The sequence below is a fragment of the Micromonospora sp. GCM10011542 genome, assembly GCF_042650685.1.
Lineage (GTDB): Bacteria > Actinomycetota > Actinomycetes > Mycobacteriales > Micromonosporaceae > Micromonospora.
In genome coordinates this window covers 1-55916 of the sequence record NZ_JBHSBO010000001.1, presented here as the reverse complement: position 1 = coordinate 55916, position 55916 = coordinate 1, and the positions used below count along the sequence as shown (strand labels likewise).

Genomic DNA, 55916 nt, shown 5'->3' with positions numbered 1-55916 from the left:
ATCTTCTGTGTCCGCGCCGACGACCGGACGGCCGCCACCGCCTGGACGCCGGCGGTGACCCGGCACGGTCCGGTGACCGTCGCGGTGCTCGGCGGCGGCGACCCGCGCCGGGCCATGACCGTCCGCGACGCCATCCGCGACCTCCTGGATGCAAGGAAGGGCCCCCTGTTAACGCCTGCGGTAGAGGAAGGGCCCCCTCCTGACGCTGGCGGTCGGGTGGCGCTGGTTGGGGCCGGCCCGGGCGACCCGGAGCTGATCACCGTGAAGGGCTGGCGGCTGCTCACCGAGGCCGACGTGGTGGTGGCCGACCGGCTGGTGCCCGGCCTGCTGCTGGACGAGTTGCGGGCCGACGTCGAGCTGGTCGACGCCTCGAAGATCCCCTACGGCCCGTCCCGGGCCCAGGAGGAGATCAACCGCATCCTCGTCGACCGGGCGCGGGCCGGCGCGTTCGTGGTCCGGCTCAAGGGCGGCGACCCGTACGTCTTCGGCCGGGGCGGCGAGGAACTGCTGGCCTGTGCCGCCGCCGGCGTGCCGGTGACCGTGGTACCCGGGGTGACCAGTTCGATCGCCGCGCCCGCCGCGGCCGGCATCCCGGTGACCCACCGCTCGGTGGCGCACGAGTTCACCGTGGTCTCCGGGCACGTCGCGCCGGACTCGCCGACCTCGCTGGTGCGCTGGGACGCCCTCGCCGGCCTGCGCGGCACCCTCGTCATCCTGATGGGGTTGAAGAACCTGGCCGCCATCGCGGCCACCCTGGTTGCGCACGGCCGCTCGCCGGACACCCCGGCCGCCGTCGTGCAGGAGGGCACGACCGGTGCCCAACGCCAGCTCCGGTCCACCCTCGGCACGGTCGCCGCCGACGCCGTGGCGGCGGGAATCCGCCCGCCAGCCGTCGTGGTGGTGGGCGACGTGGTCGGCGCGCTCGACAACTGAGGTCGCGGCGTCCGGTGTCGTGCGGGCGCCAAACGGGCGCGCGCGGCGCCACACGGGCGGACGCGGTGCCACGCGCGGACGGGGCACCACCCCGGCGGGCAAGGCGACGACGGCGGCCGGAGCGCGTCGCTCCGGCCGCCGTCTCGTCAGCGCGGGGTTACTGCTTGAGCATGTTGTCCAGCAGCAGAGCGCAGCGGATCAGCCCGAGGTGGCTGTACGCCTGCGGGTGGTTGCCCAGCCCGCGCTCCGCCAGCGGGTCGTACTGCTCCGGAAGCAGCCCGGTCGGGCCGGCGGTGAGGATCATCTGCGCGAACAGTTCCTCGGCGTCGGTACGCCGGCCGGTGCGCAGGTACGCCTCGATCAGCCACGCCGTGCAGATGTGGAAGCCGCCCTCCCGGCCCGGCAGGCCGTCGTCCCAGTGGTAGCGGTAGACCACCGGGCCGCTGCGCAGGTCGGCCTCGATCTTGAGCACGGTGGAGAGGAAGCGCGGGTCGTCGCCGGGGAGCAGGCCGGAGAGCCCGATCCACAGCGACGAGGCGTCCATGTCCTCGTCGCCGTACGCGACGCTGTACGCCTCGACCGCCTCGTGCCAGCCGTGCTCCAGCACGTTGGCGCCGATCCGGTCGCGCAGCTCCACCCACTCCGGCCGGTCCTCGCCGCCGTGCTGGCGCATCACGTGCAGCGCCCGGTCGACGGTCATCCAGCACATCACCTTCGAGAAGATGTGGTGCCGGGGTGGCAGCCGGGCCTCCCAGATGCCGTGGTCGGGCTCGTGCCAGCGGCGGCGAACCGCCTCGACCATGTTGTCCAGCACCCGCCACTCGTCCTCGCGGACCGAGCCGCGGGCGTCGGCGACGGCCGCGATCAGGTCGGCGATCGGGCCGAACACGTCCAGCTGGAGCTGGTGGTTGGCGAGGTTGCCGACCCGGACCGGCCGGGAGCCGGCGTACCCGGGCAGGGTGTCGATGACCGCCTCGGCGCCCAGCTCGTAGCCGTCGATGGTGTAGAGCGGGTGCAGCCGCTCGGGGTGACCGCCGGTGCGCTCGATGCAGCCGTCCACCCAGAGCAGCAGCGCCTCGGCCTCCTCCAGGGAGCCCAGGTCGACCAGGGCGCGGGCGGTCAGTGCCGCGTCGCGCAGCCAGCAGTAGCGGTAGTCCCAGTTGCGGACGCCGCCCACCTCCTCGGGCAGCGAGGTGGTCGCGGCGGCCAGGATCGAGCCGGTGGCTTCGTGGCACAGCCCCTTGAGGGTCAGTGCGCTACGGGCGACGAGGTCGCGGGCGGTGCTGGGCAGCCGCAGCGAGGCCACCCAGTCCTTCCACGGCTGCTCGGCGGCCGCCTGCCGCTCGTGGATCGGCAGGCGGTGGTGCTCCAGGCTGTGCGTGCCGAAGCGCAGCTCCAGCACGATCTGCCCGCCGGCGGCGGAGAGGTCGACGATCGCCTTGGCGTTCTCGTTCCCACCGTCGTTGCCGACCTGCCACTCGACGCCGGGGGAGTAGAGCGCGACCGGCTCGTTGGAGCCGAGCACCAGCAGGCCGTCGCCGAGCGGTTGCAGCTGCACGGCGACCTGGCCGAACTCGGGCCGGGGCGCGAAGTCCAGCCGGACCCGCCCGTTGCCGGTGAGCACCCGGATCAGGGTCGAGTCGCCGGTTACCACGGCCGGGCCGTCGGGGGTGGTCTCCCGGGCCGGCTTGTCCAGCCAGTCGGTGACGGTGAGCCCGGACCAGCGGGTCTCCACGGTCATGGTGCCGGAGCGGTAGCGCTGCCCGAGCGGAATGCCACCCCGCTCGGGGGCCACGCTGAAGTGCCCGGCCGGGCTGCCACCGACCAGGTCGGCGAAGATCGCCGCCGAGTCCGGCTTGGGGTGGCAGAGCCAGCTGACCTTGGCCTCGGGGGTGAGCAGCGCGACGGTACGCCCGTTGGCCAGCATCGAGTGCCGCTCGATCGGCACTGCCCGCTCACCGAAGAGCCAGTGCCGCCGGGTCTCCAGCAGCAGCGCGAGCGCCCGGGCCGCCTCGATCGGCTCGGCCACCCGGTAGTCGGCCTGGGTCTCCCCGGGGCCGATCTTGATGCCGACGTCCGGCCCGTGCAGGTTGCCGAACCCGTTCTCGTCGGTGACGTCGTCGCCGATGAACAGCACGGCGCTGGCGCTGAGCTGGGTACGCAGCTGGTCGATCGCGGTGCCCTTGTGGGTGGCCACCACGGAGAGCTCGATGACCTCCTTGCCCTGGGTCACCGTCACGCCGTCGAAGGTGGCCGGGCCGTTGCGGACCGCCTCGATGGCCCTGGCGGCGACCTGCGGGTCGACTCCCCGGGTGTGCACCGCGACGCTGGCCGGCTTGCGTTCCAGCCGGATCCCCGGGTGTTCCGCGGCGATCTCGCGCAACGCGTTGCGGACCTGGGTGCGCACGGCGACCAGCTCGGGCGAGAGCCGCTCGACGAAGCCGATGTCAAACTCGGAGCCGTGGCTGCCGACGAGATGCACCTCGCTGGGCAGTCGGGAGAGCGCGGCCAGGTCGCGCAGCGCCCGGCCGGAGATCACCGCCACGGTGGTCTGCGGCAGCGCGGCCAGCGCGCGGACCGCCGCCACCGACTCGGGCAGCGGTACGGCGGTGCTCGGGTCCTCCACGATCGGCGCCAGCGTGCCGTCGTAGTCGCAGGCGATCAGGAGCTGGGGGACCCGGGCGATCCGGCCGATGGCGGAGCGCAGCTCAGGGTCCATCACCCCGGTGGCGGTCGCCGCTCCGTCGTTGACGGACGTGTTCACGCGGCCTCCGCCTCGGTCGCCCCGAGCTCGGAGAGGAACGACTTGGCCCAGTGCCCCACGTCATGGGTACGTAGGTGACGTTGCATTGTCCGCATCCGGCGGCGTGCCTCGGTTTTCTCCACGTGCACGGCCCGGAGCAGGGCGTCCTTGACCGCGTCCGGGTCGTGCGGGTTACACAAAAAGGCCTGGCGCAGCTCGGTGGCGGCGCCGGCGAATTCACTGAGCACGAGCGCGCCACCCTGGTCGGCGCGCGATGCGACGTACTCCTTGGCCACCAGATTCATTCCGTCTCGCAGCGGGGTCACCATCATCACGTCGGCAGCGACGTACATCGCGGCCAGTTCACTGCGACTGTACGACTGATGCAGGTAGTGCACCGCCGGCACGCCGACCCTGCCGAATTCCCCGTTGATCCGACCAACTTCGCGCTCCACCTTGACCCGGAGTGCCTGATAATGCTCGACCCGCTCGCGGCTCGGCGTGGCCACCTGCACCATGACGGCGTCCGGCACTGTCAGCTTTCCGTCAGCGAGCAGCTCGCGGAACGCCTTGAGGCGCAACTCGATGCCCTTGGTGTAGTCGAGCCGGTCCACGCCCAGGATGATCGTCTTCGGGTCGCCCAGCTCGGCTCGGATCTGCTTGGCCCGGGCCTGGATCGCCGGGTCGGCCGCCATCCGCTCCATCTCCTGGGTGTCGATCGAGATCGGGAAGGCGCCGGCCTTCACCTGCCGCCCGTCGACCTGGATCATCTGCCCCTCGTAGCGCAGCCCCAGCAGGTGCCGGGCCAGCCGGACGAAGTTCTGCGCCGCCAGCCGCTGCTGGAAGCCGACCAGGTCGGCGCCGAGCAGACCGCGCAGGATCTCGGTGCGGAACGGCATCTGCATGAACAGCTCGATCGGCGGGAACGGGATGTGCAGGAAGAACCCGATCCGCAGGTCGGGCCGCAGCTCCCGGAGCATCGCCGGCACCAGCTGGAGCTGGTAGTCCTGCACCCAGACCGTCGCGCCCTCGGCCGCCACGTCCGCCGCGGCCTCCGCGAACCGTGCGTTCACCAGGCGGTACGCCTCCCGCCAGCGGCGCTTGTACGCCGGCGTCTCCACCGCGTCGTGGTAGAGCGGCCAGATCGTCGCGTTGGACTGGCCCTCGTAGTAGCGCTCCAGCTCCTCGGCGCTGAGCGGCACCGGGTGCAGCCGGATGCCCTCCAGGTCGAACGGCTCGGGCGCGGCGCCGGTGCCGCCGGCCCAGCCGACCCACGTTCCCTGATGCTCGGCCAGGACGGGATGCAGCGCGGTGACCAGCCCGCCCGGGCTGCGTCGCCACTGCCGTCCCTCGGGTGTGCTCACCTCGTCGACCGGCAATCGGTTCGCCACGACGACAAAGGAGCTACGGACGGTCACGATCGGCCACCTCCGGGTACTGACGGGTCCACCGCGATGAGCGTACTGAGCGTAGCTGCGGCCTCTGGTCCCCCGTGCCGGAGTTCCCTACCCGTCCCGTGCTAGGCGAATCCTCGACGTGATCTTGTCGACAACCCGTGATCCACACGGTCACGCGGCTCGCCGGCGTACCGCTGGGGCGGGGTGATGTGGGCGAAGCGCCGCGTACCTGTCAGGATTGACGACGGCGTGCGTGCAGCCGGCTCCCGGCCGGCGGCGGCGGGTGGAGGTTCCGGCCCGCGCCCGCGCCCGCCGGCCCAGTCGCAACCTACGGAGGTAGCCCGCACCGTGGCCCAGTTCATCTACGTCCTGGAAAAGGCGCGCAAGGCGCACGGCGACAAGGTCGTGCTCGACAACGTGACGCTGAACTTCCTGCCGGGGGCCAAGATCGGTGTGGTCGGTCCGAACGGCGCCGGTAAGTCCAGCCTCCTCAAGATCATGGCAGGGCTGGACAAGCCGAGCAACGGTGAGGCCCGGCTGATGCCCGGCTACACCGTCGGCATGCTCGCCCAGGAGCCCCCGCTCAACGACGCCAAGACCGTCCTCGGCAACGTCGAGGAGGCGGTCGCCGAGACCAAGGCCAAGCTGGAGCGGTTCAACAAGATCGCCGAGCAGATGGCGACCGACTACTCCGACGAGCTGATGGAGGAGATGGGCAAGCTCCAGGAGGAGCTGGACCATCTCGACGCGTGGGACATCGACTCCAAGCTCGAACTGGCCATGGACGCGCTGCGCTGCCCGCCGCCGGACGCCGACGTGACCCAGCTCTCCGGTGGTGAGCGCCGCCGGGTCGCGCTGTGCAAGCTGCTGCTGGAGGCGCCCGACCTGCTGCTGCTCGACGAGCCCACCAACCACCTGGACGCGGAGAGCGTCTCCTGGCTGGAGCAGCACCTGGCCAAGTACGCCGGCACGGTCATGGCGATCACCCACGACCGGTACTTCCTCGACAACGTGGCCAACTGGATCCTGGAGCTGGACCGCGGCCGGACCTACCCGTACGAGGGCAACTACTCCACCTACCTGGAGAAGAAGGCCGCCCGGCTGGCCGTTGAGGGGCGCCGCGACGCCAAGATGAAGAAGCGGCTCACCGAGGAGCTGGAGTGGGTCCGCTCCAACGCCAAGGCCCGTCAGACCAAGTCCAAGGCCCGCCTGGACCGGTACGACGAGATGGCCACCGAGGCGGAGAAGACCCGCAAGCTCGACTTCGAGGAGATCCAGATCCCGCCGGGCCCGCGCCTGGGCAGCACGGTGATCGAGGCGAACGGCCTCAGCAAGGGCTTCGGCGACCGGCTGCTGATCGACAACCTGTCGTTCTCGCTGCCGCGTAACGGCATCGTCGGCATCATCGGCCCGAACGGCGTCGGTAAGACCACGCTGTTCAAGACCATCGTCGGGCTGGAGGAGCCGACCGGCGGCGAGGTCCGGGTCGGTCCCACCGTCTCGCTGTCGTACGTCGACCAGAACCGGCAGGGCCTCGACGGTGACAAGACCGTCTGGGAGGTCGTCTCCGACGGGCTGGACTACCTCATGGTGGGCAAGGTCGAGATGCCGTCGCGGGCGTACATCGCCGCGTTCGGCTTCAAGGGCCCGGACCAGCAGAAGCCGACCAAGGTGCTCTCCGGTGGCGAGCGCAACCGGCTCAACCTGGCGCTGACGCTGAAGATCGGCGGCAACGTCATCCTGCTCGACGAGCCGACCAACGACCTGGACGTGGAGACCCTCTCCAGCCTGGAGAACGCGCTGCTGGAGTTCCCCGGCTGCGCCGTGGTCATCTCCCACGACCGGATGTTCCTCGACCGGGTCGCCACGCACATCCTGGCCTGGGAGGGCGACGACCAGGACCCGGCCAAGTGGTTCTGGTTCGAGGGCAACTTCGACGCGTACGAGAAGAACAAGATCGACCGCCTCGGCGCGGAGGCCGCCCGGCCGCACCGGGTGACCTACCGCAAGCTCACCCGTGACTGACCGCTTCGTCTACCACTGCACGCTGCGCTGGTCGGACCTGGACGCGTACGGCCACGTCAACAACTCGCGCTTCCTCACGCTCTACGAGGAGGCGCGGGTGGCGTTGATGTTCGCCGGCGGCCGGGCCTGGGGAGTGGGCTCGTTCGCCGACGGTGTGGTCATCCGTCGGCACGAGGTCGACTACCTGCGCCCGGTCGACTACGCGCTGGGCCGGGCCACCGCGGAGACCGCGCCCACGGTGCGCATCGAGCTCTGGGTGGAGGAGATCCGGGCGTCCCGGTTCACCGTCGCCTACGAGCTCTACGACGGCGAGGTGCTGGCCAGCCGGGCCCGCTCGGTGCTGGTGCCGTTCGACCTGACCCGGCAGGTGCCCCGCCGGATCAGCGCCGAGGAGCGGGAGTTCCTGCTCACCTACGCCCCGCAGGGCGGATCGGCGTGACCCGGCCGGGCGCGGCCGGGCCGGGTCGGGTCGACGCCGGCCCGCCCGGGCACGGCATCGCCGGGGTGCGCGACGCCGGCGCCTTCCTGGCCCGGCTGGTCCGGCTGGATCCCGGCGCGCCGATCCGGCTGCGCCCGGCCGGTGTGCCCGGTCGGACCGCCCTCTGGGCCCGGCTACCGTGGCAGGTGCTGGTGGTCCGGACGGTCGCCGCCGCGGCGGCCGCGGAGCCGGACGTCGACGCCACGGTGGCCGCCGCCGAGCTGCTGGCCGAGCTGGAGCGGGGCGGTGGGGCGCTGCCCGCGCGCCGGGACGCCGACTGGCGTTGGCCGTTGCCACCGCCGCGCAGTCGGGCGGTGGAGACGCTGCCCGCCGGAGACCTGCGGCGGATCGCGGACGCGGCGGCGGGCACCCTGCGTACCGCGACCGAGCACGGCGTGGCCGGCCGGGCGGTCGGTCAGCGTGCGCTGCGGGACGCGCTGCTCGACCACGTGGCCGTGCTCGTCACCCCCGACGACCCGCCCGGTCCACCGGTCGAGGTGCCGCAGCGGCTGGTGCAGGGGCTCGTGCGGATGGGCTTCCTGGGCGCGGGCGAAGCCCCGCCCGACGGCGGGGTGCACGTGCGGGTGGCCGGCCGTTGGGTCGGGCTGGTGGGACCATACGGAGCCGCGTGGTCGCAGAAGGCCACTGATCTTGTCGTCACGCCCACCGGTGGTCGTCCGAAAGGATGACCCGTGGTCATTCTTCTGGCCTGGGGCTGGCGTTGGGGGGATGCTTCAACCCGGCTGTCCGGGTACCGTCCATCCTCGGATCCAACGCACCGTAGGCGGCTGGATCCGCTGGGGAGTGAGGTGCGACGAGCGATGCCGTGGTGGTCATGGCGCCCCGGTCCCGCCGAGGGCGGCGAACCGGAAGGTCGAAGCGGGATCACAGTGGACAGCGCGGTCCGGGTCGGGCCGCCCAGCCCCCGTCAGCCGGGGGACGACTGCGCGGGCAGCGAACGACCCGTGCTCACGGAAATGCCCGGCACCATCGCGCCGGTGACCCTGAGCCGGGTCTGCGACGCGCTGGACCTGCTCGACGTGCGATACCTGGCCGACGGCGACGGCAACCTGCTGGCCATGTGGGAGCGGCACGCGGTGCTGGTCACCCTCGAAGGGCCGGAGGACGAGATCCTGGTCATGCGGGCCCGCCCACACGCCACCGTGCCGCCGGACTGGGCCGATCGCGCCTACCGGGTGGTCAACGAGTGGAACCACACCCGCCGGTTCTGCAAGGCGTACATCGGCGACCCGACCGAGCGCGGCCAGCTGCCGATCTACGCCGAGTTGCAGGTGCCGCTGGGTGCCGGCACCCACGACGCGCTGCTGGTCGAGATGCTCGACTGCGGCGCCGCCGTGGCCACCAGCTTCGTCGACTGGCTGCACGACGAGGGCGCCCTGCTCTGAGGCCGCCGCGGCTCAGGCGTCGGCGGCGGGGTCCTCCGCCACGTTGACCATGAAGTACGCGGCCCGCTCCAGGTAGTCCCAGAGGGTGCTGGCGATCTCCGGCTCCAGGTCGAGCCGGTCCACGGCGCGGCGCATGTTGCGCAGCCAGGCATCCCGCTCGGCGGCGCCGATGCGGAACGGCGCGTGCCGCATCCGCAGCCGCGGGTGCCCGCGCTGGGCGGAGTAGGTGTTCGGGCCGCCCCAGTACTGCATGAGGAACAGCGTCATCCGGTCCGCCGCCGGGCCCAGATCCTCTTCGGGGTACATCGGGCGCAGCAGGGGATCGGTGGCGACGCCGGCGTAGAACTCGTCGACCAGCTTGCGGAAGGTGGGCTCGCCGCCGACCGCTTCGAAGAGGGTCATCGACGCACCGGGACGGTCGGATTCACCTGCGGGGTTCACCGTTCCATCCTGCCAGGTGCGGCCCGGAGCGTCCCGGCCCGGACGCCCGGCACCGGCTGTGCGTCGGCTCACGCCCGCCGGTCAGGTGACCGCGTGCCGGCGGCGAGCGTCGCCACCGCTCGGGCCGACCGGGTCGGCGCCGGGGCGCGCCGCCTCCGTCCGCCCCGTGCGGACGGCAGCGCCGGTCGCCGGAACGTCGACGGCGGCGTTGGCGGCGGTGGCCGCCGCGATCGTGCCCTCGACCGTCTGCCGGTCCGGCCAGCGCAGGGCGGCCAGCAGCATCAGCAGCACCCCGGCCGCGCTCCACGCCCCGACCACCGTCGGGATGGCGAACCACTCCGTGAGCAGCCCGGTGACGATGACCGCCAGACCCTGGATGACCTGGACGCCGGTGGCCATCACGCCGAAGGCGCGGGCCCGGAACTCGGCGGGCAGCGCCTGCACGAAGAGCCCGTTGGCCATCGGCAGCATGCCGGCCACCGCGAACCCGCAGAGCGCGGCGAGCAGCGCGACCACCAGGGGTGGCGGGTTGAACAGGGCCGGCACCAGGACCACCGGGGCCAGCACCGCCAGCGGGCGCATCAGGGCCAGCCGCCGGGCCGGGCCGAACAGCCGGCTCACCAGCAGCCCGCCGAGGATGAAGCCGACCGGGTTGGCGGCCATGATGACGGCCTGCGCCATGGTCGCGTCGAGATCGCCGTGGTTGTCGTTGGCCCAGCCGGCGGCCAGACCCTCGGGCACGATCGAGAAGAGCATCGCGCTGAACACCAGCACCGCGATCGCCCGCAGCACCGGCGTGCCGAAGACGATCCGGAACCCCTCGCCGGTCTCCCGCAGCAGGTGGCTGCGGTGCGCGGCGGCCATCGCCGCCGGATGCTCCCGCACGCCGAGGCGGACCAGCAGCGCCGAGAGGGCGAAGGTGGCCGCGTTGATCAGCAGTGCGACGGCCGGGTCGATTCCGGCCACGACCGCGCCGAACAGGTAGCCCAGCACCTGGGCGGCCTGGCCCACGCTGCTGTTCAACGATAGCCCGAGCACCAGCCGGTCGCCGGTGAGGACCAGCGGCATCAGCGCCGACTTCGCCGCCTGGCTGGGCGGGTTGGCCAGCGTCGCGGTGAAGAGGAGCACCAGCAGCACCGGGACCGGCAGGTTGGGAATGGCGATGACCGCCATCAGCAGCATCCGGACCAGGTCACAGATGATCATCACGCGCCGGTACGGGTGGCGCTCGGCCAGCGCGGCGAGCACCGGGCCGCCGACCAGCCAGGGAAGGTAGCTCACCGCGAACGCGGCGGCGGAGAGCGCGACGGATCTGGTCTGCTGGTAGACCAGGAGGGTGACGGCGACCTTGGCGATGTAGTCGCCGACCCAGGACAGCGCGCTCGCCGCGAAGATGGCCCGGAACTCGCGCTGGGCGAACACCTCGCGGAAGGTGGCCGGGCCTACCGCGGAAGGTCGCTCGTCGGGCACCGTCGCCTCCATCGGCCCCCGGGGTCGGCCGCTCGTGACGAACCTGCCGGGAACTCTCATCAGATCTACGGATCAGCGAGGACGTGATCCCGCTCCAGCGGAAACGCGTGCCCCGGATTCTGCCCGATCGTCTGACGACTGGCTAGGGCGAACGGATCGATCGTCACATCTCCGACTGAACGAACGGACGATACCCGAGGGGCTGGCCGGCTCGCGACCCCGACATCGTCGGCCAGCGTCACCGACGGATCAGGTCGCCCCGCCCTGGCCGGTCTCGCCGTCTGCGGGCGGCCGGTCCGGCAGGCCCGGAAAGCGCCGGGCGGCGGCGATCTGCGCGGTGATCCCGGAGTTCTCCAGCGCCTCGGCCAACCGCCGGCGCAGCTCCCGGCCGACCGCGAACTGCCCGTCCGCGGTCGTCTTCACCACCGTCCGGATCACCGCGCCGTCCACCGTCATCTGCTCGACGCCCAGCACCTCCGGCGCCTCCACCATCTCCGGTGACAGCTCCGGGTCCAGCGCCAACGAGGCCGCGGCGGTCCGCAGCACCGCGGTCGCCTCCTCGGTGCCGGAGAAACCGATCGGCAAGTCCACCACGACCAGGGCCCATCCCTGGCTCTTGTTGCCCACCCGGACGATCTCGCCGTTGCGGATGTACCAGAGCACGCCGCGACCGTCGCGGACCGTGGTCACCCGCAGCCCGACCGACTCCACCACGCCGGTCGCCTCACCCAGGTCGACGGTGTCGCCGACGCCGTACTGGTCCTCGATCAGCATGAACAGGCCGGCGATCAGGTCCTTGACCAGGGTCTGCGCGCCGAAGCCCAGGGCGACGCCGGCGATACCGGCGCTGGCCAGCAGCGGAGCCAGGTCGAAGCTGAACTCGCGCAGGATCATCAGCAGCGCGATGCCGAAGATAAACGCGGTGGTGATGCTGCGCAGCACGGAACCGATCGCCTCGGCCCGCTGCCGGCGCCGCTCGGGGACGAACTCGGCCGGGTCGAGCGCGGCGGTCGGCACCCGCTCGCGCAGTGGCCGCAGCATCGTCGGCACCGCGCCGACCGAGGTGGTGCGGACCAGCCGGTGGATCGTCCGGTGCACCGCCCAGCGGGCCACGATCGCCAGCGCCAGGATGAGCAGCACCCGCAGCGGCTTGAGCAGGATCCAGTAGCTGCCCTCGGCGAACCAGGCCGAGTCGGTCACCGTGTAGATCCACTCGCAGTAGGTGCTGCCCTGGCAGTCGGGCGGCACGTCGGCGGACAGGGCGAAGGGGATCAGGCTGGCGACACTCACTGTGACTTCGTACCGCAACGGACGGCTCCGCCCGACGCCGACCCACCGGCGGGTGATCTGCCGCCGAGAGCAGGTCCGGACAGGGGCGAACCGGCCATCGTGGCAGGGGCGGGAAAAGCTTCATGTGGGACCCCGGATTAGTACGTGAAGTCCCCGAATGGCCGCCGTAGACCGGCTCTGACCTGGAAAAACGCCTCACCAAGATCATCGGGCACAACCAGGGCACAACTTAGCTCCAATTTTGGGTGGCGGAAGGCTTGGGCCGCTGGCCCCCGGCTTGCCGTAGCAGCTGGCCGACCAGGCCGCGCGGTCGGTCCTTCTTCGGCAGCCAGTGCACGTAGGTTTCAAGGCGGCCCGCGTCGCGGGCCGCTCGCGCCGCCGAACCTGGGCCGGGCCGATGGCCCGCCGCCGCGCCTCTGGCCTTCGGCCGCCAGCGCGTCGGTGTTAGCCCGCCGGCGGCGCGACAGACGACGAAGCCCCGGGCCGCCATGGGTACTGGCAGATCCGGGGCTTCGATGTTGAGCGGGAGAAGGGCACTGCCTCCGGCGGGGTTCTCGGGCACTCCGGGATGGCTAGGAGGCGCAGCCGGGGGAGTTGCGGCGGGGGTGACTACCTGGCGACGACCGGAAGGGTCACCGCTTCTCTGCCGGCCAGCGGGCGTCGACTTCCTGCGCGGCAGCCACACAGGCGGCACATGCATTGGGCCGCGATGGATCGAAGTGATGCCGGTACACCGTCACCTGCTGCCGTGGGAGACCGCATAGGGTCCCGTCGCCCACAGCGTGAAGCGTGGCACTCGGGTCCGACGAGTCTGCGGTGGCTGGGTAACCGGCCGCCCATTGCTGGTCTATCGGGGCGTGCGGCCCATAGAAGGACTCACCGGTCTTCTCGGCTTGGTAGAACTGCACTGGGCAGTGAGAGCACGAGTACCACCGGGTTGGACCATGTCCATGGAGGTTGGTCACGCCGTTAAGAACCAACTCACGTCCGCATATCTCACACGTCACCCGCGCAGGATTCCACAAGGCTTGACCGGCCGGCACCTCCGATGGCACGCCACCAGGGCAGCTCAGCTGCTCTCCAAGATCATGCCGTTTTCAGGCCGTTGAACGAGAGCCAACAGTGACCATGCTTGACTATCCATACCAGGCGTAGCAGCAGCTTAGAGCCGCAGTCGTCCGGTTTGATCGACTACGCCCCTGGCCTGGATCAATGCCGCAGGAAGTAGGAATCAGCCCTTGATCGAGTAGCGCCTGGTCCCCGAGGACCGCGCGGCTATAGACAGTTGCCGTTCGAAAGAAGGCCAACCGTCCGCTGGGCGCCGGCACCTCCGGGCACCGACTCCACGTAGCCGACCACGCACGCCGTGCCGAACTGTGCCGCGTACAAAAGAGAGCCGACCGGAGCGGGGTCACCTTCCCGGGCCAGTCGCGCCTCGAAGGCCGACGCCCCGGTTCGCCCCAGCCATAGCCGCGCCGTGCTGGCGTCCTGTTCAGTAGGCGGATGCGATGCTGGCCGGCGCGCGCACGTAAGGTCGTTGGACGAGGTGCACCAGCCGGCATGAGAAGCGGCGGTACGCACGGACCCGGCTACGTCCTCGGCCCGCTGGCGTTGTTCGTCGGAGATGAGGGCTCGACGGCTACTGTCTTGGACGAGGTTGCCACAGAACGCGCCGCGGTCCACGTCCGCCCCAAAGATCGGACACCCGATCTTGCCGTCCTGCTGAGCGTTCGGAGCTACCGCGGCATCGCGGTCGCTCCACCACAGGCCACCAGCGGCAGCCGTCAGCAACATCATGACCACGGCGGATGTCAGGAGCGCCAGGCGAAGACGCTTGACGACTTGTCGTTCACCGCGAGCCCTCGATGCGGGTAGGCCCATACCGTCATCCACGGCATGGATGGTGACACGTACCCGTCGTCCAGGGGGTAGGTGTCGAAGATCATCGGGCACAGATCCGGCACAACTGAGACCGGCAAGGGCTGTCAACCACTGTCAGGCAACGGCAGAGTTCGCCCAGGTCGGGCCGGCGATCCGCCCGGATGCGGAAGATCCTCATACCCCGTGAGGGATTAGTACGTGCAATCCGAGGTCCGATCAGGGACTATTGGCGCAACGGACGTCGGTGATCGGCCCGGCGTCGGTCGGGTGGGCCGTCGTGCCCGGCCCCGGTCGGCGGCGGTGACCCAGCAGCCGCTGAACCGGGAGGGTGACGCGATGCCTGACATACGACCCACGGTGGGCTCCGGCGCGCTGGTCCTCAACGCCACCTACGAGCCGCTGTGTGTCGTGTCGGTGCGTCGCGCCGCGATTCTCGTCCTCTCCGCCAAGGCGGTCTGCGTCGCCGACGGCGACGGCATCCTGCACAGCGCCCGGGACGCGCTCCCGGTGCCCTCGGTGGTGCGGTTGACCCGGTTCGTCCGGGTGCCGTACCGCACCCACGTCGGCCTGTCCCGCCGGGCGATCTTCGCCCGCGACGGCTGGCGGTGCGCCTACTGCCGCGGGCCGGCCGAGACCATCGACCACGTGTTCCCCCGCAGCCGGGGCGGCCGGCACGCCTGGGAGAACGTGGTCGCGGCCTGCGCCCGGTGCAACCACACCAAGGGCGACAAGACCCCCGCCGAGCTGGGCTGGCGGTTGCACGCATTGCCGGCCGCGCCCAAGGGCACCGCCTGGCGGGTGCTCGGCCACCGCGCCCCGGATCCGCGCTGGGCCGACTGGCTCGACCTGCGCGAACCCGAAGCCGCCGCCTGACCCGGTCAGGTGCGGCGCGCCTTCACCAGGGACGCGAAGACGACGACGTTGTCGGAGTAGCCGGTCTCCCCACCGACCCATTGGCCACCGCAGGTGATCAGTCGCAGGTTGGGTCGACTGAAGTCGCCGTACACCTCGTCCACCGGCAGTTCCCCCTTGTCGAAGCGCTCCACCGCGTTCACCTCGAACACCGCCACCGTGCGGTCGGAGCGGGTGACCTCGACCCGGTCGCCGGAGTGCAACTCCTCCAGCTCGTGGAAGACCGCCGGTCCGGTGGTGGTGTCGACGTGCCCGACGATCACCGCCGGGCCGTACTGGCCGGGTGTGGGGCCCCGGTCGTACCAGCCGGCCTCCTGCGCGCGGGCGGCGTCCGGCACGGCGATGGTGCCGTCCGGGGCGACGCCCACGTCGTGCACCGGGGCCCGCAGGTCGAGCGAGCGGATGGCCAGCCCCACGGGCCGGCTGGCCGGCAGCACCGGGAACTTCTTCGGTGGTGGTCGCAGGCCGGCGGTGAGCCGGTCCGGCAGCAGGCTGATCCCGGTCACCTGCTCGACGCCGAGCATCGCCACGATCAGCACCATCACCGCGGCGACGGCCAGCACCGGCACGCCGGGTCCGGTGCTGAACCGCCGCCGTGCCAGCGGCGTACCGGCGGGGTGGCGGCGGGGTGGCAGTGGCCCGGCGGACGGGTCCGAGGTGGCGACGCTCGCCGACATCGCCTGCCCGGCCACGTGGCGCACCCGGGCCGAGGCGCGCGCGATCAGCCGGCCGGAGGCCCGCAGCGCCGCCGCGACCCGGGCCCGGTCGTCGCGGTCCCGGTCGCCGTCGCGAGCCGGCCGTCCGCGATCTGAGGATCGGGTCATGGTGCTCGCGGCTCAGGAACCGGCTCCGGTCGTCCGCCGCCGGTTGCCGGCCATGCCGAGCGCGACCGCCGCGCCCACCATCGCCACACCCCCGAGCAGCAGCAGTGCGCCAGTGCCCCGGCCGCCGGCGGTGCCGCCGCCCCCGGTCGCCGGCCCCTTGCTGGGCGATGCCATGTTCAGCACGGTCAGCTTCGTGGACGCCGTCTGGCCGTTGTCGCAGCGCAGCTCGACCGGATAGTCACCGGCCTCCTTGCTGCCCGGAATGGTGACCGATTCGGTCAGGAATCCGTTGTCCGGTCTGAGCATCACCCGGCCGAACGCGTCGGAGTGCACGGTGGCCTGCTTGTCGTTGTTGTTGTCGCAGCTCGCCTTGATGGTGACCCGGCTACCGGCCTGGGCGCTGTTGGGCGTCACCTCGACGAAGGTGTTCTCACCGGCGTACACGGGCGTGACCGACATCAGGACGAACGCCCCGACCAGCCCCAGCACGGTCAGTACTGCCGAGAGCGCGCGGTTCATCGTGCGAAGACACTGCATGATTTCCCCCTTCCGGCGACGACCGCCGGAACCCTCCCCTGGGCACGCTGCTTTCCCGCTGGCCCGGGGGCAAACCCGGGGCGGAGTCAGTGGCGGCGGGGCGCGGCGTCGGAGGGTGGAAGCGGGGTTATCGGCTGCCAGTCCAGCGGGGTGGACAGCACCATGGTGCTCGACGGCTGGCCGTACGGAGCGAGCCGGTCGATGACCCCCTCGAACTCGCCGATCGAGCCGGCCGCCACCCGCAGCACGCTGCAGGCGTCACCGGTGATCCGGTGGATCTCCAGGATCTCCGGCCAGCCGGCCACGGCCGGGTCGTGCAGGATGCACCGCGCGCCGTAGCAGGACATCCGGATCAGCGCGACCACGGTACGGCCGGCCCGAGCCAGGTCGACGTGCGCGTGGTAGCCGATGATCACGCCGGCCTCCTCCAGCCGGCGGACCCGCTCGGCGACGGCCGGCGGCGACAGGTGCACCCGCCGCGACAGCTCGCTGAAGGAGAGCCGGGCGTCGCCCTGCAACTCGCGGAGCAGCGCCCAGTCCATGTCGTCCACGCTCAGACCTTACTTTCGTGAAGCGCATTCGCCTACCCGCCTTCGGTTCGTCAGGTCGAGCCGGCCAAGCGCCGTTGATCCGGCATTCCGTCGGCCGATCCAGCCGCGAGATCATGACGTCGACCAGTGCAGGGGAGGGAGAGACCGGTGGAGCAGACGGAGCGACGGGTACCGAACCGGGTCGCCACGGTGACCCCGCGACAGCGGGCGGCCCGGGCCGCCCGCAACGGCGGCGAACCCACGTTGGAGTTCGCCGAGCAGGTGCCCTACGACGCGTACGTGCAGGCCAGCACCCTGCACCAGTTGCAGCGCCCGCTCAGCGACGACCCCGGGGAGATGTCCTTCCTGATGGTCAGCCAGATCATGGAGCTGTACTTCGGACTGACCTGCCACGAGCTGCGCGAGACCCAGCGTCTGCTGCGCGCCGACCGGGTCTGGGACGCGCTCGCCCCGCTGCGCCGCGCCGCGCTGCACCTGGAGGGGCTCAACGCCGCCTGGCAGGGCCTGCGCTGGATGACCCCGGCCGACTTCAACCGGTTCCGCAACCTGCTCGGTGAGGGCTCCGGCTTCCAGTCGGCCATGTACCGGCACCTGGAGTTCCTGCTCGGGCTGCGCGACCCGGCGCTGATCCGGCCCTTTCGCCGGCAGACCGAGGTGTACGCCGCGTTGGTCGCCGAGCTGGCCGCGCCGAGCCTCTGGGAGGACGTGCTCGCGCTGCTCGCCCGGCGCGGCTTCGACCTCCCCGCCGACCTACTGGACCGGGACCCGGCCGTGGAGCACGAGCCCCAGCCGGCGGCGGAGGCGGCCTGGGTGCGGATCTACGCCGACACCCGCCCGCAGAACGACCTGCGGCTGCTCGGCGAGGCGCTCAGCGAGGTCGCCGAGCAGTTCGGCGACTGGCGGTGGAACCACGTCAAGGCGGTGCAGCGGACAATGGGCGCCAAGGTCGGCAGCGGCGGCTCCGCCGGACTGGCGTGGTTGCAGCGCAGCATGGCCCGGGTGGTCTTCCCGGAGCTGTGGTCGGCCCGCACCGCGATGTGACCGGAGAGCGAGACACCCCTGTGCACACCGAAGATGAGGCGCTGCGCCTCGACGAGACCGACCCTGGGCATCGTCACCTGTTCCACGTCCCGCCCGCCGACGGCGGTCGGCATCCCGAGTCGGCCTACCTGGCCGGCAACTCGCTGGGGCTGCAGCCCCGGGCCACCCGCGACGAACTCCTCGCGGACCTGGACGCCTGGCGTCGGCTCGGCGTCGAGGGGCACCTGGAGGCGGAGCGCGCCTGGCTGCCGTACCACGAGCTGTTGACGGCGCCGGCCGCCCGACTGGTCGGCGCCCGGCCCGCGGAGACCGTGGTGATGAACTCGCTCACGGTCAACCTGCACCTGCTCATGGTCAGCTTCTACCGGCCGGCCGGGACGCGTACCCGCATCGTCATCGAGGACAGCGCCTTCCCCTCGGACAGCTACGCCGTACGCAGCCAGGCCCGGTTCCACGGCCTCGACCCGGACGACACGGTGGTCCGGCTGCGCCCGCGCGCCGGGGAGGACACCCTGCGCACCGAGGACGTGACCGACTACCTGGCCGCCGAGGGCGACCGGGTGGCGCTGGTGCTGCTCGGCGGGGTCAACTACCTCACCGGCGAGCTGCTGGACATCCCCGCCATCACGGCCGCCGGCCGGGCCGCCGGCGCGGTGGTCGGCTGGGACCTGGCGCACGCGGTCGGCAACGTGCCGCTGGCCCTGCACGACTGGGACGTCGACTTCGCCGCCTGGTGCTCCTACAAGTACCTGAACGCGGGGCCCGGCGCGCTGGCTGGCGTCTTCGTGCACGAGCGGCACCTGGGTGACCCCGACCTGCCGCGCTTCGAGGGCTGGTGGAGCACCGAGTCGGCCACCCGCTTCGAGATGACCCCGGTGTCCCGGCCACCGGCCACCGTGGAGGCCTGGCAGATCTCCAACCCGCCCATCTTCGCGATGGGCCCGGTGCGGACCTCGCTGGAACTCTTCGACACCGTCGGCATGCCGGCGCTGCGCGAGCGCAGCCTGCGGCTCACCGGGTGGTTGGAGCGGCTGCTCGACGAGGTCACCGCCGACCGGTCGCTGACCGTGGTCACCCCGCGCGATCCGCAGCGCCGGGGCTGTCAGCTGTCGGTGCGCATCGGCGCGGGCAGCGCCGCCGAACTGGCCAAACGGCTGCGGCACGAGCACGGCGTGATCGCCGATGCCCGTGAGCCGGACATTGTGCGGTTCGCGCCGGTGCCGCTCTACTCGACGTACCACGACTGCTGGCGGGCCGCCGAAGCGCTCGCCGCGACGGTCGGGAAGGCGAACTCATGACGGCGCGGCGCGGTGAGATCGCGGTCATCGGCGCCGGACTGGCCGGCTGCCTGACCGCCTGTTTCCTGGCCCGGCGCGGCTACGCGGTGGCGCTCTACGAGCGCCGGCCCGACCCGCGTACCGGCTCGGTGGAGCGGGGGCGTTCCATCAACCTGGCGCTCTCCGAGCGCGGGCTGGACGCGTTGCGCCGGATCGGCCTGGACGAGCAGGTGATGACCGACGCGCTGCCGATGCGCGGCCGGATGATCCACCCGGTCGAGGGCGAGCCGCAGTTCCAGTCGTACAGCGCGGCCGGCGACCGGGCGATCAACTCGATCAGCCGGGGCGCGCTGAACAACGCCCTGCTGGACGCGGCGGCGGCGCTGCCCGGGGTGCGGATCGCCTTCGACCACCGGCTGGTCGGGCTCGACCCGACCAACGGCGCGCTGACCTTCGACACTCCCGAGGGCACGGTCACGGCGAGCGCGACGGTGGTGCTGGGCGCAGACGGCGCCGGTTCCGCGGTACGCGGCCAACTGCTCGCGCACGGGCTGCTGACCGAGAGCGTGGACTTCCTCGACTACGGCTACAAGGAACTGACCCTGCCCCCGCTGGGTGGGGACTTCGCCCTGGACCCGGACGCGCTGCACATCTGGCCGCGCGGCACGTCGATGATGATCGCGCTGCCCAATCCGGACCGCTCGTTCACCTGCACGCTGTTCTGGCCCACCCACGGCACCGCGAGTTTCGCCTCGTTGGGCAGCCCGGCGGCGATCGAGCGGCACTTCGCGCAGCACTACCCGGACGTGGTCCCGCTCGCACCGAACCTCGTCGACGACTACCAGCACAACCCGGTCGGCGTGCTCGGCACCGTCCGCTGCACCCCCTGGCAGGCCGACGGGAGAGTCGGCCTGCTCGGCGACGCGGCGCACGCCATCGTGCCGTTCTACGGCCAGGGCGCCAACTGCGCCTTCGAGGACGTCGTGGAGCTGGACCGCTGCCTCGACGAGTGCGGCGACGACTGGTCGGCGACGCTGCCGCTGTTCCAGCGGCGGCGGCAGGAGAACGCCGAGGCCATCGCCCGGATGGCGCTGACCAACTTCGTGGAGATGCGCGACAAGGTCGCCTCGCCGGTCTTCCAGCTCGGCCGTCGGGTGGAACACGCACTGGAACGGGCGCTGCCCGGCCGGTACGTTTCGCAGTACGAGCTGGTGTCCTTCTCCACCACCCCGTACGCCGAGGTGCGCCGCCGGGTCCGCCGGCAGCACCGGGTGCTCGGCGCGCTCGCCGGGGGCGCCGCCCTGCTGCTGGTGGGAGTGGCCGGCGCGGTGCTCGGCCGAGGGAGGCGCGCATGACCGGCAACTGGAATCCGCGACTGATGGCCGGCCGCGCGCCGGACGGGCCGCAACTGCTGCGCAACTTCGTCGGCGGCGCGTTCGTCGCCGGCGGGACCACGTTCGCCAAGCACAGCCCGGTGACCGGTGAGCCGGTCTTCGAGGTGGTCGAGGCATCCCGGTCCACCGTGGACGACGCGGTGGCCGCCGCCCGGTCGGCGCTGCGCGGACCGTGGGGGCGGATGGGCGAGCGGGAGCGCGCCGAGGTGCTGCGCCGGGTCGCCGACGAGCTGGAACGCCGCTTCGACGACCTGGTCACCGCCGAGGTGGCCGACACCGGCAAGGCCATCGCCCAGGCCCGGACGCTGGACATCCCGCGCGGCGCGGCGAACTTCCGCGCGTTCGCGGAGATCGTGGCGACCGCGCCCACCGAGTCGTTCACCACGGTCACCCCGACCGGTGGTCGGGCGCTGAACTACGCGGTCCGCAAGCCGGTCGGCGTGGTCGCCGTGGTGGTGCCGTGGAACCTGCCGCTGCTGCTGCTCACCTGGAAGGTCGCCCCGGCACTGGCCTGCGGCAACGCGGTGGTGGTCAAGCCCAGCGAGGAGACGCCCGCGTCCGCGACGCTGCTCGCCGAGGTGATGGCCGCCGCCGGCGTACCGGCCGGGGTGTTCAACCTGGTGCACGGCTTCGGCCCCGACTCGGCCGGGGAGTTCCTCACCCGGCACCCGGGGGTGGACGCGATCACCTTCACCGGGGAGTCCGCGACCGGCGGCGCGATCATGCGGGCCGCCGCGGACGGGGTGAAGGCGGTCAGCTTCGAGCTGGGCGGCAAGAACGCCGGCCTGGTCTTCGCCGACGCCGACCTGGACGCCGCGGTGGCCGGCTCGGTGCGGTCCAGCTTCACCAACGGTGGGCAGGTCTGCCTCTGCACCGAACGCCTCTACGTGCAGCGCCCAGTCTTCGAGGAGTTCACCGCCCGGCTGGCCAAGCGGGCCGGCGAGCTGGCGTACGGGTGGCCGGCCGACGAGGCGACGGCGAACATGCCGCTGATCTCGCAGCAGCACCGGGCCAAGGTGCTCGGCCACTACGAGCTGGCCCGCGCCGAGGGCGCCGAGGTGCTCACCGGCGGCGGCACGCCCACCTTCGGCGATGCCCGCGACGGCGGGTCGTACGTGCAGCCCACGGTGCTCACCGGGCTCGGCCCGGACGCCCGCACCAACCGTGAGGAGATCTTCGGCCCGGTGGTGCACGTCGCACCGTTCGACGCCGAGGACGAGGCGTACGCGCTGGCCAACGGCACCGAGTACGGCCTCGCGGCGACGGTGTGGACCCGGGACGTGGGCCGGGCGCACCGGGCCGGCGCCCGCCTCGACGCCGGCATCGTCTGGGTGAACACCTGGTTCCTGCGCGACCTGCGCACCCCGTTCGGCGGGGTGAAAGCGTCCGGCATCGGTCGCGAGGGCGGCGTGCACTCGCTGGGCTTCTACTCCGAACTCACAAACGTCTGTCTGGACCTGTCATGAGAGCTGACATCGAGGCCGCGAACCGTGAGCTGGCCGACGCCCGCAGCAGTGGCAAGCCGTGCCCACCGCTGCGCGGCCGGCTGCTGCCCGAGGGTGACGTCGAGTCCGCGTACCGCGTGCAGCAGCTCCAGGCGCGGGCCTGGCAGGGTCGTGGCGAACGCCGGGTCGGCGCGAAGATCGGGCTGACCTCCCGGGCGGTGCAGGAGAGTCTCGGGGTCTTCGAACCGGACTTCGGGATGCTGACCGACGCGATGGCGGTCGACGACGGGGCCGAGGTGGCCATCGACCGGCTGCTCCAGCCCCGGGTCGAGGCGGAGATCGCCTTCGTGCTCGGCGCGGACCTCACCGACGAGCGGGTCACCACCGTCGACCTGGTCCGGGCCGTCGACCACCTGCTGCCGGCGATCGAGATCGTCGACTCGCGGATCGCCGGCTGGGACATCTCCATCGTGGACACCGTGGCCGACAACGCCTCCAGCGGGCTCTTCGTGCTCGGCACCACGCCCCGCCGGCTCGCCGACGTCGACCTGCGGCTGTGCGGGATGGTGCTCGAGCACGCGGGGGAGCCGGTCTCGGTGGGCGCGGGCGCGGCCTGCCTGGGCAACCCGCTGCACGCCCTGCGGTGGCTGGCCGCCACCCTGGCCCGCGCCGGCGACCCGCTGCGCGCGGGCGACGTGGTGCTCTCCGGGGCGCTCGGGCCGATGGTGCCGGTCACCCCCGGCGCGGCGTACGAGGCCCGCATCTCCGGGCTGGGCTCGGTGCGTACCTGCTTCTCCATGGAGGGAACCTCATGACGGTCGGGGTGGCGGTGCTCGGTTCCGGCAACATCGGCACCGACCTGATGATCAAGGTGCTGCGGCTCAGCAGCGAGCTGCGGATGGTGGCCATGGCCGGCATCGACCCGGCCTCCGACGGCCTGGCCCGGGCCCGCCGGCTCGGCGTGGCCACCACCGCCGAGGGCGTGGACGGCCTCGTCGCGCTGCCCGAGTTCGCCGACGTGGAACTGGTCTTCGACGCCACCTCGGCCGGCGCGCACCGGCGCCACGACGAGGTGCTGCGCGCGCACGGCCGCACCGTGGTCGACCTGACCCCGGCCGCGCTCGGCCCGTACGTGGTGCCGCCGGTCAACCTGGACGAGCACCTGCACGAGCCGAACGTGAACATGGTGACCTGCGGCGGGCAGGCGACGGTGCCGATCGTCGCCGCGGTGCGCCGGGTCACCCCGGTGGTGTACGGCGAGATCGTCGCCTCGATCGCGTCCCGCTCGGCGGGGCCGGGCACCCGGGCCAACATCGACGAGTTCACCGAGACCACCGCCCGGGCCATCGAGGTGGTCGGCGGCGCCGAGCGCGGCAAGGCGATCATCGTGCTCAACCCGGCGGAGCCGCCGCTGCTGATGCGCGACACCGTCTACTGCCTGTGCCCGGACGCCGACGCTGACACCGACGCCATCGCCGCCTCGGTGGCCGACATGGTGGCCAGCGTGCGGGAGTACGTCCCCGGCTACCGGCTCAAGCAGGACGTGCAGTTCGATCGGGTCGACGCGTACCTGCCGTCGCTCGGCCGGCGCGTGGTCGGCCTGCAGGTGTCGGTCTACCTGGAGGTCTCCGGCGCCGGGCACTACCTGCCGGCGTACGCCGGGAACCTGGACATCATGACCTCCGCCGCGCTGCGTACCGCCGAGCGGCTGGTCGCCCTGCGGCGCTCGACCACGACGGAGGTGGCGGCCCGATGACCGACCTCTACATCCAGGACGTGACGCTGCGCGATGGCATGCACGCCATCGCCCACCGGTACACCGTCGATCAGGTGCGCGCCATCGCCGCGGCGCTGGACGCCGCCGGGGTGGCCGCGATCGAGGTCGCGCACGGCGACGGGCTCGCCGGCTCCAGCGTCAACTACGGCCACGGCGCGGCCAGCGACGCCGAGTGGATCTCCGCCGCCGCCGAGGTGCTGACCACGGCGAAGCTGACCACCCTGCTGCTGCCCGGCATCGGCACCATCGCCGACCTGAAGGCGGCGAAGGCGCTCGGGGTGACCAGCGTCCGCATCGCCACCCACTGCACCGAGGCCGACATCTCCGCCCAGCACATCTCCTGGGCGCGGGAGAACGGCATGGACGTCGCCGGGTTCCTGATGATGTCGCACATGAACGACCCGGCCGGGCTGGCCGGGCAGGCGAAGCTGATGGAGTCGTACGGGGCGCACTGCGTCTACGTCACCGACTCCGGCGGCCGGCTGCTGATGTCCGACGTGGCGCAGCGGGTCGACGCGTACCGGCAGGTGCTCGACGCCGACACGCAGATCGGCATCCACGCTCACCACAACCTGTCGCTGGGGGTGGCCAACAGCGTGGTCGCGGTCGAGCACGGCCGGATCTCCGGGTCCGCGCCCGCCGGTCCCGACGTGGCGCACGGCCGGACCGTCCGCGTCGACGCATCCCTCGCCGGCATGGGCGCGGGCGCCGGCAACGCCCCGCTGGAGGTCTTCGTCGCCGTCGCCGAGCTGCACGGCTGGAAGCACGGCTGCGACGTGTTCGCGCTGATGGACGCGGCCGACGACGTCGTCCGCCCGCTGCAGGACCGGCCGGTCCAGGTCGACCGGGAGACGCTCTCCTTGGGGTACGCCGGGGTCTACTCCAGCTTCCTGCGGCACGCCGAACGGGCCTCGGCGAAGTACGGGGTGGACGTCCGCTCGATCCTGGTCGAGCTGGGCCGGCGTCGGATGGTCGGCGGCCAGGAGGACATGATCGTGGACGTCGCACTCGACCTGGCCGGCAAGGAGCAGTCATGATCGGACCGGACGTCGCGGGGATCGCCGAGAAGCTGGGCGCGGCCGCCGACAACGCCACGGCCATCCCGCAGATCGCCGCCGAGGTCGGGCTGGACGTGTCGACCGCGTACGGGGTGCAGGCCGCGCTCGTTCAGCGCCGGCTGGCGCGGGGCGAGCGGCTGGTCGGGCTCAAGATGGGGCTGACCAGCCGGGCGAAGATGGCCCAGGTCGGCGTGGACGAGGTGATCTGGGGCCGGCTCACCGACGCGATGCGGGTGCCCGACGGCGGCACCGTGGACCCGGCGGCGTACATCCACCCCAGGGTGGAGCCGGAGGTGGCGTTCCTGCTGGACCGGCTGCCCGAGCCGGGGGAGCCGGTCGGCGACTTCACCGACGCGGTCCGTGCGGTCGCCCCGGCCATCGAGCTGATCGACTCCCGGTACGCCGACTTCCGGTTCTCGCTGCCGGACGTCATCGCCGACAACACCTCGGCCGCCGCGTTCGTGATCGGGCCGTGGTCGCCGGTGCCGGACGGGTTGGACAACCTCGGCGTGCTGTTGGAGATCGACGGGCGGGTGGCGCAGGTCGGCTCCACCGCGGCGATCCTCGGCGATCCGCGTCGTGCCCTCGACGAGGGCATCCGGTTGGCCGGCCGGCACGGGGTGCGGCTGCGCGAGGGCTGGGTGTTCCTCGCCGGCGCGGCCACGGCGGCGGTGCCGCTGCGTCCGGGTGCCCACGTCCGTGCGGTCGTCGAGAAGCTCGGAACGGCTTCGTTGCGGGCGGCGGCGTGACCGGGGGCGCGCGGGTGGTGGCCGGGAAGGCCGTGCCCCGAGGCGCGTTCCCGCACGTCAAGGTGGCGGGCGGGTTCGTCTTCGTCTCCGGTACGTCGTCCCGGCGGCCGGACAACAGCTTCGCGGGCGTCGAGGTGGACGAGTTCGGTACGACGAACCTCGACATCCGGGCGCAGACGCGGGCGGTCATCGGGAACGTCCGGGATCTGCTGCGCTCGGTCGGCGCCGACCTCGCCGACCTCGTCCAGGTGACCAGCTACCTGGTCAACATGAACGACTTCGGTGGTTACAACGAGGTGTGGGCGGAGTTCTTCGACGCGACCGGGCCGACCCGCACGACGGTGGCGGTGCACCAGTTGCCGCACCCGCACCTGCTCATCGAGATCCAGGCCGTTGCCCTTCTCCCCTCCGGAGGTCAGTCGTGAGTGAGATCGCCGAGCCGTTCAGCTTTCCCGGCTGGATCGCCGACAACCAGCACCTGTTGAAGCCCCCGGTGGGCAACAAGGAGATGTTCCCCGGCGGGGACGACTTCATCGTGATGGTGGTCGGTGGGCCCAACCAGCGCACCGACTTCCACGTCGACCCGTACGAGGAGTTCTTCTACCAGGTCAAGGGCAACATGCACGTCAACCTGATGACCCCGGAGGGTCCGCGTACGGTGCACGTGCGCGAGGGTCAGATGTGGATGTTGCCGCGCAACACCCCGCATTCGCCGCAGCGGCCGGAGGCCGGCTCGATCGGTGTGGTCGTCGAGCGGGTCCGCGAGGAGGGCACGCTGGAGAAGTTCCAGTGGTACTGCCCGGAGTGCGGGCACAAGGTGCACGAGGTCGAGTTGCAGGTCCGCGACATCGCCGCCGACCTGCCGCCGGTCTTCTCGGCGTTCTACGCCGACGAGTCGGCGCGTACCTGCGCCAACTGCGGCGCGCTGCACCCGGGCAGGGGCTGATGCGCGAAGGCGTGGTCGACGTGCACACCCACGTCGTACCCAAGGGGTGGCCGGACCTCGGCGCCGCGTGCGGGGGGTCCGGCTGGCCGTGGCTGCGGGTCGACTCCGAGCGCGCCGCGATGATCATGGTGGGGGAGACGGAGTTCCGACCGGTCGGCGCCGAGTGCTGGGACGCCCCGACCCGGCTGGCCGACATGGACGCCGACGGCATCGACGTGCAGGTCGTCTCGCCGACCCCGGTCTTCTTCGGCTACGACCGCCCGGCCGGCCAGGCGGCGAAGGTGGCCCGGATCTTCAACGACCTGACCCTGGAGGTCACCGCGGCCGGTGGCGACCGGCTGGTGCCCTTCTGCCAGGTGCCGTTGCAGGACCCGGACGCCGCCTGCGCGGAGCTGGACCGCTGCCTCGCCGCCGGGCACGTCGGGGTGGAGATCGGCAACCACGTCGGCGACCGGGACCTGGACGACGCCGGCGTGGTCACCTTCCTGCAGCACTGCGCCGAGGTGGGCGCGCCGGTCTTCGTGCACCCGTGGGACATGCCCGGCGGGCCCCGGCTGGACCGGTGGATGGCCCGCTGGCTCACCGGGATGCCCGCCGAGACGCACCTGTCGGTGCTGGCGCTGATCCTCGGCGGTGTCTTCGACCGGGTGCCGGAGACGCTGCGGATCTGCTTCGCGCACGGCGGCGGCAGCTTCCCGTTCTGGCTCGGCCGCGCCGACAACGCCTGGCAGCGCCGGGGCGACCTGGTCCGGGGCGCCTCGGCCGCGCCGCCCAGCAGTTACGTCGACCGGTTCAGCGTCGACTCGGTGGTCTTCGCCCCGGCCGCGCTGCGGCTGCTGGTCGACACGATGGGGGAGGACCGGGTGCTGGTCGGCAGCGACTACCCGTACCCGCTCGGCGAACGCCCGGCCGGCGCGGTCGTCCGTGGGGCCGACTTCCTGACCGACGACCAGCGCGACAAGCTGCTCTCCCGCAACGCGCTGCGCTTCCTCGGCCGACCGGGTATGTGAAGGCGGAGTGGGCATCCTGTTGTGAGCCCTGGGCTGTCGTGTCGCGCGGCAACGGCCGGTCGGAGCGGGCAGGATGACGTCATGGCCGAGCCGCACGACCTGACCGCGTTGGAGCAGGCCGCCGCGATCGCTCGCGGTGACCTGTCCAGCGCCGAGCTGGTCGAGCATCACCTGCACCGGGTGGCCGCGCTGGGCCACACCGTGGGCGCGTTCGTCACGGTCACCGCCGAGCTGGCCCGGCAGGCCGCGCGGGCGGCGGACGCGGTACCCGCCGAGCAGCGCGGTCCGTTGCACGGCGTGCCGACCGCGATCAAGGACCTGACGCTCACCGCCGGGGTCCGCACCACCTTCGGTTCGGCCGCCTTCGCCGACTTCGTGCCACCGGTCGACGCCGACGTGGTCCGCTTCATCAAGGCCGCCGGCCTGGTCAGCCTCGGCAAGACCACCACCAGTGAGCTGGGCTGTTCGCTCTACTCCGAGGGCCGGGTCGCGCCTCCGGCCCGCAACCCGTGGCAACTGGCGTACACCGCCGGCGGGTCCTCGGGCGGCGCGGCGGCGGCCGTGGCGGCCGGGCTGGTGCCGATCGCCCAGGGCTCCGACGGTGGCGGCTCGCTGCGCATCCCCGCCTCCCTGTGTGGCCTGGTCGGCTACAAGCCCAGCCGGGGCCTGGTCTCCGGCGGGCCTCTCGGTTCCGGCGCCTTCGGCCTGCCCACCAGCGGGCCGCTCGGCCGGACCGTCGCCGACGTCGCCGCGCTGCTCGACGTGCTGGCCGTGCCGGTGCCCGGAGAGCCATACCTGCCGCCCGTCGCGCCGCCCGGCGGCTACCTGGCCGCCGCCCGCCGGGCCGCGCCCGGCCGGCTGCGCGTCGGCCGGTTCACCACCCCGATGCTCGCCGACGAGCCGGTCCACCCGGACTGCGTCGCCGCCGTGGACCGCGCCGCCGAGCTGCTCACCGCCGCCGGCCACGAGGTGGTCGAGGTGCCCGCGCCGCTCGGGCCGGAGGCGTGGCCACTGTTCGAGATCATCTGGTACGTGCTGGCGCTCGCCCCGGTGCCGCCGCAGCGCGAGGCGGAGCTGCTGCCGCTGACTCGGCTGCTGCGCGCCCGGGGCGCCGAGATCTCCGCCGGCACCCTGGCCGCCACCCTGGGCGAGCTGCAGGCGCAGGTCCGCCTGGGCGCCCGCCGTACCGCCGGCTGTGACCTGCTGCTCTGCCCCACCCTCGCCGCCCCGCAGGCGCCGGTCGGCTGGTTCACCGCCGACGGTGACCCGGCAGCCGATTTCGACCGGCAACGCCGCTTCTCGCCGTACTGCGCCATCTTCAACGTCACCGGCGACCCGTCCGTGTCCCTGCCGCTGGGCGTCACTACCGACGGACTGCCGGTCGGGGTGCTGCTCACCGGCCGGTACGGCGACGACGCGCGGCTGATCGCGACCGCTGCGGAACTGGAGCACTCCAGTGGCGGATGGGATCGGCACCCCGCAATCTGGCGGGCCGTCGACTCCGCTAACGTGAATGGCGACGGAGTCGGACGGTCGCCGTCATGATCGTCCATCCGACCCGGTTGTCTGAGGTCCTTCTTCCGCCTGGGGGCGTTGGGATTGTCTGTTACCGAGACGTTGCTGGTCTTCGTCGGCATCCCGGTGGCCGCGGTGCTGGTGATCGCCGGTCTGTCGTACGCCGGGAGTCGCGGCGGTGGTCGTGGCGGCGCCAAGCGCTACCGGCCGGGCCGGCCCTTCGACTTCACTCCGGTCTGGTTCCTGGGCCGCCCGGAGCAGCTGGCCGACTCGGCCGGCACCGCGCTGGCGGCCGGTGCGCAGGCGCCGGCGCTGACCAGCCACAAGCTTGAGCAGGCCAGCGTCGAGGCGCCGGCCGGTGGAACCGGAGGCGCAAGTGACCGTTGGTGAGAAGCAGGCCGGGCCGGGTAATCCGCCCGAGGTGCTGGACGGGCCGTTCTCGACCCGACAGCTGCTGCGCATCGACGAGGCGCTGCGCCTGGCCGACCGGGGCACCGGCCTGGTCTTCTCGGTCTTCGTCGGCGGCTTGGACGAGCCGATCCGGGAGCACGCCCAGCGGCTGCACCACCAGCTCGCCGACCCGGACCGCTCGGTGCTGATCGCCGTCTCGCCCAACCAGCGGCAGCTGGAGATCGTCACCGGCCGGTACGCCCGCAAGCGCATTCCGGACACGTACGTCAAGCTCGCCGCGCTCTCGATGGTCGGCGCGTTCAGCGGGGGTGACCTGGCCGGCGGCATCATCAACGGCCTCGACCAACTGGCCAGCCACGCCGGCAAGGGCTGACCGCCCGCAGGTACGACCAAGCCCGGTCCGCGTCAGCGGACCGGGCTTGGGTGTGTTGGGGCGGGCTGCTGCGGAAGATCTTGGAAGAACGCGCCCGCCGTCAACGCGGCCAGCTGCTCGGGGCCAGGGTCATCGGCCAGGGCTCGTCCACGCTCACCGGGTCGTCCGGCCCCACCGTGCCCAACAGCTCGTAGTGCTCACCCTTGCCGAGCCGGTAGCGGTACACCACCGGGCCGAAGTCGCCCCGTTCCACCCGCCAGTAGTGGGTGATGCCCGCTTCGGCGTAGAGCGCCGGCTTGGTGAACCGGTCGTGGCGACGGCTGCCCGTCGACTCGACTTCGAGGACGAGCGCAATGTCCGCCGGATCAGCCCACATCCGCTCGCGCGGTGCCCCCGGCCGCAACGCCGTCAGGTCCGGGATGAGGTTGCCGCCTGGCACGCGCACTCCGATTTCCCGGATCACCCGCCAACCGGACGGCGCCGCTTGGCGCAATGCCATTCGGATCTCGTCGGCGAGCTCGTGGTGCTCGGGACCGGCTGGAGGGGTCACGTGCAAGCTCCCGTCGATGACCTCGTAGCGGTTTCCGTCGGTGGGCAGGTCGAGCAGGTCCTGCTCGCGCCATCCCCGATCCGGTGGGTGCCACTCGTAGGTCGGGTGTGCCATCACGTTCACCTCCTCCCGCCACGATAACGCCCGCGGCCGGCGTGGGCTGACACCCGCGCCGGCCCCGGCCGTGTACCACCTGCTCAGGCGCTCTGGGCGTCCTTCGCGCGGGCCTTCAGGGCACGGACCACGCCGTCGCGGCCCTCGGCGACCAGCCGGCGCAGCGGGCCCGGGTGCCCGTCGCCCGCCAGGAACGCGTCGGTGGCCGTGACCGTGTCGTCCTCCACCAGGTAGGCCGGGTAGGCCAGCTGTGCGAACTCCTGCGCCGGCTCGCTGTCCCGGCTGGCCCACACCTGCGCGACCGCGGCGAAGTACCGCTCCCGGTAGGGCGCGATCAGCTCCACCTGCGTCGGGTGGCTGAAGCCCTGCAGCAGCGCCCGGTGCCGCCAGTTGGGCAGCGCGTCCGGCCCGGTCAGCTGGGCCCAGACGGCGGCCTTGTTCTCCGCCGTCGGCACCAGCGCGTGCACGTACGCCGCCTCCCGCTCGCCGCTGGCGGTGCGGTCGCCGGCCAGCTCCGCCTCGATCTCGGCGGTGCCGGCGGCGCCGTTGGCCACCAGCGCGCCGAGCACCGCCCAGCGCAGTTCCGTGTCGACGGTCAGCCCGGCCGGCACGCCGGAGCCGTCCAGCCAGCCGCGCAGGGTGGCCAGGTCCTCCTCGGAGCGTGCGGCGGCGGCGTACGCGCGGGCCCAGGCGAGCTGGAAGCCGCTGCCCGCCTCGGCGGCGGCGAGGGCGTCCTTCGCGGTGCGGGCCAGCCCGGCCCAGCCGGTCGGCGCCCACGCCGGGTCGGCGTAGAAGGTGAGCGCGGTGGTGGCCTGCCGCAGCGTGGCGGTCACCAGGTTGATGTCGGTCTCGGCGGGCAGCCCGGCCAGCACCAGCGCCACGTAGTCGCGGGCGGCCAGCTCGGCGTCGCGGATCATGTCCCACGCGGCGGTCCAGCACAGCGCCCGGGCCAGCGACGACTCGAAGCCACCGATGTGCTGCACCACGGTGGCCAGCGACCGCTCGTCCAGGCGCAGCTTGGTGTAGCTCAGGTCGTCGTCGTTGAGCAGCAGCACGTCGGCCGCCCGGACGCCGTTGAGCTGCGTCAGGTCGGTCCGCTCGCCGGTCACGTCCACCTCGTGCCGCTCGCGGCGGACCAGCCGCCCGTCGGTCAGGTCGTACAGGCCCACGCCGATCCGGTGGGTACGCAGCGTCGGGAAGTCGGTCGGCGCCTCCTGCCGGACCGCCACCCGCTGGTACGTGCCGTCGGCGCCGATCTCGACCTCCGGCCGCAGCGTGTTGACCTGGGCGGTCTCCAGCCACTGCGCGGCGAACTTGCGCAGCTCCCGGCCGGAGGCCGCCTCCAGCTCGGTGAGCAGGTCGTCGAAGGTGGCGTTGCCCCAGGCGTGCTTGCCGAAGTACGCCCGCAGCCCGGCCACGAACGGCTCCTCGCCCACGTACGCGACGAGCTGCTTGAGCACGCTGGCGCCCTTGGCGTAGGTGATCCCGTCGAAGTTGACCTCGACGGCCTCCATGTCCGGCATCTCGGTGTAGACCGGGTGCGTGGAGGAGAGCTGGTCCTGCCGGTAGCCCCAGTTCTTGCGGATGGACAGGAACGTCGTCCACGCCTCGGTGAACCGGGTGGCGTTGGTGTTGCACCAGTGGCTGGCCCACTCGGCGAACGACTCGTTGAGCCACAGGTCGTTCCACCAGCGCATGGTGACCAGGTCGCCGAACCACATGTGGGCCAGCTCGTGCAGGATCGTGTTGGCCCGCTGCTCGTACTCGAAGTCGGTGACCTGCGAGCGGAACAGGTAGTGCGACTCGGCGTGCGTGACGCACCCGAAGTTCTCCATCGCGCCGGCGTTGAAGTCGGGCACCCAGAGCTGGTCGTACTTGGGCAGCGGGTAGCGCACCCCGAACTTCTCGTGGAAGAAGTCGAACCCCTGCTTGGTGATCAGGAACAGGTCGTCGGCGTCCAGGTACGGCGCCATCGACGCCCGGCAGAACGCGCCCAGGTCGATGCCGTCGTGGCTGTCGCGCACCTCGTGGTACGGGCCGGCGCAGAGCGCCGTGATGTAGGTGCTCATCCGGGGCGACTCGGTGAAGTGGACGGTCTTGCGCGCCTCACCCGCCGGCTCCTCACGCTGCACCGGCATGTTCGACACCACCCGCCAGTGCGCCGGCACCGTGGCGTGCCAGGTGTAGACGCTCTTCAGGTCGGGCTGGTCGAAGCAGGCGAACACCCTCTGCGCGTCGGCCGTTTCGAATTGGCTGTAGAGGTACGTCTCGCCGTCCACCGGGTCGACCGTGCGGTGCAGGCCCTGCCCGCTGTTGGAGTAGCCGAAGTCCGCATCGACCACCAGGGTGTTCTCGGTGTCCAGGCCGGACAGCGTCAGGCCCTTCTCGGCCGACCAACCGGACAGGTCCACCGGCGCGCCGTTCAACGTCGCGGACCGCACCGACTCGGCGGCCACCTCGATGAAGGTGCTCGCGCCCGGCTCGGCGCAGCGGAACCGGACCTCGGTCGTGGACCGGAACGTGCGACCGTCGGCCGCCAGCACGGCGGTCGACAGGTCCAGACTGATGTCGTACCCGGTCACATCGAGCAGTCGGGCCCGCTCGGTCGCCTCGACCTGCGTCAGGTTGCGCACTCCCGGCACTGTTCGTCTCCATCCCACATCTCGCCGTACGCCGCAGCGGCGCCCGTCGCCGACCGCTCAAGGCGGCCAGCTCGGATCCGAGTCTTCCACGTGCTGCCAGGCGGCGGTGGCCGAGGTCACGCTCTCGTTCCGGTGTCGGCGGACGCCCCCGGGGGTGAAGATTCGGATGAGACGCCGGACTGCCGGCGCCCGCCTGTCGCGAAGGGACTCCACCGTGACCGAACGTGTCGCCGTTGACATGTGGTTCGACCCGATCTGCCCGTGGGCGTGGATCACCTCCCGCTGGCTGCTGGAGGTCGAGCAGGTCCGGGAAGTGGACATCCGCTTCCACGTGATGAGCCTGTCGGTGCTCAACGAGGGCCGGGACCTGCCCGAGCAGTACCAGGAACTGATGAAGAGCGGCTGGGGCCCGGTGCGGATGTGCATCGCCGTGGAGCAGCGGTACGGCTCGGACGCCGTCCGCAAGCTCTACACCGCCCTCGGCACCCGGATCCACCTCGGCAAGGAGCAGGTCGGCCCCGAGCTGTTCGCCGCCGCGCTGACCGACGCCGGCCTCGACCCGGCGCTGGCCGAGGCCGCCGCCGGCACCGAGTACGACGAGGCGCTGCGGGCCAGCCACGAGGCGGGCATGCGCCCGGTCGGCCAGGACGTGGGCACCCCGGTGATCCACGCGCCGGGTCCGGACGGCAAGCAGGTCGCGTTCTTCGGCCCGGTGATCACGCCGGCCCCGAAGGGCGAGGCGGCCGGCCGGCTCTGGGACGGCGTCCTGCTGGTCGCCGGCACCCCGGGCTTCTACGAGCTCAAGCGCACCCGCGACCTCGGCCCGATCTTCGACTGATGTGCAAGGAGGGGCCCCTTGTTAACGCCAGGCGTTAACAAGGGGCCCCTCCTTACCTCCAGACCCGCACCGCGCCCAGCTCGGCGTGTCGGGTCAGCAGCGGAGCCTGCCCCGTCACCGGGTGGCAGCCGGATTCGTTGGCCTGCATGTCCGCCGCAGCGACCCGCAGGGCCGCACCCCGCAGCTCGTGGAGGCAATCCCGATGGCCAAGCACCGTGCGTCCGGTGACGATCAGCTGACCCTGAAGGGGGTGACCGAGACTCCCGGTGCCGCCTACTGGTCGGTCGACGACTTCCGCTGGCCGGCGCTCCGCCCCGACCTACCCGCGCATCTGGCGGACCTGCTCGCCCCACCGATCGTGGTCGGCGTGGCCCGGGTGCCGGTCACCTCCCGACTGACCCCGCCGACCGGCTCCGCGCTGGTCCCGCCAGCCGATTTTCCGTCGGCCGCGCCGACCGACTTCCCGTCGGCCGCGCCGACCGACTTCCCGTCGGCCGCGCCGACCGACCTCGCGCCGTCCGACTCGCCGCCGGTCGCCGTTGGGCCGACCGCCCTCCCGCCGTCACCCGCCGGCACCGTCCCGGACGGGGCGCCCGCGCCGGCCGTACCGTCGGCGGCCGCGCCGGCCGAACCGATCCCGGCGCCGCCCGCCCCCCCGCGGCCGGTGCCGGCGCCGCCGCCGAACCCGCGGCCCGCCCCGACACCAGCGCCCGTGCCGGGCCCGCCCGCGGCGCCCCGCCGGAACACGGCCACCGGGCCGGCCGCGACCGGCCGGCGGTCCGGTGGACACGCCGGGGCCGGCCGGCACCGCCGGCAGAACGGCGCCGCCGGTCGCGCCGGTTGAGCGCTCCGCCGCTTTCATCTGGTGGACGCCACGCGGGTCCCCGTCGGCAGCGACGCGGTCGCCGGTAGCGTCGCGGGCATGACGGTCGTACATCCGATCGCCCGGGCCTGGATCACCACGGGCGGCACCGGCGCGCAGAACTACGACGAGTTCGCCGACGACGCGGAGATCACCGCGATCATCGAGGCGAACCCGCACAGTGCCCTCGGCATCGAGATGCCGCACCGGGCGCCGGAGAGTCTCGGCAAATCGTTCCTGGACTCGCTGCCGGACGCGGTGGCCCGCCTCGCCGAGGCCAAGGCGGACGGCAGCTACACCCCCGCCGAACAGGTGGTGGTGCTCTACCGGATCAGCGCGCCGCAGGAGGAGTCGGCGTACGGCCTCTTCGCCCTGGTGGACACCGACCAGATCTCCACCCGCGCCGACGAGCCCGGGCTGGTCATCCGCAACGAGGACGTCTTCATCGCCAAGGTGCGCGAGCGGGTGGCGCTGGCCGAGGCGTTGGGGCACCTGCTCTCTCCCGTACTGCTGCTGCAGACCGGGCGCGGCGACGAGTTGCACGCCGCACTCGCGGCGGCGACCGACGCGGCCGGTGCGCCCGCCGCCACCGACACCGACCAGGCGGGGCGCACCCACGCCATCTGGCTGCTCGGCCCCGGCCCCGAGCAGGACGCGCTGACCGCGCTGGCGGGCGGCGGCGAGCTGGTGGTCGCCGACGGCAACCACCGCAGCCTGGCCGCGCAGACCGGTGGGCTGCCCCGGTTCCTGGCCGTGGTCACCACCCCGGGGTCGGTGGCCATCCAGCCGTACAACCGGCTGGTCAGCGAGCTGACCACCACACCGGCCGAGTTGCTGGACCGGCTGCGCGCCGCCGGCGCCCGGATCACCCCCATCGAGGGCCCGGTCGAGGTGCCGGCGACCGGTGGCACCGTGCATCTCCGGCTCGCCGGTGCCGGGTACGCGGTGACCCTGCCGCACGACGAGAGCGCCGCCCGACTGGAGAACCTGGACCACGCGCTGGTCGAGCGGCTGCTGCTGCGTGACGCGCTGGGGCTGGACCCGGGCGACAAGCGGATCACCTACGTCGGCGGCGACTACCCGGCGAGCTGGCTCACCCGGGAGGTCGACGCCGGCCGGGCCGAGCTGGCGATCCTCATCGCGCCGGTGACCGTGGACGACTTCGTGGCCGTGAACCTCGCCCGCGAGAAGATGCCGCGCAAGAGCACCTGGTTCACCCCGAAGGCGCGCGGCGGCCTGGTGGTGGCCGAGCTGTCGCGCTGAGCCCGTCCGGCTCTGTGACGAACCCGGCTCCGGGACGCCGCCCGCGCGGTGTCCCGGCCGGCGGCCTGACAGACTTCGGGGTATGCGCGTCTACCTGGGATCCGACCACGCCGGTTTCGAGTTGAAGGTGCACCTGGCCAATCATCTGGCCAAGCAGGGCTACGACGTGGTCGACGTCGGCCCGCACGCCTACGACCCGGACGACGACTACCCGACCTTCTGCCTGCACACCGGTGACCGGGTGGTGGCCGACGACACCTCTCTGGGGGTGGTCATCGGCGGTTCCGGCAACGGTGAGCAGATCGCCGCGAACAAGGTCGCCGGGGTACGCGCGGCGCTGGCCTGGAACGTCGAGACTGCCCAGCTCGCCCGCCAGCACAACGACGCGAACGTGGTCGCGGTCGGCGCCCGGCAGCACACGCTCGACGAGGCCACCGCCATCGTCGAGGCGTTCCTGGGCACCCCGTTCTCCGGAAACGAGCGGCACGCCCGGCGGATCGCCCAGGTGGCCGAGTACGAGCAGACCCGGCAGCTGCCCGTCCTGCCCTGACCGGAGCGGACGCGCGGTGCCGAACGCGGTCAGCGCGGCGAGCGGGGCAGCTCCTCGCGGGGCACCCAGTTGCGCCGGACGACCACCACCCGGGCTTCCGCCTCGGCGAGGTCGTCGTCGGTCGGCCGGGCCGCGTCCCGCGCCCGCAGCGCGGCGCTGAGGTCGACCTGGGACGAGCCGGAGCCGACCAGGCCCCGCAGCCCGCGCTCGCCGTCCCGGTCGTCGCCGCCGGGCCCCCGGCGGCGGGGTGGCTCGGCGCCGTCGTGCACGGGCGCCGTGGCCGCACTGGGCCCGTCGGTGCCCCGCCCGGCCGGGTCGGTGTCGCCGTGGTGGCGCAGTCGGCGCCGTCGTCGCTCCACGTCACCCATCAGCCGACCGTACCCCTCAGGTATCGGGATCCGACATCCTCGCGCCCGGCGGGCGGACGCGGTCGGCGACCGATGTGCCGGCTGGCTACCCTCGCTTCAGGCGGTGGTGGTGCCGTCGGTCAGGGGGAGGAACGAGATGGCAGACCAGACCCAGCCGTGGGCGGAGCGGACCGTGGAGGTGCCCCCGCAGGTCGGCGTGGGGGTGCCGCCGCAGCGGGACGGGTTCCGCCGCGGAGTGGCCTCGGTGGGTCAGCCGTCGCGCGAGCCACGCACCGAGCCGTTCCCGGTGACGCAGCAGGACCCGACGGGCACCGGCTGGCCGGACGCGCCGGCGCCCCGCCGGCCGCTGAGCTGGCACGTGGCGCAGCTGCGCCGGGGCGGGGAGTGGTCCGCGGCGGCGGGGCTGTTCGCCTTCGTCTGCTGGGGGATCTGGGCCCTCTCCGGGCAGGGCGACCTGACCGGTCCGCTGCTGGTGCTGGTGCTGAGCCTGCTGGTGGCGGTCGGCCTGTTCGCGCTCTCCCGGCTGCTCGGCCGGGTGGTGCTGGAGCGGCAGATGGGGCGCATCCGGCGCAGCGCGCGCGGCGCGCACCTGGTGACCGCGGTCTTCCTCGCGGGCCTTGGCGTCGCGTGGCTCCAGCAGACCGCCTGGGTGGTCTCCGCCTGGAACTGGATCTCGAACAACTGATCCGGGTACGCCCGGGCGGGCCGGCCAGCGCCGCCCGCCCGCGCGCCCGGTCGCGGCACGCCCGCGACCCCGGTCGTCTCCCCACCAGGCCGGCGGCTACTTACCCGGCCGGCCACGGTTCATCCGTGGCCGGCCGGCCCGGCTGCGCACCGGCCGGGTGACACGGCGGCGGGGGTCAGTGGGTGCCGCCGTGCCCCTCCGCGTCGGCACGCGGCGAGGCGACGCGGGCGGCGGGGTCCTCCACGCCCGGCTCGCCGCCGTCCGGGGCGACCATGCCGTCGTAGTTGTAGACCGGGCTGCCGTCGTGCTCCTTGGTGGTCCTGATGTAGCGGTGCATCATGCCGTCGATCTCGATCTCCACCAGGGCGCTGCCGCCGGTGTCGTGGGTGCTGCCGTCCTTGGGGCCGCCGATCAGGTGGGCCTGCGTGTTCGTGTCCATGCCGAAGCCCTACCCGGGGCGTCCCGGTGCAAAACGGATGGGGCGTCGGGGGCCGCACCGGGTGGCGCGGCCCCCGACGTGGTCAGCTGGTCGGTGCGGTGCAGGGCGCTCCGGCGCAGGTGTCCACGAGTTCGCCGGTGGCGAGGAACCGGGCGATCATCGCCCGGATCGCCGGTGAGTTGGCCGGGTGGCCGTGCGGGTCGAGGCCGGCGCGGGGCGGGACGTTGCCCGCCGGCGGGCGCCGGTGAACCGCTGTCCACCACCACCAGCGCGCTGCCGGCGTAGGGCAGGGCCGGTGCCGCCGGGATGTCCCAGAAGGGGCGTCCGCGCTGCGTCCGGACGCCAGCGCCGGGGTACGCAGCCGACCGAGGAAGAGGAAGTTCAGGAAGCCCTGCTGGGTGCGGTCCGGGATCGAGGCGAACTGCGAGAAGTCGCCGAGCGAGTAGATGACGTTGGGGACGTCCTCGGTGGCCATGCCGATCCAGGCGGTGGCGCAGAGCATCGTATTCGACTCGTTCGCGTACTGCCGCAGCCGGGACTGCTCGATCTCGAGCGGCGAGCCGAGCAGGCCGTGGCCGTAGAGCGCCGGCCGGGCCGGTGTCGCGGCGCTCGCCGAGCGGGGGATGTTGCAGTAGAACTTCGCCAGTTGGGTATCACGCCCTCCTGCTCGGGCAGCCCGTCGTCACCGGTGTTCAGCCAGGAGCCGGGTGGTCCGAGCGGGTTGTTCAGGTAGCTGGGCACCAGCACGGTCCCCTCGACCTGCCGCCGGATGTACGGGTCGCTCTCGGCGGGCCGGTCGGTGACGCCGTCGATGGTGACCGCTGGGGCGAAGATGCCGAGCCGGCGGAACGCCTCGTCGCGCATGTGGGCGATGCGTCCGGTCAGCCCGCGTCGGCTAGCGACGGTGAAGTCCCAGGCCAGGTCCAGCTCGCCGTGTCGACGCCGGCCGCGGCGAGCGAGCCGAGAGCCCGCTGCGTGTACTCCCAGCGGCGGTGCAGCGCCGGGTCGGCCGGGGGTGTGGGGGCACGCAGGAGAGTGAACGTCGCCGACGGAGCGACCGGAGCGCCGGTGGCGGTACGCAGCCGGCGCAGCCCGACGGCGTACCGGGTGTTCTCAGCCAGGTTGCGGGCCGGCCGGATGATCAGCGCCTGCCGGTCCGGCCGGTCGGCGGCCGTGGCGTCCAGCTCCGCCCAGTACGGCTGCCGTGCCCCGGTCCGGGTGTCGATCAGCACGATCGGGCGTCGGCGGCGAGCGAGCACGGGGGGCGCATCGGAACCTCCGGGAGGACGGGTTACCGACAGGTATCCGCCATGAGACACCTGAGAGCGACATACGTCAATGTCTCGGTGGCTCGTCCCGTCCCGTGGCGCGGGGTGGCCGTACCGCCGCCGGCGATCGGCGGCGGCACGGCCCACCGCGGTCAGCCGGCAGCCGCCTCGGCGGCGGCGTAGTCGCGGGCGACCCGGACCAGCTCGACCAGCCCGCCGGCGTACTCCTGGGATTCGCCGTGCGCCTCGTCGAACGGCGGCTGGAAGCCGACGCCCTCCCACTCGCCGGTGGCCGGGTTCCACCGGTCGTTGCCGACCTCGAAGTCCCAGGCGAAGATGCCCAGCTCGTAGTAGAGCTGGTCGGCGGAGTTGCCCGCGGCCGAGTAGAGCACGTCCGCGACCGGCCCGGTCTGCGACGGCCAGGTCACGGTGCCCCGCTCCTGGGCGATGGCCCCCACGATCCGCCGGGCGCTGTCCAGGAACAGCTTCGACTCGTCGATCGACGGCCGGGGCAGGGTGACCCGCCCGTCCGCCTTGTACGCGCCGGGCGGCCACATGAAGTAGCCGCCGTAGGAGTGCACGTTCATCGCGAACTTGATGTTCGTGTGGGACTTCGCCAACGCGATGACGTTGCGGCTCTCCGCCTCGGACAGCTCGGCCGTGCCGGCGTAGTTGCCGGAGAGACAGTTGGCGCTGGCGCCCACGTACCCGTCGAAGAGCGACCCGACTGTGTAGTTGCGGTTGACGTCGACGCCCCACGAGTTGCGGAAACGCGGGTCCCGAGCGGACCCGGTGCAGTGGTTGACCAGGTTCTTGCGCTGCATGTTGAAGTCGTTGAACGAGTAGTTCGCGCCATCCGGGTTCACCGTCGGGATGACGAACACGTCGACCTGCTCCAGCAGCTCCCGGGTGGCCGGGTCGGTGCGGGCGTTGGCCAGCATCCGCTCGGCGAACTCGAGCGTCACCAGCGGGGTGGCCCACTCCCGGGCGTGCTCCTGGGAGTACGCCAGCACCCCGACCCGGGAGCCGTCCCGGTGTACGCCGAGGCGCAGCGCCTGCACCGTCCACGGCCGCGCCGGCACCTCGGTGCCCTGCAGGCCGTCGTCGAGCCGGGCCGGGCCGGCCACCGGCATCGGCAGCCCCGCCGAGCCGTCCTCGACGGTGGCGCGGAACCGGTTCGCCTGAGCCGCGTTGATCGCCGCGGCGACCTCGTCGGTGGTGCTCACCGTCTTGCCGGCGCCGTCGGTGGCCAGCGACACGGTGAGCACCCGGTCGCGGTAGCGGACGCTCAACGCCCGGTTCGGGCGGCCCGGGTCGACCGTGCGCACCTGGACGCCGTTCATGCCCTGGTCACCGAAGCGGACCGACTCGACCACCACGGCCGCCGCCGCCGGGTCGCCGAGGTACGCCACGGCGTTGCGCCGGTATCCCTGGGTCCGGTTCGGCAGGTCGATCACGTCGACCAGGTCGCGGTACTGGCGGGCCAGCCGCTTGATCCGCGCCTGGACGTCGATCGGCGTCAGGTACGCGTCGATGAAGTCCTTCTGGTAGCCGGCCGGCAGCGGCGGCGGGGCGGCGTTCGGCCAGAGCGCCGGGGTGACGGCCCGGCTGACCCCGCCCAGGCTGGACGTGGCGGTCACCTGGACCGGCCGGCTCGGCACCGGCTGGGGGAGGGCGTAGTGGTACTGGTACTCGCCGGAGTCCTCGAACCGGTAGAGGGGGAACGATCCGGTGGCACCGTCCGCGGTGCGCCAGCTGACGGTGATCTCCACGTCCGGGTCGTCCGTGGCGGTCGTGGCCACCTGGGTCTGCAGGAACGTCTGCCCGTTCGTGGTCCACCAGTACGCCTGCTGCACCAGCAGGGTGTCCACCGCGGTCGCGGTGGCGGTGCGCTGGTCGGCCGCCGGAGCGCGCAGCCCGGCGGTGGTACGGGCCTGCGCCGCGCGGACGCTGTCGGCGTAGTGCCGGCTGCCGTCGCCGGCGCGCTGCACCACCTGCACGGCGGTCGCGCCCTGCGCGGTCAGCTCGGCGAGCTGCGCGCCGGTCAGCACCAGGTCGACCAGGATCCGGTTGTCCCGGGAGCGGGGTCGGTTGGCGAGGTCGGCGCCGGCGGCGACGAGCCGGTCGAGCTGCGCCTGGTCGCGCAGCTGCACCCGGACCAGGGCGGTCTCCCCGGCGGCCAGGCTGATCGAGGGTGGGGCCGGATCGGCGGGCGCGGCCGCGCCCGGACCGGGATGGGACAGGACCGCGCTGATCAGGATCGCTGTGGTGGCGGCGGCCGTCCACCGTCGTCGGACGATCATGTGCCCTCCTGACGGAAGTCGATATGCACTGGCCCCCACACCAGTGCATTGATCGATGACTGTCAAGAGCTACTGCCCAGCAGCGACGGGTCGGCACTCAACGACGCCCGGACCGTGGTGGGCGCCTCCACGATCGACGGCATCTACAACTACCACGCCTTCGCGTGGACCGACGGGGTGATGACCGACCTCGGCGTCATCTACGACAACACGTACAGCGGGAGTTCAGCGTTGGGTGTCAACGCGAGCGGCGTCGTCGTCGGCGCCTCCCACGTCAACGCGACGGACCCCCGCACGCCTTCCGATACGCCGACGGGGTCATGACCGACCTCGGCACCGGGTACGGCGCGGGCGGCGGCAGCACGGCGTTCGACGTCAACGACAGTGGCGTGGTGGCCGGCAGCCGGTTCGACAGGCAGGGCTCGCCCGACCGGGCGGTCGTCTGGCGCGACGGCAGGATCATCGACCTGGGCACGTTCGGCGGTCAGGCCGGACCGTACGGCACCGACAGCGTCGCGTACGCGGTGAACAACTCCGGGCACGTGGCCGGCGGCGCCATCACGCCGAGCGGCGCGTTGCACGCGTTCGTGTGGAAGGGCGGGGCCCTGCAGGACCTCGGCACGCTGGGCGGTGTCACCGAGTCCACGTACGCCAGGGACATCAACGACCGCGGCCACGTCGTCGGTGTCTCGCAGAACAGGGCCGGCGAGATGCACGCGACCCTCTGGCGGGAGGGCACCATCCGCGACCTCGGCACGCTCGGAGGCAACTATTCGGAGGCCCGCGCCGTCAACGAGGCCGGCCAGGTGGTGGGCCTCGCCCGGACCGCCACCGACGAGTACTACAAGGAGCGGGCGTTCCTGTGGCAGGGCGGTCGGATGGTCGACCTGAACAAGCGGGTCCGGAACCTGCCCCCGACGGTGACACTGCGGTCCGCTGACGACGTCAACGAGGACGGCGTCATCGTGGGCTTCGCCTGTCCCATCGCCTGCGACGAGGGCGGTGACGCGGGCCGTCGGGCCTACCTGCTGGTGCCGACCAGTTGAGCCGGCTGCCCGTGCCGGCCGGCCGAAACGCTCGCGGTTACCCTGAATGATCGTTCAGATCCGGTGGCGTCGGCCCCTGCACCAGAGGGCCGACCCGAAAGCGATCGCCAGCACCCCCGACGCCGTGGTGGTGCACGAGCGTGGGACCCGACTCGTCTGCCTGGACGCGGCCGACGGTGCCACCCGCTGGGACGTCCCGGTCGGCACCTGGCCCCGGGCCGTCGTCGTCGACGGTACGCAGTGCTGGGTGATCAGTCAGGATCGTCACGAGCTGTGCTGCCTGGACCTGCGCAACGGCGCGGTGCGGTGGAGCGTTCCCCAGCCACGGTTCACCGGCAACGTGGCGGTGGCCGGGGAGCGGGTACTCGTCGGTGGCTGGCGCGGGTACACCGCGCTGCGGGCGTACGACCGCTGGACCGGAAGCCTGCTCTGGACGGACCCGCAGCCCGCGACGACCGTGCTGCCCGCTCCGGTCGGCACGCGGGTACTGGTCGGTGAGCCGGGCGGGACGTCAGTGCGACTGCTCGACGGGCACGGCGGCGTCGATGGGCGTCGACGCGATCAGCGTGGTCGACTCGCTGCTGTGGGCACGGGAGCGCCGGGGCGGGCACGTCGCGGTGGACCTGGCCACCGCTGCCCCGCTCTGGCGGGTGGCCACGGGGGCGGAGCAGGTGGGGGCGGTCGTCGGAGCCGGCGGCGGTCAGGTCCTGGCCGTCCGCCGGCCCGGGATGCTGCTGCTCGTCGACGACGCCGGGCGGATCAGCGCGCGAGGCCGCGTCGACCAGCAGATCAACGGGGTACGCGGCCTGACGCCCGGCGTGCTGCTCGTCCTCGGCAAGGGCACCCTCGCCGCCGTTGCTGCCCCGTAGGTCCGTACCCAGCGTCAGCGCACGGGTGTGACGGGATTGGGGGCGGCGTCCCCAGACCGGTCAGGGTGCACGCGGCACCCTCAGTGACGCGCATCCGCCCCCGTGATCCCGATCCAGCTCAAGCGGATCAGGGGGTGGATGACGACATTGATCAGCGCCGGCCAGATCACCGCCAACAGCGGTTGGAGTAGCCGGACTGCTCGCCCGTCCCCGACGATCCCGGCCGCGTCGCCGCCGGAATAGAACTTCGAGGGACCAAGGGAAGCCGAGCGCTTCGGTGCTGCTGGGCACGGTCGGCCTGAGCGTCAGCTCCTGGTAGGGCGGCCGCGGCGTCACGCCGCCCAGCTAGGACCGGGCGCGGAGCGTGGCGGCGGAGCTGCTCCCCGATGCGGTGCCATACGACTCGGATCTCGTGCGTGGCCCTGGCCCGGCAACCGGAGCGGTCCGGGCTCATCCGGCTCCGTTCGCCCGGATGGCTCACCCGTGGCTCCCAAGCCACCCTCTGATCGGTAGCGGCCGTGGTGTCTGGCTTCGTGGAGGAGGATCGACAGCGGCTGGTCGGAGCGCTCTACTCGTCCGCTGCTGCGTCAGTCCGTCCAGCGCCGTTGCTGTCATCGCGGTGGCGGTGTAGTAGTCGGTTCGTCGTTCAGCAGCGCCGGGTGAGACTCATTGCAGAAGTGGTCTTGGTACTTGGGCCAGAAGGCGACCGTGACCCTGTAGGAGCCGGGCCGATGAGTGGGGTCATGAAAGACGTGCAGCGACAGGCAACGATCCCGGGCCATCTTCTTGGCGAACAGCAGCCGGACGTTTGAGGCTTCGGGCGCCCACCCCGACTCGCGGGCGACCGTCTCGTAGTGGCTTTGGATCTCTTTGTCCGACAATCCGCTGCGATACTCGACCGTCACCACGCCGTAGATCTGGCTCTCACTGCCGGGACCAGTTTGGGTGCAGGGCTGTAGCGTGGCCGGGCCTCCAACGGGCGACGCGCTCGCCGGCAGCTGCTGAAAGATTGCCTCGCCAGCCAGCTTCGCCGGCTCGTCCGGTGCGGCGAAGCAGCCACGGTTGAAGAATGAGCGCGCCAGGTAGACCGGCTCGGCCAAGACGGGCCACACGAGGTAGCCACCGACAGCGCAGACGACAAGGATGATTGCGAATCCCGCCGCAACGTTGGCCGACCCTGCTCGCCGACCAGCGGCAGCCTCGTCTTTCATCACGCCACCGTAGGGACTCGTGGCCACGCTGTGAATATGTCTAGCGGATCTCTGAGGAGGGCCGGGGTTCGGGGCGGAGCTCCGAGGTCTTCGTGGTTCTGTCGTCCCAAAGCGTGGCCGGCCGGCCCGGCCGATCCCGGCCGGAGGTCGCCAGCAGCCCGGGCCCCGGCGCGGCCCGCTTGCAGGCCGCCTTGACGCCGCAACTGTGCGGGCGCCCCGCAAGCTGGCAGCGCTGAAGGATCGTCTGGAGTTCGGGCCACCTACGTCGGCCGCCGGGGTCCGGGTCGTCGCGCTGCCAGCGGCTGCGGTTGAGGCACTGCACGAGCACCTGGCCGAGCACCTCGAGGACGGTCCCGACGCGCGCCGTCAGATGAACCGAGACGGTCGCCTCGGTGGGCCTGGCTGGCTTCCACTTCCACGACCTACGACACACCGGCAACACGCTCGCAGCCTCGGCGGGGGCCAGCACGCGGGAGCTCATGCACCGCATGGGACACGCCACCATGCGGGCCGCCCTGATCTACCAGCACGCCACCAGCGAGCGCGATCGCGAGATCGCTGGCGCGATGGACCGCCGGATCGCCGGCGAGGCCGACGCCAACGGTGAATGGCACGCGGATGCACGCAAGATCCAGAACGGGGAGAAACGGAGCGGCCCAGGTGCCGCGATCATGCGGTCTGCCTGGGCCTTTGTGGTTGGAGCGGGCGACGGGAATCGAACCCGCACCGTCAGTTTGGAAGGACGAAGATCACTGCCCCGAGATGCCCCAAACGCCTGCTGGCGAAAGGGGAGTGGGCCACGGCTCGTGCCCGCTCGTGCCCGCCCGGGGTACCGGCTACTGGCACGTGGCTGGCACGCCGCCGCCATCTGACCGTAGATTCCCAAGACCACTTCGCAGCCGTTCGGCAAGGTCCGCGTCGCCCTGGTCCCCGCGCCCTCGGCAACCGGATCGGTCCGGGCTCGTCCGACTCCGTTCGCCTCGGTGGCTCCCACCGTTGGCTCCCAATCGATGCTCTCTGACCAACGCGGAGGCAGGCTCCCTACGATAGATTGGTGAGCCATGTCGAGCAGCATCACTCCCCTGTGGAGGCAGATCGCGGAGTGGTTGCGGAAGAATGCGCCTCTCACGTTCGCAAAGCTCAATCCTCCAGCGGACGAACGGGCGCTGGCTGAGCTCGCTTCAGAAATGGACACGGAACTTCCACCCGATCTAGTGGAACTGCTTCACAGCTTCAACGGTTCCGCGGCACGAGACGTCATCGGCCTAATCCTGCTTCCGTCGGGCTACCACGTGATGGATAGCTCGCAGATCGCACGGGACACCCGACAGAGGGCGTCAATCTGGGGCGATGGCTGGCGGCCGAGCTGGATCGCGTTCGGAAACGATCTGTGTGGCGGGTGTCTTGTCCTCGATACCCAGCCGCAGCCACCGTACGGGCGGGTATTCGAGTTCGACAAAGTCGACGGCCCCTTCGGTTCGGCGTGGGATAGCCTGGACGATCTGCTTACGGAGATGTTGGCTTTGCTGGAAGGACGCGCCGTTGGCCTGGCTCACCGAATCCCCTACGACTACCCCCGCGCGCCGGCTCCTCTGAAGCCCGTTGTCAAAGACGGCGAATTGGAGTGGGAAGTTGGGATAGGAGATTGGATACCGGGGTCAAACCCGAGTTGACGGCCACACTCCTGGGCAGGGCGGGCCGGCCTTGGGTTTGAAAGAAGATCGGAGCGGGCTGGTAGGGGAGCCGTTCTCCTGCTCAGCCCGTCCGTCACTGTCGGATGTCGTCGGCGTTGGCTGGCTGTCTGGGCTGTACGGATGGCTGTACGACACGCGGCTGCTCACCATCTGATCCGTAGATTCCGAAGAGCATGTCAAGGCCGTCCGATGCCGTCCGCCTGGTCCTGGTCCTCAAGCGCTCGGCAACTCCATCGGTCCCGTACCGTCCCGTCCAGTCCGCCCCGGTGGCTCCCACCCGTGGCTCCCAGACCGCCAGCATGGGAGTTGTCGATCTAGCCGACTTGGCTGCTAGCGCCGCACAAAGATCAGGCAGGCCGCAGAGGCCGCGATGGTGATAAAAGCCGCTGCGTTCAGCGCTACTGGGACCGGATGCGGCACCGGCGGCACCGATGGAAACCCCGCTGACGCGGCCAGGACGATAGTGGCACCTACCAGTGCGAGGGAGCTGCCTCTGCGCAACGGCAGCGGTGCGAGACCCTGCTGGTCAAGGAACCACGGGATACGCCGCGTGACGATCATCCGGATGCCTAGAGCTATGAGAGCGATGCCGCAAAGCACAAAGACCAACACGACGGCGGCACCGGGGGATTCCGACGAGGTGAACACCGCGCGATCCTTACACGCCTGAATTCCAGCGGCTACCCCGACTGCGCGGCGAGATTAGCGTTGCCCCCAACCGGTACCTGACCCCCTGGCATTCTCCCGCCCTGCAGGTGACAGCGGGGTCAACGGCATGCTGGCTTCAGCGGATCTCCTCGTCGGGCAGTCGCCAGACCGTCCAGCCTCCCCGAACGGGGACCAGGTGGAGCGCCCTACCGGACGAACGACCTGGTCCCCGTTCGGGGAGGCTGGTAGCCCTTGTGGTGACCGGCGAGGTGAGCCGCGGCGGCATCTCTGAGGAGGGTCGGGGTTCGGGGCGGAGCCCCGAGGTCTTCTGAGTCCTGGTCGTCCCTCAGCGTGGCCGGCCGGCCCGGCCGATGCCGGCCGAAGGTCGCCAGCAGGCCGGGGCCGGGCCGGCGCGGCCCGCTTGCGGGCCGCCTTGATCTTATAGAGCGGAATTCGGCAACGCGCGGACAGCGCGGCGTGTCCTCCTCCGCCCGCTTCGCCGCGCTGATCATCGTCGCCGCCCTCTCGGGTCTGCGGTGGGGAGAGCTGGCTGCCCTGCGTCGCTGCGATGTCGACTTGGACGCGCGGACCGTGCGGGTGCCTCGCAAGCTGGCGGCGCTGAAGGACCGTCTGGAATTCGGGCCACCCAAATCCGCCGCCGGGGTTCGCGTTGTCGCGCTGCCGGCAGCCGCGGTTGAGTCCCTGCGCGAGCACCTGGCCGACCATGTCGAAGACGGCCCCGACGCGCTGATCTTCACTGGTGCGAAGGGTGCGCCGCTGCGTTCCGGCAACTTCGGGCGGGCCGTCAAATGGACCAAGACGGTCGACTCGGTGGGCCTGGCTGGCTTTCACTTCCACGACCTACGCCATACCGGCAACACCCTCGCCGCCGCTTCCGGGGCCAGCACACGAGAGCTGATGCACCGCCTGGGACACGCGACCATGCGGGCAGCCCTGATCTACCAACACGCCACCAGCGAGCGGGACCGCGAGATCGCCCAGGCGATGGACCGCCGTATCGCCGGAAGTGGCCGCCGCCGGCCGTGAATGGCACGCGGATGGCACGCAAGATCCAGAGTGGGAGAGAAGCGAACGGCCTAGGTGCCGCGATCACGCGGTCTGCCTGGGCCTTCGTGGGTGGAGCGGGCGACGGGAATCGAACCCGCACCGTCAGTTTGGAAGACTGAAGCTCTACCATTGAGCTACGCCCGCGTGCCTCCCGCGGAACGGGACGCGCCGACAGCCTACCCAATGCCTCCGCCGGCCGCGCAGCCGCGCCCGCACCGCGCACCGAGATCGGCATAACGCCAGGGATCTGGTGGCCTCCGCGTGCCGCGACACCACTGTTTCCCCGACGTTGCCGCCTCGGGCATGGGAGCAGGCACCCCGCGCGGTGGGACTTTCGGGGGATTGTGTCCGAGTGGTGGCGGCCCCGGCACGTCTCGGCCGCGCCGACGGCATAGACTGCTCGTCGCCACGGGGTGTGGCGCAGCTTGGTAGCGCACTCGCTTTGGGAGCGAGGGGCCGTGGGTTCAAATCCCGCCACCCCGACTGTCGTCCGCGGCCGGGTCGCCCCCGGGTGCCGCCGTTCCCGTGCGGTTCCCGGGCGCTAGCAGCCGGCCGCGCCGGCTCACCTACACTCGATGGGCCAATCGAAAGCCCAGAATCAAAACCCAGATCCGTCAAGGAGTACGCCTGTGAAGAGCACCGTCGAGACTCTGAGCCCGACGCGCGTGCGGCTCGCCATCGAGGTGCCGTTCGTCGAGCTCGAGCCGAGCCTCAAGAAGGCGTACCGGGAGATCGGTTCGCAGGTCCAGGTTCCCGGCTTCCGCCGGGGCAAGGTGCCGACCGCGGTCATCGACCAGCGGGTGGGCCGGGGCACCGTCCTCAACGAGGCGGTGCAGGAGGCCATCCCGGAGAACATCCTCGCCGCCGTACGCGAGCACGACCTGAAGACGCTGGGGCGCCCGGAGGTCGAGATCACCGAGTTCAACGACGGTGACTCGCTCAACTTCACCGCCGAGATGGACGTCCGGCCGGAGATCACCCTGCCCGACCCGGCCACCATCGAGGTGACCGTCGACGAGCTCCAGATCGACGAGAGCGAGATCGACGAGCAGGTGAAGAACCTGCGCGAGCGGTTCGCCACCCTCAAGACCGTCGAGCGGGCCGCCCAGGAGGGCGACTACGTCCAGATCGACCTGAACGCCACCGTCGACGGCGAGGACGTGCCGGGCGGCTCGGCGAGCAACATCTCCCACGAGGTGGGCAGCAAGCAGCTCCTGCCGGGTCTGGACGAGGCCGTGGTCGGTCTCGCCGCCGGCGACAGCACCACCTTCACCACCCAGCTGGTCGGCGGCGACTTCGCCGGTCGGGACGCCGAGGTGGCGGTGACCGTGCGTACGGTCAAGGAGAAGGAGCTGCCGGAGCTGAACGACGAGTTCGCCCAGATGGCCAGCGAGTTCGACACGATCGAGGAGCTGCGCGGCGACCTGCGCGAGCGGGTCACCCGGGGCAAGCAGGTCGAGCAGATCTACGCCGCCCGGGACAAGGCCCTGGAGCAGCTCGTCGCTGCCGCCGAGGTGCCGGCGCCGGAGGGCGTCGTCCGCGAGGAGGTCGAGAGCCGCAAGCAGGCGATGATCGACCAGCTCGAGCGGATCGGCGCCTCGATGGAGGAGTACCTCGCGGCCGAGGAGAAGACCGAGGAGCAGATCGACGCCGAGCTGACCGAGGCGGCGACCGAGGGCGTCAAGGTGCAGCTCCTGCTGGACACCCTGGCCGACTCCGAGGACGTGCAGGTCTCCGACGACGAGTTCGGTCACGAGATCGTCCACCGGGCGCAGCGCGCCGGGATGGCCCCGCAGCAGTACTACGACCAGCTGGTGCGCTCCGGCGCGGCCGGCGTGGTCTTCGGTGACGTGCGTCGCGGCAAGGCGCTCGCGTCGGTGATGGAGCGGATCACGATCAAGGACTCGGCGGGCAACGAGGTCACCCTCGACGCGCTGAAGGCCGAGAACGAGGCGGCGCACCAGCACGACCACGAGCACTGATCGACTCGGGCGCGGCCGCCGTTCGTCGCTTCGCGGCGGGCGGCGGCCGAAACCGTTTCCCGGGTACGGCCCGACGCAGCTGCGCTGAGAGCGAACAGTGCCCCGACCGGGACTCTGCGGCCCTCCGCAGCGGTTAGTGTCGGGAAAGACGGTACGGAGAGCGAAGGGCTGCCATGACCGACATGCACATCCCCAAGAAGTCGCTCCGGGCGCTCGAGGCCCGCGGTGGCGACTCCATTGGCAACCTCGACGACTCGGTCTACAACCGGTTGCTCAAGGAACGGATCATCTTCCTGGGCAGCGAGGTGACCGACCAGGTCGCCAACCGCATCTGCGCGCAGCTGCTGCTGCTCGCGGCGGAGGACCCGGACCGCGACATCAACCTCTGGATCAACTCGCCGGGTGGCTCGGTCTACTCCGGCATGGCGATCTACGACACCATGCAGTTCATCGACAACGACGTGTCGACCGTGGCGATGGGCATGGCGGCCTCGATGGGCCAGCTGCTGCTCTGCGCGGGCACCAAGGGCAAGCGGTACGCCCTGCCGCACGCCCGGATCATGATGCACCAGCCGTCCGGTGGCCTGGGCGGTACGGCGTCCGACATCGCCATCCAGGCGGAGCAGATGCTCTACACGAAGCGGATGTTCCAGGAGCGGGTCGCGCACCACACCGGCCAGAGCCAGGGGCAGATCGAGGCGGACTCGGACCGGGACCGTTGGTTCACCGCCCAGGAGGCCATGGACTACGGCTTCATCGACAAGGTGATCATCGGGGCCGCGCAGGTTCCGGATGGCGCCGGGACCCTGAGCTGAGGAGCTGACGATGACCGACCTGAGCTTGCCGCCCCAGTTCGCGGCGGTGCACAACCGTTACGTCCTGCCGTCGTTCGTCGAGCGCACGTCGTACGGGGTCAAGGAATCCAACCCGTACAACAAGCTCTTCGAGGACCGGATCATCTTCCTCGGCGTCCAGGTGGACGACGCGTCGGCCAACGACGTGATGGCCCAGCTGCTGACGCTCGAGGGCACCGACCCGGACCGCGACATCATCATGTACATCAACTCGCCGGGTGGTTCGTTCACCGCGATGACGGCGATCTACGACACCATGCAGTACGTCCGCCCCGACATCTCCACCGTCTGTCTGGGGCAGGCCGCCAGCGCGGCTGCGGTGCTGCTGGCGGCGGGCACCCCGGGCAAGCGGATGGCGCTGCCGAACTCGCGGATCATCATCCACCAGCCGGCCACCGAGGGCGGCTACGGGCAGGGCTCGGACATCGAGATCCAGGCCCGGGAGATCCTGCGGATGCGTACGCAGCTGGAGGACATGCTCTCCCGGCACTGCAACCGCCCGATCGAGCAGGTCCGCAAGGACATCGACCGTGACAAGATCATGACGGCCGAGGAGTCCAAGGAGTACGGGCTGGTCGACACGATCCTGACCAGCCGCAAGAAGGGCCTGCTCGCGGCCAACGCCGCGCGCTGAGCCGTACCGGGTCAGAGGCCGGCCGGGGCGCAAGCTCCCGGCCGACCTCTGACACACCCGTTTTGGGGGTCGGAGAATGTCCCGCCAGCGGGTAACGTCGGGTCCGTACCGCTTCGCCGGTCGGGTTCGGCGGGGTGAACGGAGACGGACGGAGCCAGCGTCCGCAGGTCAGGGCCGGGTCTCCGGCCGATGAGTGCAGGGAGAACGTAGGTGGCACGGATCGGTGACGGCGGCGACCTACTGAAATGCTCCTTCTGCGGCAAGTCGCAGAAGCAGGTCAAGAAGCTCATCGCGGGCCCTGGGGTCTACATCTGCGACGAGTGCATCGACCTCTGTAACGAGATCATCGAGGAGGAGCTGGCCGAGTCCGGCGAGGTGAAGTGGGAAGAGCTTCCCAAGCCGATGGAGATCTGCCAGTTCCTCGACAACTACGTGGTTGGTCAGGACCAGGCCAAGAAGGCGCTCGCCGTCGCGGTCTACAACCACTACAAGCGGATCCAGGCCGAGGCGGCCGGCGCGCCGGGCTCCGGCAGCGACGCCGTCGAGCTGGCCAAGTCCAACATCCTGCTGCTCGGCCCGACCGGTTGCGGCAAGACCCACCTGGCGCAGACCCTGGCCCGGATGCTGAACGTCCCGTTCGCCATCGCCGACGCCACCGCGCTGACCGAGGCGGGCTACGTCGGCGAGGACGTGGAGAACATCCTCCTCAAGCTGATCCAGGCCGCCGACTACGACATCAAGCGCGCCGAGACCGGCATCATCTACATCGACGAGGTCGACAAGATCGCCCGCAAGTCGGAGAACCCGTCGATCACTCGGGACGTCTCCGGCGAGGGCGTGCAGCAGGCGCTGCTCAAGATGCTGGAAGGCACGGTGGCCAACGTGCCGCCGCAGGGCGGCCGTAAGCACCCGCACCAGGAGTTCATCCAGATCGACACCACCAACGTGCTGTTCATCTGCGGTGGGGCCTTCGCCGGTCTGGACCAGATCATCGAGTCCCGCACGGGGCAGGGTGGCACCGGCTTCGGCGCCCGGCTCCGGTCGGTGTCCGACCGGTCGACCGACGACATCTTCAGCCAGGTGATGCCGGAGGACATGCTCAAGTTCGGGCTCATCCCCGAGTTCGTCGGCCGGCTCCCAGTGATCACCAACGTACGCAGCCTGGACCGCTCCGCCCTGGTGCGGATCCTCACCGAGCCGCGCAACGCCCTGGTCCGGCAGTACCAGCGCCTCTTCGAGCTCGACGGTGTCGAGCTGGAGTTCGACCAGCCGGCGCTGGAGGCGATCGCCGACCAGGCCATGCTCCGGGGCACCGGCGCCCGCGGCCTGCGGGCGATCATCGAGGAGGTGCTGCTCTCCGCGATGTACGAGGTGCCGAGCAACCCGGACGCCGCTCGGGTGCTGATCACCCGCGAGGTGGTCCTGGAGAACGTCAACCCGACCATCGTGCCCCGCGAGTTCACCGGCCGGCGGGCTCGCCGGGACCGCGAGGAGAAGTCGGCCTGATCGTCTTCACGTCGCGCCGGCCGCTCAGCCCTGAGGCGGCCGGCGCGATCGCGTTCGGCAGATTGTGCGGACGCTCGGGTTGGTGCGCGCACTCTCGATCTGCACGAGCATGCCCCGGCTGTGGTACGACAGCCGAATGTTTCCGATTGTCCTCGCGGCGGTGTCCGCGGTCGCGTTCGGCACGGCCGACTTCTCCGGCGGCCGGGCGTCCCGGCACGCCAACCCGATCGCGGTGACAATGGTCTCCCAACTGCTGAGCGTGCCACTGCTCGCCATCCTGGTCCTCGTCGTCCCCGGTACGCCGACCGTCACGGACCTCACCTGGGGGCTGCTCGCAGGCGTGGCGGGGGCGGCCGGCGTCATGCTGCTGTACCGGGCGCTCGCCGGCGGCATGATGGCCGTCGTGGCGCCGATCACGGCCATCACCGCGGCGGTGGTGCCGATCGTCGCCGGCCTGTTCACCGCCGCCTTCCCCGGCGCCCCGGCACTGACCGGCGCCGGCCTCGCCGTGCTGGCCATCGCGCTGGTCAGCCTCGGAGAGGGCGGGAGCCGGAGGGCGGTGTCGGCGCGACTGGTGGGTCTCGCGCTCGCGGCCGGCGCACTCTTCGGCGTCTTCTTCGCGCTGCTCGGCCAGGCCGGGGAGAGCGCCGGCATGTGGCCGGTCGCCGCCGTGCGAGCCAGCTCGATCGCGTTCGGTCTGGCCGTGGCCGCCGGCGCCGGGGTACGACTGCGGCTCGGGCGGCGGGTGCTGGTCTGGGCGGCGATCGCCGGCCTGCTGGACAGCGCCGCGAACGCGCTCTACCTCGCCGCCGCGGCCCGGGGCCACCTGAGCGTCATCGCGGCCATCGCCGCGCTCTACCCGGCGAGCACCGTCCTGCTCGCGCTCGCCGTCGACCGGGAACGGCTACGCCCGGTCCAGGTCGCCGGCCTGGGCTTCGCAGCCGGCGCGCTGGTGCTGGCCAGCATCTGACGGGCGTGCGAGGCCGTCGCTTCGCCCACTGTCCCGGCGACGCTGCCGGTCGTACCCTGTGCACATGCGCGTCGCCGTCTGCCAGCTGAACGCCCGGGACGACCGCAAGGCCAACCTGGCCGCCGCGGAGGCGCTGCTGGAGCGCGCCGCCGCCGGCGGCGCCGACCTGGCCGTCCTGCCGGAGTACGTCGACTACCTCGGCCCCGCCGCTGGCCTGCCCGAGCCGGAGCCGGTGGACGGCGAGGTCGGCAGCTTCTTCGCGGGCGTCGCCCGGCGGCTCGGCATCTGGGTGATCGCCGGCTCGTTCCACGAGGCCGGACCGGACCCGGACCACACCTGGAACACCTCGCTGGTCTTCGACCGCTCCGGTAGCCTCGCCGCGACCTACCGCAAGATCCACCTGTACGACGTGGAGATCCCCGGCCGGGTCTCCTACCTGGAGTCCGCGACCGTCGCCCCCGGCGACCAGCCGGTGGTGGTGGAGGTCGAGGGGCTCCGGGTCGGCCTGTCGATCTGCTACGACCTGCGCTTTCCCGAGCTTTACCGGCGGCTCGCCACGGAGGGCGGCGCCCAACTGCTGGTGGTGCCGGCGGCGTTCATGCTGCACACCGGGCGGGACCACTGGGAGGTGCTGTTGCGCGCCCGGGCCATCGAGAACCAGTGCTTCGTAGCGGCGGCCGGCCAGACAGGCGACCACGATCCCGGCCGTACCTGCTTCGGGCGCAGCATGGTCGTCGACCCCTGGGGGACCGTCCTCACCCAGGTGCCGGACGGGCCCGGCGTGGCCCTGGCGGACATCGACCTCGACCGGCTCGCCACGATCCGGGCCGAGCTGCCCAGCCTGGCGAACCGGCGGCTCTGAGACCTCAGCCCTGCAGCAGTACGCCGATGACGGCGAAGCCGGCGATCGCGGCGGCCGTCACCAGCAGGGCGGTGGTCATCCGCGACGGTCCCCGCCGGGCCAGCCGACCGACCGACAGCACCAGGACGAGCAGCACGACCGCCCCGATCACCAACTGCCAGATGGGCAGGAGAAGGCCGAGCAGCGCCTCCTCGGCCAGGATCGTCGCCGGGGGCCGGGACACGTCGCTCATGTCAGACACTCTGGCACGGCGAGACCGGCGGCGGTCCCCGCCGACCGGGTTCTGCCCGTCTCCGACGACACCGGACCCCGAAATGACGTACCACTGACGCCCGTTGATTTGCCTTGCGGTGGCCGTTCGCGTAACTTTCTCTCTGTCAGCGGGGAACGGACGAAACGGGCGAAAGTCCAGAGGCCGGAACCGCGGGAATGGCTCCAGGGTCCGCCGGGTTGCAACCCGGTACGAACCTGGACCGGGCGGTGCGACAGACCCCGAGAAACACGGGGTTGCGGACGCGAAGCCGACCGGGTAGAGTTCTGAGGCCGGCAGGAGCCGGGCGGGTGGCCGCGAAGCGGCGATCGGCCGGTCTGCGGCTTCCCACGACAGAAACGACCGCCGGGTACGGCGTGCGTCATCGTGGGTTCGGACGAAACCAAGTTGATCACCTCGGACACGAGGTTGACGGCAAGGGTTCGGCCAGGTAGGTTTGAGCGGTTGCCCCGAAACGGGCTCCACTGAGTGGAGTTTCTGATCGGTGTGTGGTTGTTCTTTGAGAACTCAACAGGGTGCTTGATAAGCCAGTGCC

Annotated in this window: 54 protein-coding genes, 2 tRNA genes and 3 pseudogenes (1 of these 59 running past the window's edge); 40 read left to right on the top strand and 19 right to left on the bottom strand. The window is 71.7% G+C overall.

Features of this window, described 5'->3' with window-relative positions; all coding sequences use genetic code 11:
* Window positions 1-933, top strand: partial view of a uroporphyrinogen-III C-methyltransferase gene (cobA, locus tag ACFOW4_RS00295; protein WP_377523365.1) — the 3' portion only. 297 nt of this gene lie to the left of the window's left edge; 933 of the gene's 1230 nt are visible here — the last part of the coding sequence; the start codon falls outside the window, past its left edge; the stop codon is at window positions 931-933.
* A 157-nt stretch (window positions 934-1090) separates the two neighbouring features.
* Here cobA and otsB read toward each other — a convergent pair whose 3' ends face one another.
* Window positions 1091-3652 carry a trehalose-phosphatase gene (gene otsB, locus ACFOW4_RS00290; RefSeq protein WP_377523400.1) on the bottom strand — a complete coding sequence of 854 codons (2562 nt, stop codon included), beginning with the start codon at window positions 3650-3652 and terminating at the stop codon, window positions 1091-1093.
* 41 nt (window positions 3653-3693) lie between these two features.
* Window positions 3694-5094 carry a trehalose-6-phosphate synthase gene (locus ACFOW4_RS00285; protein ID WP_377523363.1) on the bottom strand — a complete coding sequence of 467 codons (1401 nt, stop codon included), beginning with the start codon at window positions 5092-5094 and terminating at the stop codon, window positions 3694-3696.
* Between the two features lie 327 nt (window positions 5095-5421).
* Between ACFOW4_RS00285 and ettA the strand changes: the two genes are divergently transcribed.
* The 4 genes from ettA (at window position 5422) to ACFOW4_RS00265 (ending at window position 8982) form a co-directional block, all read left to right on the top strand.
* Window positions 5422-7098, top strand: a complete 1677-nt coding sequence (gene ettA, locus ACFOW4_RS00280; protein ID WP_377523361.1) for an energy-dependent translational throttle protein EttA — start codon at window positions 5422-5424, stop codon at window positions 7096-7098.
* A complete protein-coding gene (locus ACFOW4_RS00275; RefSeq protein ID WP_377523360.1) occupies window positions 7091-7537 on the top strand; it encodes an acyl-CoA thioesterase in 447 nt (148 codons plus the stop codon). The genes ettA and ACFOW4_RS00275 overlap by 8 nt, the downstream gene beginning before the upstream one ends.
* Entirely contained in the window at window positions 7534-8265 is a 732-nt protein-coding gene (locus ACFOW4_RS00270) for a hypothetical protein (RefSeq protein ID WP_377523358.1), read from the top strand. The genes ACFOW4_RS00275 and ACFOW4_RS00270 overlap by 4 nt, the downstream gene beginning before the upstream one ends.
* Before the next feature lie 132 nt (window positions 8266-8397).
* Complete coding sequence (locus tag ACFOW4_RS00265; protein ID WP_377523357.1) at window positions 8398-8982, top strand: YbjN domain-containing protein; 585 nt, start codon at window positions 8398-8400, stop codon at window positions 8980-8982.
* A gap of 12 nt (window positions 8983-8994) precedes the next feature.
* Here the strand turns inward: ACFOW4_RS00265 and ACFOW4_RS00260 are convergent, their stop codons facing one another.
* From ACFOW4_RS00260 to ACFOW4_RS00250, 3 genes are all read right to left on the bottom strand, one after another.
* Complete coding sequence (locus tag ACFOW4_RS00260; RefSeq protein WP_377523356.1) at window positions 8995-9495, bottom strand: globin; 501 nt, start codon at window positions 9493-9495, stop codon at window positions 8995-8997.
* Between the two features lie 9 nt (window positions 9496-9504).
* A complete protein-coding gene (locus tag ACFOW4_RS00255; RefSeq protein WP_377523354.1) occupies window positions 9505-10905 on the bottom strand; it encodes an MFS transporter in 1401 nt (466 codons plus the stop codon).
* Window positions 10906-11142: 237 nt separating this feature from the next.
* Entirely contained in the window at window positions 11143-12240 is a 1098-nt protein-coding gene (locus ACFOW4_RS00250) for a mechanosensitive ion channel family protein (RefSeq protein ID WP_377523398.1), read from the bottom strand.
* Between the two features lie 2160 nt (window positions 12241-14400).
* Here ACFOW4_RS00250 and ACFOW4_RS00245 point away from each other — a divergent pair.
* Window positions 14401-14937 (top strand): HNH endonuclease, encoded by a 537-nt coding sequence (locus ACFOW4_RS00245; RefSeq protein WP_074313833.1) that lies wholly within the window; start codon window positions 14401-14403, stop codon window positions 14935-14937.
* Between the two features lie 5 nt (window positions 14938-14942).
* Here the strand turns inward: ACFOW4_RS00245 and ACFOW4_RS00240 are convergent, their stop codons facing one another.
* The 3 genes from ACFOW4_RS00240 to ACFOW4_RS00230 form a co-directional block, all read right to left on the bottom strand.
* Window positions 14943-15719 carry a class F sortase gene (locus ACFOW4_RS00240; protein ID WP_377523397.1) on the bottom strand — a complete coding sequence of 259 codons (777 nt, stop codon included), beginning with the start codon at window positions 15717-15719 and terminating at the stop codon, window positions 14943-14945.
* Between the two features lie 93 nt (window positions 15720-15812).
* Window positions 15813-16337: a hypothetical protein gene (locus tag ACFOW4_RS00235; protein WP_377523353.1), complete on the bottom strand. Its 525-nt coding sequence runs from the start codon at window positions 16335-16337 to the stop codon at window positions 15813-15815.
* A gap of 86 nt (window positions 16338-16423) precedes the next feature.
* Window positions 16424-16888, bottom strand: coding sequence for an Lrp/AsnC family transcriptional regulator (locus tag ACFOW4_RS00230; protein ID WP_377523350.1), 465 nt, complete (start codon window positions 16886-16888; stop codon window positions 16424-16426).
* Between the two features lie 147 nt (window positions 16889-17035).
* Here ACFOW4_RS00230 and ACFOW4_RS00225 point away from each other — a divergent pair, with 147 nt between their 5' ends.
* From ACFOW4_RS00225 to ACFOW4_RS00160, 14 genes are all read left to right on the top strand, one after another.
* Entirely contained in the window at window positions 17036-17929 is an 894-nt protein-coding gene (locus tag ACFOW4_RS00225) for a tryptophan 2,3-dioxygenase (RefSeq protein ID WP_377523349.1), read from the top strand.
* On the top strand, window positions 17905-19227 hold the full coding sequence (gene kynU, locus ACFOW4_RS00220; protein ID WP_377523348.1) for a kynureninase: 1323 nt from the start codon (window positions 17905-17907) through the stop codon (window positions 19225-19227). The genes ACFOW4_RS00225 and kynU overlap by 25 nt, the downstream gene beginning before the upstream one ends.
* A complete protein-coding gene (locus tag ACFOW4_RS00215) occupies window positions 19224-20561 on the top strand; it encodes an FAD-dependent oxidoreductase (protein ID WP_377523346.1) in 1338 nt (445 codons plus the stop codon). The genes kynU and ACFOW4_RS00215 overlap by 4 nt, the downstream gene beginning before the upstream one ends.
* 23 nt (window positions 20562-20584) lie before the next feature.
* The gene (locus ACFOW4_RS00210; RefSeq protein ID WP_377523395.1) at window positions 20585-22066 is read left to right on the top strand and encodes a 2-hydroxymuconic semialdehyde dehydrogenase; all 1482 of its coding nucleotides are present in this window, start codon (window positions 20585-20587) and stop codon (window positions 22064-22066) included.
* A complete protein-coding gene (locus ACFOW4_RS00205; protein WP_377523345.1) occupies window positions 22063-22860 on the top strand; it encodes a 2-keto-4-pentenoate hydratase in 798 nt (265 codons plus the stop codon). Before ACFOW4_RS00210 ends, ACFOW4_RS00205 begins: the two co-directional genes overlap by 4 nt.
* On the top strand, window positions 22857-23801 hold the full coding sequence (locus tag ACFOW4_RS00200) for an acetaldehyde dehydrogenase (acetylating) (protein WP_377523344.1): 945 nt from the start codon (window positions 22857-22859) through the stop codon (window positions 23799-23801). The genes ACFOW4_RS00205 and ACFOW4_RS00200 overlap by 4 nt, the downstream gene beginning before the upstream one ends.
* Window positions 23798-24859: a 4-hydroxy-2-oxovalerate aldolase gene (gene dmpG, locus ACFOW4_RS00195; protein ID WP_377523343.1), complete on the top strand. Its 1062-nt coding sequence runs from the start codon at window positions 23798-23800 to the stop codon at window positions 24857-24859. Before ACFOW4_RS00200 ends, dmpG begins: the two co-directional genes overlap by 4 nt.
* Entirely contained in the window at window positions 24856-25629 is a 774-nt protein-coding gene (locus ACFOW4_RS00190; RefSeq protein WP_377523342.1) for a 2-keto-4-pentenoate hydratase, read from the top strand. The genes dmpG and ACFOW4_RS00190 overlap by 4 nt, the downstream gene beginning before the upstream one ends.
* Window positions 25626-26054 carry a RidA family protein gene (locus tag ACFOW4_RS00185; RefSeq protein ID WP_377523341.1) on the top strand — a complete coding sequence of 143 codons (429 nt, stop codon included), beginning with the start codon at window positions 25626-25628 and terminating at the stop codon, window positions 26052-26054. The genes ACFOW4_RS00190 and ACFOW4_RS00185 overlap by 4 nt, the downstream gene beginning before the upstream one ends.
* Window positions 26051-26575: a 3-hydroxyanthranilate 3,4-dioxygenase gene (locus tag ACFOW4_RS00180; RefSeq protein WP_377523340.1), complete on the top strand. Its 525-nt coding sequence runs from the start codon at window positions 26051-26053 to the stop codon at window positions 26573-26575. The genes ACFOW4_RS00185 and ACFOW4_RS00180 overlap by 4 nt, the downstream gene beginning before the upstream one ends.
* The gene (locus tag ACFOW4_RS00175) at window positions 26575-27585 is read left to right on the top strand and encodes an amidohydrolase family protein (RefSeq protein ID WP_377523339.1); all 1011 of its coding nucleotides are present in this window, start codon (window positions 26575-26577) and stop codon (window positions 27583-27585) included. The genes ACFOW4_RS00180 and ACFOW4_RS00175 overlap by 1 nt, the downstream gene beginning before the upstream one ends.
* Window positions 27586-27666: 81 nt before the next feature.
* Window positions 27667-29130, top strand: a complete 1464-nt coding sequence (locus ACFOW4_RS00170) for an amidase (RefSeq protein ID WP_377523338.1) — start codon at window positions 27667-27669, stop codon at window positions 29128-29130.
* A 72-nt stretch (window positions 29131-29202) separates the two neighbouring features.
* Window positions 29203-29490, top strand: coding sequence for a hypothetical protein (locus tag ACFOW4_RS00165; protein ID WP_377523394.1), 288 nt, complete (start codon window positions 29203-29205; stop codon window positions 29488-29490).
* Window positions 29477-29884 (top strand): DUF5130 family protein, encoded by a 408-nt coding sequence (locus ACFOW4_RS00160; protein WP_377523337.1) that lies wholly within the window; start codon window positions 29477-29479, stop codon window positions 29882-29884. Before ACFOW4_RS00165 ends, ACFOW4_RS00160 begins: the two co-directional genes overlap by 14 nt.
* Window positions 29885-29984: 100 nt before the next feature.
* On the opposite strand, the gene ACFOW4_RS00155 is transcribed toward ACFOW4_RS00160, so the two are convergent.
* Together ACFOW4_RS00155 and pepN are read right to left on the bottom strand one after the other, a co-directional pair.
* Entirely contained in the window at window positions 29985-30548 is a 564-nt protein-coding gene (locus ACFOW4_RS00155; RefSeq protein ID WP_377523335.1) for a Uma2 family endonuclease, read from the bottom strand.
* Window positions 30549-30631: 83 nt separating this feature from the next.
* The gene (gene pepN / locus ACFOW4_RS00150; protein ID WP_377523334.1) at window positions 30632-33181 is read right to left on the bottom strand and encodes an aminopeptidase N; all 2550 of its coding nucleotides are present in this window, start codon (window positions 33179-33181) and stop codon (window positions 30632-30634) included.
* Window positions 33182-33404: 223 nt separating this feature from the next.
* On the opposite strand from pepN, the gene ACFOW4_RS00145 reads away from it, so the two are divergent.
* The 4 genes from ACFOW4_RS00145 (at window position 33405) to ACFOW4_RS00130 (ending at window position 36703) form a co-directional block, all read left to right on the top strand.
* Window positions 33405-34028, top strand: a complete 624-nt coding sequence (locus ACFOW4_RS00145; RefSeq protein WP_377523333.1) for a disulfide bond formation protein DsbA — start codon at window positions 33405-33407, stop codon at window positions 34026-34028.
* 202 nt (window positions 34029-34230) lie between these two features.
* Window positions 34231-34872 carry a hypothetical protein gene (locus tag ACFOW4_RS00140; RefSeq protein WP_377523332.1) on the top strand — a complete coding sequence of 214 codons (642 nt, stop codon included), beginning with the start codon at window positions 34231-34233 and terminating at the stop codon, window positions 34870-34872.
* A 78-nt stretch (window positions 34873-34950) separates the two neighbouring features.
* Window positions 34951-36153: a DUF1015 family protein gene (locus ACFOW4_RS00135; protein WP_377523331.1), complete on the top strand. Its 1203-nt coding sequence runs from the start codon at window positions 34951-34953 to the stop codon at window positions 36151-36153.
* A gap of 82 nt (window positions 36154-36235) precedes the next feature.
* Window positions 36236-36703 carry a ribose-5-phosphate isomerase gene (locus ACFOW4_RS00130; RefSeq protein WP_377523330.1) on the top strand — a complete coding sequence of 156 codons (468 nt, stop codon included), beginning with the start codon at window positions 36236-36238 and terminating at the stop codon, window positions 36701-36703.
* A 29-nt stretch (window positions 36704-36732) separates the two neighbouring features.
* On the opposite strand, the gene ACFOW4_RS00125 is transcribed toward ACFOW4_RS00130, so the two are convergent.
* Window positions 36733-37071, bottom strand: a complete 339-nt coding sequence (locus ACFOW4_RS00125) for a hypothetical protein (RefSeq protein WP_377523329.1) — start codon at window positions 37069-37071, stop codon at window positions 36733-36735.
* Between the two features lie 136 nt (window positions 37072-37207).
* Between ACFOW4_RS00125 and ACFOW4_RS00120 the strand changes: the two genes are divergently transcribed.
* Window positions 37208-37756, top strand: a complete 549-nt coding sequence (locus ACFOW4_RS00120) for a hypothetical protein (RefSeq protein WP_377523327.1) — start codon at window positions 37208-37210, stop codon at window positions 37754-37756.
* Window positions 37757-37931: 175 nt separating this feature from the next.
* Here ACFOW4_RS00120 and ACFOW4_RS00115 read toward each other — a convergent pair whose 3' ends face one another.
* The 4 genes from ACFOW4_RS00115 to ACFOW4_RS00100 form a co-directional block, all read right to left on the bottom strand.
* Window positions 37932-38195 (bottom strand): hypothetical protein, encoded by a 264-nt coding sequence (locus tag ACFOW4_RS00115; RefSeq protein ID WP_377523326.1) that lies wholly within the window; start codon window positions 38193-38195, stop codon window positions 37932-37934.
* Between the two features lie 82 nt (window positions 38196-38277).
* Window positions 38278-38697, bottom strand: a complete 420-nt coding sequence (locus ACFOW4_RS00110; protein WP_377523325.1) for a hypothetical protein — start codon at window positions 38695-38697, stop codon at window positions 38278-38280.
* 379 nt (window positions 38698-39076) lie between these two features.
* Window positions 39077-39454, bottom strand: coding sequence for a hypothetical protein (locus ACFOW4_RS00105; protein ID WP_377523324.1), 378 nt, complete (start codon window positions 39452-39454; stop codon window positions 39077-39079).
* 161 nt (window positions 39455-39615) lie between these two features.
* Window positions 39616-41766, bottom strand: coding sequence for a M14 family zinc carboxypeptidase (locus tag ACFOW4_RS00100; protein ID WP_377523323.1), 2151 nt, complete (start codon window positions 41764-41766; stop codon window positions 39616-39618).
* A gap of 48 nt (window positions 41767-41814) precedes the next feature.
* On the opposite strand from ACFOW4_RS00100, the pseudogene ACFOW4_RS00095 reads away from it, so the two are divergent.
* The 5 genes and pseudogenes from ACFOW4_RS00095 to ACFOW4_RS00075 all read left to right on the top strand — a co-directional run.
* Window positions 41815-41952, top strand: a pseudogene (locus ACFOW4_RS00095) (hypothetical protein); the annotation flags it as partial.
* Window positions 41931-42077 (top strand): annotated as a pseudogene (locus ACFOW4_RS00090) (hypothetical protein); the annotation flags it as partial. The pseudogenes ACFOW4_RS00095 and ACFOW4_RS00090, both read left to right, overlap by 22 nt.
* 9 nt (window positions 42078-42086) lie before the next feature.
* On the top strand, window positions 42087-42812 hold the full coding sequence (locus ACFOW4_RS00085) for a hypothetical protein (RefSeq protein ID WP_377523391.1): 726 nt from the start codon (window positions 42087-42089) through the stop codon (window positions 42810-42812).
* Between the two features lie 46 nt (window positions 42813-42858).
* Window positions 42859-43317 (top strand): annotated as a pseudogene (locus tag ACFOW4_RS00080) (PQQ-binding-like beta-propeller repeat protein); the annotation flags it as partial.
* A 40-nt stretch (window positions 43318-43357) separates the two neighbouring features.
* A complete protein-coding gene (locus ACFOW4_RS00075; RefSeq protein ID WP_377523406.1) occupies window positions 43358-43681 on the top strand; it encodes a hypothetical protein in 324 nt (107 codons plus the stop codon).
* Between the two features lie 611 nt (window positions 43682-44292).
* Here ACFOW4_RS00075 and ACFOW4_RS00070 read toward each other — a convergent pair.
* Window positions 44293-44892, bottom strand: coding sequence for a hypothetical protein (locus ACFOW4_RS00070; protein WP_377523321.1), 600 nt, complete (start codon window positions 44890-44892; stop codon window positions 44293-44295).
* A gap of 392 nt (window positions 44893-45284) precedes the next feature.
* Here ACFOW4_RS00070 and ACFOW4_RS00065 point away from each other — a divergent pair, with 392 nt between their 5' ends.
* Together ACFOW4_RS00065 and ACFOW4_RS00060 are read left to right on the top strand one after the other, a co-directional pair.
* Window positions 45285-45764 (top strand): hypothetical protein, encoded by a 480-nt coding sequence (locus ACFOW4_RS00065; RefSeq protein ID WP_377523320.1) that lies wholly within the window; start codon window positions 45285-45287, stop codon window positions 45762-45764.
* Window positions 45765-45953: 189 nt separating this feature from the next.
* Complete coding sequence (locus ACFOW4_RS00060; protein ID WP_377523319.1) at window positions 45954-46565, top strand: SMI1/KNR4 family protein; 612 nt, start codon at window positions 45954-45956, stop codon at window positions 46563-46565.
* Window positions 46566-46916: 351 nt separating this feature from the next.
* Here the strand turns inward: ACFOW4_RS00060 and ACFOW4_RS00055 are convergent, their stop codons facing one another.
* Window positions 46917-47234, bottom strand: coding sequence for a hypothetical protein (locus tag ACFOW4_RS00055; RefSeq protein ID WP_377523318.1), 318 nt, complete (start codon window positions 47232-47234; stop codon window positions 46917-46919).
* A gap of 477 nt (window positions 47235-47711) precedes the next feature.
* Here ACFOW4_RS00055 and ACFOW4_RS00050 point away from each other — a divergent pair, with 477 nt between their 5' ends.
* Window positions 47712-48281 carry a tyrosine-type recombinase/integrase gene (locus ACFOW4_RS00050; RefSeq protein WP_377523317.1) on the top strand — a complete coding sequence of 190 codons (570 nt, stop codon included), beginning with the start codon at window positions 47712-47714 and terminating at the stop codon, window positions 48279-48281.
* A 91-nt stretch (window positions 48282-48372) separates the two neighbouring features.
* Here ACFOW4_RS00050 and ACFOW4_RS00045 read toward each other — a convergent pair.
* Window positions 48373-48446: transfer RNA gene (locus tag ACFOW4_RS00045), tRNA-Gly, on the bottom strand.
* Between the two features lie 265 nt (window positions 48447-48711).
* Here ACFOW4_RS00045 and ACFOW4_RS00040 point away from each other — a divergent pair.
* The 7 genes from ACFOW4_RS00040 (at window position 48712) to ACFOW4_RS00010 (ending at window position 55110) form a co-directional block, all read left to right on the top strand.
* A tRNA-Pro gene (locus tag ACFOW4_RS00040) sits at window positions 48712-48785 on the top strand.
* Window positions 48786-48931: 146 nt separating this feature from the next.
* Complete coding sequence (gene tig, locus ACFOW4_RS00035; protein WP_377523315.1) at window positions 48932-50284, top strand: trigger factor; 1353 nt, start codon at window positions 48932-48934, stop codon at window positions 50282-50284.
* A gap of 173 nt (window positions 50285-50457) precedes the next feature.
* Complete coding sequence (locus ACFOW4_RS00030; protein ID WP_377523313.1) at window positions 50458-51099, top strand: ATP-dependent Clp protease proteolytic subunit; 642 nt, start codon at window positions 50458-50460, stop codon at window positions 51097-51099.
* Between the two features lie 10 nt (window positions 51100-51109).
* Complete coding sequence (locus ACFOW4_RS00025; RefSeq protein WP_204958134.1) at window positions 51110-51772, top strand: ATP-dependent Clp protease proteolytic subunit; 663 nt, start codon at window positions 51110-51112, stop codon at window positions 51770-51772.
* 210 nt (window positions 51773-51982) lie between these two features.
* Window positions 51983-53278: an ATP-dependent Clp protease ATP-binding subunit ClpX gene (gene clpX / locus ACFOW4_RS00020; RefSeq protein ID WP_250793536.1), complete on the top strand. Its 1296-nt coding sequence runs from the start codon at window positions 51983-51985 to the stop codon at window positions 53276-53278.
* 136 nt (window positions 53279-53414) lie between these two features.
* Entirely contained in the window at window positions 53415-54248 is an 834-nt protein-coding gene (locus tag ACFOW4_RS00015) for an EamA family transporter (protein WP_377523310.1), read from the top strand.
* Between the two features lie 64 nt (window positions 54249-54312).
* Complete coding sequence (locus tag ACFOW4_RS00010) at window positions 54313-55110, top strand: carbon-nitrogen hydrolase family protein (RefSeq protein WP_377523308.1); 798 nt, start codon at window positions 54313-54315, stop codon at window positions 55108-55110.
* Between the two features lie 4 nt (window positions 55111-55114).
* On the opposite strand, the gene ACFOW4_RS00005 is transcribed toward ACFOW4_RS00010, so the two are convergent.
* Complete coding sequence (locus ACFOW4_RS00005) at window positions 55115-55342, bottom strand: hypothetical protein (RefSeq protein WP_377523307.1); 228 nt, start codon at window positions 55340-55342, stop codon at window positions 55115-55117.
* Window positions 55343-55916 lie beyond the last annotated feature (574 nt).

Excerpts from the sequence above, each read along its gene's own strand:
- ACFOW4_RS00100 (WP_377523323.1), bottom strand. The coding sequence starts at position 41,766 with ATGATCGTCCGACGACGGTGGACGGCCGCCGCCACCACAGCGATCCTG.
- ACFOW4_RS00265 (WP_377523357.1), top strand. The coding sequence starts at position 8,398 with ATGCCGTGGTGGTCATGGCGCCCCGGTCCCGCCGAGGGCGGCGAACCG.
- ACFOW4_RS00205 (WP_377523345.1), top strand. The coding sequence starts at position 22,063 with ATGAGAGCTGACATCGAGGCCGCGAACCGTGAGCTGGCCGACGCCCGC.
- ACFOW4_RS00025 (WP_204958134.1), top strand. The coding sequence starts at position 51,110 with ATGACCGACCTGAGCTTGCCGCCCCAGTTCGCGGCGGTGCACAACCGT.
- ACFOW4_RS00215 (WP_377523346.1), top strand. The coding sequence starts at position 19,224 with ATGACGGCGCGGCGCGGTGAGATCGCGGTCATCGGCGCCGGACTGGCC.
- dmpG (WP_377523343.1), top strand. The coding sequence starts at position 23,798 with ATGACCGACCTCTACATCCAGGACGTGACGCTGCGCGATGGCATGCAC.
- ACFOW4_RS00140 (WP_377523332.1), top strand. The coding sequence starts at position 34,231 with ATGGCCAAGCACCGTGCGTCCGGTGACGATCAGCTGACCCTGAAGGGG.
- ACFOW4_RS00245 (WP_074313833.1), top strand. The coding sequence starts at position 14,401 with ATGCCTGACATACGACCCACGGTGGGCTCCGGCGCGCTGGTCCTCAAC.
- ACFOW4_RS00120 (WP_377523327.1), top strand. The coding sequence starts at position 37,208 with ATGGCAGACCAGACCCAGCCGTGGGCGGAGCGGACCGTGGAGGTGCCC.
- ACFOW4_RS00005 (WP_377523307.1), bottom strand. The coding sequence starts at position 55,342 with ATGAGCGACGTGTCCCGGCCCCCGGCGACGATCCTGGCCGAGGAGGCG.
- ACFOW4_RS00075 (WP_377523406.1), top strand. The coding sequence starts at position 43,358 with ATGGGCGTCGACGCGATCAGCGTGGTCGACTCGCTGCTGTGGGCACGG.
- ACFOW4_RS00200 (WP_377523344.1), top strand. The coding sequence starts at position 22,857 with ATGACGGTCGGGGTGGCGGTGCTCGGTTCCGGCAACATCGGCACCGAC.
- ACFOW4_RS00030 (WP_377523313.1), top strand. The coding sequence starts at position 50,458 with ATGACCGACATGCACATCCCCAAGAAGTCGCTCCGGGCGCTCGAGGCC.
- ACFOW4_RS00235 (WP_377523353.1), bottom strand. The coding sequence starts at position 16,337 with ATGCAGTGTCTTCGCACGATGAACCGCGCGCTCTCGGCAGTACTGACC.
- ACFOW4_RS00155 (WP_377523335.1), bottom strand. The coding sequence starts at position 30,548 with ATGGCACACCCGACCTACGAGTGGCACCCACCGGATCGGGGATGGCGC.
- ACFOW4_RS00135 (WP_377523331.1), top strand. The coding sequence starts at position 34,951 with ATGACGGTCGTACATCCGATCGCCCGGGCCTGGATCACCACGGGCGGC.
- ACFOW4_RS00130 (WP_377523330.1), top strand. The coding sequence starts at position 36,236 with ATGCGCGTCTACCTGGGATCCGACCACGCCGGTTTCGAGTTGAAGGTG.
- ACFOW4_RS00110 (WP_377523325.1), bottom strand. The coding sequence starts at position 38,697 with ATGCTCTGCGCCACCGCCTGGATCGGCATGGCCACCGAGGACGTCCCC.
- ACFOW4_RS00190 (WP_377523342.1), top strand. The coding sequence starts at position 24,856 with ATGATCGGACCGGACGTCGCGGGGATCGCCGAGAAGCTGGGCGCGGCC.
- ACFOW4_RS00115 (WP_377523326.1), bottom strand. The coding sequence starts at position 38,195 with ATGGACACGAACACGCAGGCCCACCTGATCGGCGGCCCCAAGGACGGC.
- ACFOW4_RS00010 (WP_377523308.1), top strand. The coding sequence starts at position 54,313 with ATGCGCGTCGCCGTCTGCCAGCTGAACGCCCGGGACGACCGCAAGGCC.
- ACFOW4_RS00085 (WP_377523391.1), top strand. The coding sequence starts at position 42,087 with ATGACCGACCTCGGCACCGGGTACGGCGCGGGCGGCGGCAGCACGGCG.
- ACFOW4_RS00070 (WP_377523321.1), bottom strand. The coding sequence starts at position 44,892 with ATGAAAGACGAGGCTGCCGCTGGTCGGCGAGCAGGGTCGGCCAACGTT.
- ACFOW4_RS00125 (WP_377523329.1), bottom strand. The coding sequence starts at position 37,071 with ATGGGTGACGTGGAGCGACGACGGCGCCGACTGCGCCACCACGGCGAC.
- otsB (WP_377523400.1), bottom strand. The coding sequence starts at position 3,652 with ATGGACCCTGAGCTGCGCTCCGCCATCGGCCGGATCGCCCGGGTCCCC.
- ACFOW4_RS00175 (WP_377523339.1), top strand. The coding sequence starts at position 26,575 with ATGCGCGAAGGCGTGGTCGACGTGCACACCCACGTCGTACCCAAGGGG.
- ACFOW4_RS00015 (WP_377523310.1), top strand. The coding sequence starts at position 53,415 with ATGTTTCCGATTGTCCTCGCGGCGGTGTCCGCGGTCGCGTTCGGCACG.
- ACFOW4_RS00170 (WP_377523338.1), top strand. The coding sequence starts at position 27,667 with ATGGCCGAGCCGCACGACCTGACCGCGTTGGAGCAGGCCGCCGCGATC.
- ACFOW4_RS00060 (WP_377523319.1), top strand. The coding sequence starts at position 45,954 with ATGTCGAGCAGCATCACTCCCCTGTGGAGGCAGATCGCGGAGTGGTTG.
- ACFOW4_RS00210 (WP_377523395.1), top strand. The coding sequence starts at position 20,585 with ATGGCCGGCCGCGCGCCGGACGGGCCGCAACTGCTGCGCAACTTCGTC.
- ACFOW4_RS00255 (WP_377523354.1), bottom strand. The coding sequence starts at position 10,905 with ATGGAGGCGACGGTGCCCGACGAGCGACCTTCCGCGGTAGGCCCGGCC.